This window comes from Ruegeria sp. CH11, from assembly GCF_056537105.1.
The window spans coordinates 219465-276107 of sequence record NZ_JBQFQX010000003.1 but is presented as its reverse complement, the minus strand read 5'-3'; the positions used below and the strand labels follow the sequence as shown (position 1 = coordinate 276107).

54 protein-coding genes, 1 tRNA gene, 1 pseudogene and 1 riboswitch (1 of these 57 cut by a window edge) are annotated in these 56643 nt (G+C 55.9%); of the genes and pseudogenes, 28 read left to right on the top strand and 28 right to left on the bottom strand.

Annotated elements, in window-relative coordinates; genetic code table 11:
- Positions 1-405: 405 nt before the first annotated feature.
- Positions 406-987: a TetR-like C-terminal domain-containing protein gene (locus tag ACR0LX_RS07235; protein WP_480783134.1), complete on the bottom strand. Its 582-nt coding sequence runs from the start codon at positions 985-987 to the stop codon at positions 406-408.
- Between the two features lie 124 nt (positions 988-1111).
- Between ACR0LX_RS07235 and ACR0LX_RS07230 the strand changes: the two genes are divergently transcribed.
- The 9 genes from ACR0LX_RS07230 to ACR0LX_RS07190 all read left to right on the top strand — a co-directional run bounded on the left by ACR0LX_RS07230 (position 1112) and on the right by ACR0LX_RS07190 (position 8674).
- The gene (locus ACR0LX_RS07230) at positions 1112-1702 is read left to right on the top strand and encodes a YceI family protein (protein ID WP_170494988.1); all 591 of its coding nucleotides are present in this window, start codon (positions 1112-1114) and stop codon (positions 1700-1702) included.
- A 53-nt stretch (positions 1703-1755) separates the two neighbouring features.
- Positions 1756-2307 (top strand): luciferase domain-containing protein, encoded by a 552-nt coding sequence (locus ACR0LX_RS07225; protein WP_170494991.1) that lies wholly within the window; start codon positions 1756-1758, stop codon positions 2305-2307.
- 210 nt (positions 2308-2517) lie between these two features.
- Positions 2518-2853: a hypothetical protein gene (locus tag ACR0LX_RS07220; protein ID WP_170494994.1), complete on the top strand. Its 336-nt coding sequence runs from the start codon at positions 2518-2520 to the stop codon at positions 2851-2853.
- 190 nt (positions 2854-3043) lie between these two features.
- Entirely contained in the window at positions 3044-3379 is a 336-nt protein-coding gene (locus ACR0LX_RS07215) for a DUF411 domain-containing protein (RefSeq protein WP_480783133.1), read from the top strand.
- Positions 3379-3843: a c-type cytochrome gene (locus tag ACR0LX_RS07210; protein ID WP_170494997.1), complete on the top strand. Its 465-nt coding sequence runs from the start codon at positions 3379-3381 to the stop codon at positions 3841-3843. Before ACR0LX_RS07215 ends, ACR0LX_RS07210 begins: the two co-directional genes overlap by 1 nt.
- 12 nt (positions 3844-3855) lie before the next feature.
- Positions 3856-4200, top strand: coding sequence for a copper resistance CopC family protein (locus ACR0LX_RS07205; RefSeq protein ID WP_480783132.1), 345 nt, complete (start codon positions 3856-3858; stop codon positions 4198-4200).
- Positions 4197-5075, top strand: coding sequence for a CopD family protein (locus ACR0LX_RS07200; protein ID WP_480783131.1), 879 nt, complete (start codon positions 4197-4199; stop codon positions 5073-5075). The genes ACR0LX_RS07205 and ACR0LX_RS07200 overlap by 4 nt, the downstream gene beginning before the upstream one ends.
- 164 nt (positions 5076-5239) lie before the next feature.
- On the top strand, positions 5240-6937 hold the full coding sequence (locus ACR0LX_RS07195; protein WP_480783130.1) for an adenylate/guanylate cyclase domain-containing protein: 1698 nt from the start codon (positions 5240-5242) through the stop codon (positions 6935-6937).
- Between the two features lie 372 nt (positions 6938-7309).
- On the top strand, positions 7310-8674 hold the full coding sequence (locus ACR0LX_RS07190; protein WP_480783129.1) for an alpha/beta fold hydrolase: 1365 nt from the start codon (positions 7310-7312) through the stop codon (positions 8672-8674).
- Positions 8675-8946: 272 nt separating this feature from the next.
- Here the strand turns inward: ACR0LX_RS07190 and ACR0LX_RS07185 are convergent, their stop codons facing one another.
- The 3 genes from ACR0LX_RS07185 to ACR0LX_RS07175 all read right to left on the bottom strand — a co-directional run bounded on the left by ACR0LX_RS07185 (position 8947) and on the right by ACR0LX_RS07175 (position 11452).
- The gene (locus tag ACR0LX_RS07185; protein WP_480783128.1) at positions 8947-9825 is read right to left on the bottom strand and encodes a peroxiredoxin family protein; all 879 of its coding nucleotides are present in this window, start codon (positions 9823-9825) and stop codon (positions 8947-8949) included.
- A gap of 117 nt (positions 9826-9942) precedes the next feature.
- Positions 9943-10605 (bottom strand): peroxiredoxin-like family protein, encoded by a 663-nt coding sequence (locus ACR0LX_RS07180; RefSeq protein ID WP_480783127.1) that lies wholly within the window; start codon positions 10603-10605, stop codon positions 9943-9945.
- Positions 10606-10882: 277 nt separating this feature from the next.
- On the bottom strand, positions 10883-11452 hold the full coding sequence (locus ACR0LX_RS07175; RefSeq protein WP_480783126.1) for a carboxymuconolactone decarboxylase family protein: 570 nt from the start codon (positions 11450-11452) through the stop codon (positions 10883-10885).
- Positions 11453-11602: 150 nt separating this feature from the next.
- On the opposite strand from ACR0LX_RS07175, the gene ACR0LX_RS07170 reads away from it, so the two are divergent.
- Positions 11603-12487 (top strand): LysR family transcriptional regulator, encoded by an 885-nt coding sequence (locus ACR0LX_RS07170; protein WP_480783125.1) that lies wholly within the window; start codon positions 11603-11605, stop codon positions 12485-12487.
- 214 nt (positions 12488-12701) lie between these two features.
- Here the strand turns inward: ACR0LX_RS07170 and ACR0LX_RS07165 are convergent, their stop codons facing one another.
- Together ACR0LX_RS07165 and ACR0LX_RS07160 are read right to left on the bottom strand one after the other, a co-directional pair.
- The gene (locus ACR0LX_RS07165; RefSeq protein ID WP_480783124.1) at positions 12702-13199 is read right to left on the bottom strand and encodes a hypothetical protein; all 498 of its coding nucleotides are present in this window, start codon (positions 13197-13199) and stop codon (positions 12702-12704) included.
- Positions 13174-13410: a hypothetical protein gene (locus ACR0LX_RS07160; protein WP_480783123.1), complete on the bottom strand. Its 237-nt coding sequence runs from the start codon at positions 13408-13410 to the stop codon at positions 13174-13176. Before ACR0LX_RS07160 ends, ACR0LX_RS07165 begins: the two co-directional genes overlap by 26 nt.
- Positions 13411-13482: 72 nt before the next feature.
- On the opposite strand from ACR0LX_RS07160, the pseudogene ACR0LX_RS07155 reads away from it, so the two are divergent.
- The 4 genes and pseudogenes from ACR0LX_RS07155 to ACR0LX_RS07140 all read left to right on the top strand — a co-directional run.
- Positions 13483-14211, top strand: a pseudogene (locus tag ACR0LX_RS07155) (SDR family NAD(P)-dependent oxidoreductase); the annotation flags it as partial.
- The gene (locus ACR0LX_RS07150; RefSeq protein ID WP_480783122.1) at positions 14208-14585 is read left to right on the top strand and encodes a DoxX family protein; all 378 of its coding nucleotides are present in this window, start codon (positions 14208-14210) and stop codon (positions 14583-14585) included. The pseudogene ACR0LX_RS07155 and the gene ACR0LX_RS07150, both read left to right, overlap by 4 nt.
- A gap of 29 nt (positions 14586-14614) precedes the next feature.
- Positions 14615-15403 (top strand): nuclear transport factor 2 family protein, encoded by a 789-nt coding sequence (locus ACR0LX_RS07145; RefSeq protein WP_480783121.1) that lies wholly within the window; start codon positions 14615-14617, stop codon positions 15401-15403.
- Between the two features lie 172 nt (positions 15404-15575).
- A complete protein-coding gene (locus ACR0LX_RS07140) occupies positions 15576-16076 on the top strand; it encodes a hypothetical protein (RefSeq protein ID WP_480783120.1) in 501 nt (166 codons plus the stop codon).
- Between the two features lie 11 nt (positions 16077-16087).
- Here the strand turns inward: ACR0LX_RS07140 and ACR0LX_RS07135 are convergent, their stop codons facing one another.
- From ACR0LX_RS07135 to ACR0LX_RS07125, 3 genes are all read right to left on the bottom strand, one after another.
- Positions 16088-18832, bottom strand: a complete 2745-nt coding sequence (locus ACR0LX_RS07135) for an AsmA family protein (protein ID WP_480783119.1) — start codon at positions 18830-18832, stop codon at positions 16088-16090.
- A 108-nt stretch (positions 18833-18940) separates the two neighbouring features.
- Positions 18941-19462: a DUF3299 domain-containing protein gene (locus ACR0LX_RS07130; protein WP_480783118.1), complete on the bottom strand. Its 522-nt coding sequence runs from the start codon at positions 19460-19462 to the stop codon at positions 18941-18943.
- Between the two features lie 311 nt (positions 19463-19773).
- Positions 19774-21135: a metal-dependent hydrolase family protein gene (locus tag ACR0LX_RS07125; RefSeq protein ID WP_480783117.1), complete on the bottom strand. Its 1362-nt coding sequence runs from the start codon at positions 21133-21135 to the stop codon at positions 19774-19776.
- 182 nt (positions 21136-21317) lie between these two features.
- Between ACR0LX_RS07125 and ACR0LX_RS07120 the strand changes: the two genes are divergently transcribed.
- Positions 21318-22343: a helix-turn-helix domain-containing protein gene (locus ACR0LX_RS07120; protein ID WP_480783116.1), complete on the top strand. Its 1026-nt coding sequence runs from the start codon at positions 21318-21320 to the stop codon at positions 22341-22343.
- A gap of 115 nt (positions 22344-22458) precedes the next feature.
- Here ACR0LX_RS07120 and ACR0LX_RS07115 read toward each other — a convergent pair whose 3' ends face one another.
- The 4 genes from ACR0LX_RS07115 to ACR0LX_RS07100 form a co-directional block, all read right to left on the bottom strand.
- Positions 22459-23238: an IclR family transcriptional regulator gene (locus tag ACR0LX_RS07115; protein WP_480783115.1), complete on the bottom strand. Its 780-nt coding sequence runs from the start codon at positions 23236-23238 to the stop codon at positions 22459-22461.
- An 11-nt stretch (positions 23239-23249) separates the two neighbouring features.
- The gene (locus tag ACR0LX_RS07110) at positions 23250-24608 is read right to left on the bottom strand and encodes a TRAP transporter large permease (protein WP_480577672.1); all 1359 of its coding nucleotides are present in this window, start codon (positions 24606-24608) and stop codon (positions 23250-23252) included.
- The gene (locus tag ACR0LX_RS07105) at positions 24608-25273 is read right to left on the bottom strand and encodes a TRAP transporter small permease (protein WP_480577669.1); all 666 of its coding nucleotides are present in this window, start codon (positions 25271-25273) and stop codon (positions 24608-24610) included. Before ACR0LX_RS07105 ends, ACR0LX_RS07110 begins: the two co-directional genes overlap by 1 nt.
- 68 nt (positions 25274-25341) lie before the next feature.
- Entirely contained in the window at positions 25342-26580 is a 1239-nt protein-coding gene (locus ACR0LX_RS07100; RefSeq protein ID WP_480783114.1) for a TRAP transporter substrate-binding protein, read from the bottom strand.
- A gap of 109 nt (positions 26581-26689) precedes the next feature.
- Between ACR0LX_RS07100 and ACR0LX_RS07095 the strand changes: the two genes are divergently transcribed.
- Complete coding sequence (locus ACR0LX_RS07095; protein WP_480783113.1) at positions 26690-28285, top strand: GMC family oxidoreductase; 1596 nt, start codon at positions 26690-26692, stop codon at positions 28283-28285.
- A gap of 317 nt (positions 28286-28602) precedes the next feature.
- Here the strand turns inward: ACR0LX_RS07095 and ACR0LX_RS07090 are convergent, their stop codons facing one another.
- A complete protein-coding gene (locus ACR0LX_RS07090; protein ID WP_480783112.1) occupies positions 28603-29307 on the bottom strand; it encodes an SDR family NAD(P)-dependent oxidoreductase in 705 nt (234 codons plus the stop codon).
- 57 nt (positions 29308-29364) lie between these two features.
- Positions 29365-29574, bottom strand: coding sequence for a hypothetical protein (locus tag ACR0LX_RS07085; protein WP_480783111.1), 210 nt, complete (start codon positions 29572-29574; stop codon positions 29365-29367).
- Between the two features lie 2 nt (positions 29575-29576).
- Here ACR0LX_RS07085 and ACR0LX_RS07080 point away from each other — a divergent pair, with 2 nt between their 5' ends.
- Positions 29577-31493 (top strand): adenylate/guanylate cyclase domain-containing protein, encoded by a 1917-nt coding sequence (locus ACR0LX_RS07080; protein WP_480783110.1) that lies wholly within the window; start codon positions 29577-29579, stop codon positions 31491-31493.
- 272 nt (positions 31494-31765) lie between these two features.
- On the opposite strand, the gene ACR0LX_RS07075 is transcribed toward ACR0LX_RS07080, so the two are convergent.
- Positions 31766-32728, bottom strand: a complete 963-nt coding sequence (locus ACR0LX_RS07075; RefSeq protein ID WP_480783109.1) for a MurR/RpiR family transcriptional regulator — start codon at positions 32726-32728, stop codon at positions 31766-31768.
- Positions 32729-32902: 174 nt separating this feature from the next.
- On the opposite strand from ACR0LX_RS07075, the gene ACR0LX_RS07070 reads away from it, so the two are divergent.
- From ACR0LX_RS07070 to ACR0LX_RS07045, 6 genes are all read left to right on the top strand, one after another.
- Complete coding sequence (locus tag ACR0LX_RS07070; RefSeq protein ID WP_480783108.1) at positions 32903-33421, top strand: TRAP transporter small permease; 519 nt, start codon at positions 32903-32905, stop codon at positions 33419-33421.
- The gene (locus tag ACR0LX_RS07065; protein ID WP_480574416.1) at positions 33418-34701 is read left to right on the top strand and encodes a TRAP transporter large permease; all 1284 of its coding nucleotides are present in this window, start codon (positions 33418-33420) and stop codon (positions 34699-34701) included. The genes ACR0LX_RS07070 and ACR0LX_RS07065 overlap by 4 nt, the downstream gene beginning before the upstream one ends.
- 35 nt (positions 34702-34736) lie before the next feature.
- Positions 34737-35777, top strand: coding sequence for a TRAP transporter substrate-binding protein (locus ACR0LX_RS07060; protein ID WP_480574419.1), 1041 nt, complete (start codon positions 34737-34739; stop codon positions 35775-35777).
- 89 nt (positions 35778-35866) lie between these two features.
- On the top strand, positions 35867-37333 hold the full coding sequence (locus ACR0LX_RS07055) for a M81 family metallopeptidase (protein WP_480783107.1): 1467 nt from the start codon (positions 35867-35869) through the stop codon (positions 37331-37333).
- A complete protein-coding gene (locus tag ACR0LX_RS07050) occupies positions 37330-38385 on the top strand; it encodes a D-TA family PLP-dependent enzyme (RefSeq protein ID WP_480783106.1) in 1056 nt (351 codons plus the stop codon). Before ACR0LX_RS07055 ends, ACR0LX_RS07050 begins: the two co-directional genes overlap by 4 nt.
- A 133-nt stretch (positions 38386-38518) precedes the next feature.
- Positions 38519-38917, top strand: coding sequence for a RidA family protein (locus tag ACR0LX_RS07045; protein WP_480783105.1), 399 nt, complete (start codon positions 38519-38521; stop codon positions 38915-38917).
- Between the two features lie 47 nt (positions 38918-38964).
- On the opposite strand, the gene ACR0LX_RS07040 is transcribed toward ACR0LX_RS07045, so the two are convergent.
- The 10 genes from ACR0LX_RS07040 to ACR0LX_RS06995 all read right to left on the bottom strand — a co-directional run bounded on the left by ACR0LX_RS07040 (position 38965) and on the right by ACR0LX_RS06995 (position 48477).
- A complete protein-coding gene (locus ACR0LX_RS07040; protein ID WP_480783104.1) occupies positions 38965-40575 on the bottom strand; it encodes an arylsulfatase in 1611 nt (536 codons plus the stop codon).
- Between the two features lie 87 nt (positions 40576-40662).
- Positions 40663-41295, bottom strand: a complete 633-nt coding sequence (locus ACR0LX_RS07035) for a DUF1826 domain-containing protein (RefSeq protein WP_480783103.1) — start codon at positions 41293-41295, stop codon at positions 40663-40665.
- Positions 41292-42506, bottom strand: coding sequence for a GTP-binding protein (locus ACR0LX_RS07030; protein ID WP_480783102.1), 1215 nt, complete (start codon positions 42504-42506; stop codon positions 41292-41294). Before ACR0LX_RS07030 ends, ACR0LX_RS07035 begins: the two co-directional genes overlap by 4 nt.
- Complete coding sequence (locus ACR0LX_RS07025; RefSeq protein WP_480783101.1) at positions 42499-43635, bottom strand: CobW family GTP-binding protein; 1137 nt, start codon at positions 43633-43635, stop codon at positions 42499-42501. The genes ACR0LX_RS07030 and ACR0LX_RS07025 overlap by 8 nt, the downstream gene beginning before the upstream one ends.
- A gap of 171 nt (positions 43636-43806) precedes the next feature.
- Positions 43807-44946: a zinc ABC transporter substrate-binding protein gene (locus tag ACR0LX_RS07020; protein ID WP_480783100.1), complete on the bottom strand. Its 1140-nt coding sequence runs from the start codon at positions 44944-44946 to the stop codon at positions 43807-43809.
- A gap of 114 nt (positions 44947-45060) precedes the next feature.
- Positions 45061-45711, bottom strand: a complete 651-nt coding sequence (locus tag ACR0LX_RS07015) for an energy-coupling factor ABC transporter ATP-binding protein (protein ID WP_480783099.1) — start codon at positions 45709-45711, stop codon at positions 45061-45063.
- The gene (gene cbiQ, locus ACR0LX_RS07010) at positions 45708-46490 is read right to left on the bottom strand and encodes a cobalt ECF transporter T component CbiQ (RefSeq protein WP_480783098.1); all 783 of its coding nucleotides are present in this window, start codon (positions 46488-46490) and stop codon (positions 45708-45710) included. The genes ACR0LX_RS07015 and cbiQ overlap by 4 nt, the downstream gene beginning before the upstream one ends.
- Positions 46490-47077 carry a cobalt ABC transporter permease gene (locus ACR0LX_RS07005; protein ID WP_480783097.1) on the bottom strand — a complete coding sequence of 196 codons (588 nt, stop codon included), beginning with the start codon at positions 47075-47077 and terminating at the stop codon, positions 46490-46492. The genes cbiQ and ACR0LX_RS07005 overlap by 1 nt, the downstream gene beginning before the upstream one ends.
- Positions 47074-47685 (bottom strand): cobalt transporter CbiM, encoded by a 612-nt coding sequence (gene cbiM, locus ACR0LX_RS07000; protein ID WP_480783096.1) that lies wholly within the window; start codon positions 47683-47685, stop codon positions 47074-47076. Before cbiM ends, ACR0LX_RS07005 begins: the two co-directional genes overlap by 4 nt.
- Positions 47686-47691: 6 nt before the next feature.
- Positions 47692-48477 carry a DUF4198 domain-containing protein gene (locus ACR0LX_RS06995; RefSeq protein WP_480783095.1) on the bottom strand — a complete coding sequence of 262 codons (786 nt, stop codon included), beginning with the start codon at positions 48475-48477 and terminating at the stop codon, positions 47692-47694.
- 131 nt (positions 48478-48608) lie between these two features.
- A riboswitch (cobalamin riboswitch) is annotated at positions 48609-48812 on the bottom strand.
- A gap of 138 nt (positions 48813-48950) precedes the next feature.
- Between ACR0LX_RS06995 and ACR0LX_RS06990 the strand changes: the two genes are divergently transcribed.
- Positions 48951-49709, top strand: a complete 759-nt coding sequence (locus tag ACR0LX_RS06990) for a nuclear transport factor 2 family protein (RefSeq protein ID WP_480783094.1) — start codon at positions 48951-48953, stop codon at positions 49707-49709.
- 106 nt (positions 49710-49815) lie between these two features.
- On the opposite strand, the gene ACR0LX_RS06985 is transcribed toward ACR0LX_RS06990, so the two are convergent.
- Positions 49816-49905 (bottom strand) — tRNA-Ser (locus ACR0LX_RS06985).
- Between the two features lie 631 nt (positions 49906-50536).
- Here ACR0LX_RS06985 and ACR0LX_RS06980 point away from each other — a divergent pair.
- The gene (locus tag ACR0LX_RS06980; protein ID WP_480783093.1) at positions 50537-51376 is read left to right on the top strand and encodes a FecR family protein; all 840 of its coding nucleotides are present in this window, start codon (positions 50537-50539) and stop codon (positions 51374-51376) included.
- Positions 51377-51421: 45 nt separating this feature from the next.
- Positions 51422-53671 (top strand): CHASE2 domain-containing protein, encoded by a 2250-nt coding sequence (locus tag ACR0LX_RS06975; RefSeq protein WP_480783092.1) that lies wholly within the window; start codon positions 51422-51424, stop codon positions 53669-53671.
- A 216-nt stretch (positions 53672-53887) separates the two neighbouring features.
- Here ACR0LX_RS06975 and hemC read toward each other — a convergent pair whose 3' ends face one another.
- Positions 53888-54847 (bottom strand): hydroxymethylbilane synthase, encoded by a 960-nt coding sequence (gene hemC / locus ACR0LX_RS06970; RefSeq protein ID WP_480783091.1) that lies wholly within the window; start codon positions 54845-54847, stop codon positions 53888-53890.
- A 108-nt stretch (positions 54848-54955) separates the two neighbouring features.
- Here hemC and hemE point away from each other — a divergent pair, with 108 nt between their 5' ends.
- Both hemE and ACR0LX_RS06960 read left to right on the top strand, forming a co-directional pair.
- A complete protein-coding gene (gene hemE, locus ACR0LX_RS06965) occupies positions 54956-55990 on the top strand; it encodes a uroporphyrinogen decarboxylase (RefSeq protein WP_480783090.1) in 1035 nt (344 codons plus the stop codon).
- A 173-nt stretch (positions 55991-56163) separates the two neighbouring features.
- On the top strand, positions 56164-56643 hold the 5' portion of the coding sequence (locus ACR0LX_RS06960; protein ID WP_480783089.1) for an ABC transporter ATP-binding protein. Its footprint extends 450 nt past the window's final position; 480 of the gene's 930 nt are visible here — the first part of the coding sequence; it begins with the start codon at positions 56164-56166; its stop codon lies off the right edge, out of view.

The following is a 56643-nucleotide window of genomic DNA, read 5'->3' as shown; positions in this document are numbered from 1 at the left end:
GGGGGATCGCGTTTTGGAAGCGGTTTTTGGGCGGAAATAGTCTAGATGCCGCTTCGTTGCGAGTTTACTAAATTGCAATGCTTGGGTGAGAAGGTTCAGTTTGGGCTGCTTCAAGTCACTTATTTACAAGTCAGCGAAAGGCGCATCCGAGGAGGATACTGGACATTGCAATGTTTGGCCGGTTCCCGAAAGTCGACATTGCCGTGGGCGACACTGAACTCAAAGGTGTTCATGTTGCATTGTGAATTAGCGGCAGCGACAAATCAGGGTGCAGTCGTCAACGTTGTGGGGAACGCTTCGAATTGACCCTGCGACGTGCTGATGTCAAGCGGCAAACGTAGTCATACTGCGATCTTGGAAACTGTTATGTTTATTGGCCGCTTCGTTTGCAATTTCAGGCGATTCTCACCGTCCAGGATTGGATTTCGCGATACTGCAAAGCAGATCAACATGTCGATCCAACCAATCCTCGTCCAGTGCCTCGTAACGAATGAGCTTGCGGAAATAAGGTGCCGCGATTGCCAGTTCTATGAGCTGGTCAATCGGAACGTCGGCGGTGATCTCACCACGATCTATTGCTGCTGCAAATACTGCTTCAACACTTGCGAACCTGTCTTTCATGAATTCAGTGATCACCAACCGCGCTTCTTCGTCGGTGGACGCAGCAGCGACCACCTGAGGCGCGATTTGGCCCCACGGTGTGTCATTCAAGGCTCCCATCAGTACACCGAGTAACCAGCGCAAGTCAGATCGTAGCGGGCCATCGGTTTTGGGCGGTATGTTTGGCGGTGTTGCGATGCGCCGGAATGCTGCATCACGCAGACTGCGCGCATCTGGCCAGTGCCTGTAAAGTGTACTGCGCGAAATGCGCGTTGCCTTTGACACTGCGCCATGAGTTACGTGCAGCACGCCTTCATCCATCAGTATCTTTTGCGCAGCATCAAGCGCAGTCTGTCGTGTGGCGATCAGCCTGGGATCTTCTTTCAATCACTCCTCCTATAGAACAATTTGTTGCATAGTAGAACATTTTGTCCTAAAAGTATGGTCGGCCAAAACCTAAATCCCAAAACTCAATTCCACAAACACGTCTTGTCAAAATGGGAGCGTATCAATGTTCAAAGTGGCAGCAACCCCGCTGGCGGTACTCTTATCGATGGGCGCGACAACAGCATTGTCCGAGAGCGGCACTTACGAGCTGGATCCCGGACACAGCCAAGTTTTGTTCAGCTACAACCACATCGGGTTCTCAGAAACGTTTGGAATGTTCTCAGGTTTTAGCGGCGAGATAGAGTTCAATGAAGATGATCCGTCTGCGTCATCTGTCACAGTGTCTATGCCTGTAAAATCCATGATCACGGGCTGGGACGCTCGTCTGCAACACTTCATGTCCGATGACTTTTTTAGCGCGAGTGACGGTGACGTTGTCACTTTCGCCTCAACCAGCATTGAAGTGACCGGTGACAATACCGCGAATATTTCTGGCGACCTGACCATGAATGGCGTCACCAAACCTGTTGTTCTGGAAACAACGCTTAACAAGTCAGCGCCATACCCGTTTGGCGAAAAGGAGGGCACGCCGACCTTGGGGCTGGAAGCCACGGCGACTATCGTGCGGTCTGAATTCGGACTTGGGGCCTTTGCACCAGCGGTGAGCGACGAGATAGAGCTCTTAATCAATATCGAAGCGTTAAAGGCTGAGTGAAGTGTGCAAGGGCACCGATACGGTGCTCAGCACTCAATCTTTTTGATTGGCGGATGGTCAACACGATGAATGTACACATGAGAACATTGACGGTTGCCGTGACGGTAGTGGCATTGATGTGCTCGATGGCGTCCGCGCAAGAGCGCTCCTTGCCGGAGCGCTCCTCGCCCCGTCCCGAAACAACAAGCGGCGTACCGCATACTCAAATTGGTGTCGAAATTAATGCCGATTTGGCCCAGCTATTGCTGGAGCGAGTTGCGCAATTCCCAGGGGTCACACTTGGCCCAACACGCATATCATTACCTGGCGCGACTGGTTTTCAGCTTGATCCTGACATGTTGTTGTCTCAACCGAACTCTATCGTCGGTGGGTTTGAGTTTGCGCATATGCATCCTGATGGCAGCTTGCACGCCTCGCTCGACCCGGCAATGGCGCGGCGGGCAATTGAGGCCGGCTGGGCCGTAGCGCACCCTTGGGCCGATCAACGCCCCGGATGGAGCGGCTTTGTCATGATCTATACTCCGACCACACCAGAAGAGCTGGATGTCGTCATCGATCTGGTGGAAAGTTCGTACACCTTCATCACCGGCAACACCTTGGGCTAAACGCCTACCTGCTGATCTTACCGTTGCTGACTAACACGCAGGTCAGCCAGTATGCAGCCGCACGCGGATATACAGATGATCCATGTTCCACAGTTCCAGCCGGGCATGATCCAGAGATGTGGCGCACCCACAACGGGTGCAACTAGGATCGTTTGCGTCGACCCATCCTCGTAACTTGTCAAAACCACATACCCACAGTAGGTATTTGGTATGTTTCGCCTGGTCCTGACGATACTTCTTGTTGTTGCATTCTCTGGCGCATCCGCAGCGTCCGTGAAGCATGGCTTGACCCATGGATCGGATCATTCTGGTCATCATGCTCAAATGGCGGACGACGATCCGTTGGCTAATGCCAAGAAAGCTGTTGCGGATTGTTGTGACACCACTAGCGGCATGGGTTCAGCATCCTGTTTTGGTGATCTTGTCGCCACGGTGGGGATTTCGCCGATTGCTCCAATGGTGATCTCAGTGGGTGGTGTGATGTACGCTGGAGCCGATTTTTCGGGCCTCGCAATGGGCGTCCCCACCGGTCCTCCGAAAGCCTGAACGGCAACGGGCGCCCGCCCGCAATCCGTTCAATTTTCACATCAAAGGACCGACAGACATGATCACACGTCGTCACTTCACCACACTGTCTGCAACTGCTCTCATCGCGACCGCTCTCCCCGTCCGTGCAGGCACCCCAATGCACGTGCTCAGCTCACCAGGTTGCGGATGTTGTCACGCCTGGGCCGACTTGGCTCGCGCACGTGGCTACGCCGTAACCGTTGAGGATCTGACCGACCCTGAGGCACAGAAGTCAGCGCGGGGTATCCCGCTGAACCTCGCATCCTGTCACACCATTGAAGCCGATGGTTATGTCTTCGAAGGCCATGTGCCGTTCGAAGCACTGGAAGCCGTGTTGAGGGATCGGCCTGGCATCACAGGGCTAGCTGTTCCTGGCATGCCAATGGGCTCTCCAGGTATGGGCGACGATGCGTCCGCCCGCTACGACGTCGTTGCATTTGGGGGAGAGGCTGGGACCGGAACGGTGTACTACCGCGCGGGCACAGCTCAGCCGTTCGACACCTGATGGTAGTGCGCACAACACTCTTGGTTACCGGTGGGCTTGCGCTCGCCGGTTTCACAGTAGCGTTCGTTCTGGCCCAAGCCTCGGAAGCGGTCGGTCTTTTGACACCTGATGACGCGGAAGTTGTCGCCACTGGCCAAGATATTTACGCGGCACAATGTGCTGCCTGCCACGGTGAGAACCTTGAAGGACAGCCAAACTGGCGGATACGCGGCGAGGACGGTTTGCTACCAGCACCGCCGCATGATGCCAAAGGGCATACGTGGCACCACGATGATGAAACGCTCTTCACCTTGACCAAATTTGGCCTGGCCGGACTGATGGAAAATGCGCCCCCAACCAGTATGCCGGTCTATGAAGGTGTGCTCAGCGATGACGAAATCATAGCGGTCCTTTCTTTTATCAAGTCAACCTGGCCCAATGATCTTCGTGAGTACCACGACGAGCTGAATGCCCAGTCCGAATAGGGGATAACTCAGATGATCAAACAAACTCTTATCGGCTTGGTCTTAGTAATGGCTCCAATACTTGCGGCCGCGCATTCCAAGTCCGAAGAAACGACACCAGCTGACGGCGCGACTGTCACGGACGTGCCGGAGCTTTCCATGCGGTTCGATGATCCGATGCGCATCATCTCGGTCACGCTGACCTCACCCGATGGCGATGTCGAAATTGACCGCGAAACGGGTATGGATCCCGCCACAGAATTCCGGGCTATGCCTTTGGAGGAGCTTGCACCCGGGAGCTACCGCTTCGACTGGCGAGGTATGGCTTCAGACGGCCACCCGATGCAGGGCAGCTTTTCTTTCACAGTCGCTAAGTGACCGGACTGGCCCCCATTGACGGTGTTGTCGTCTTGGCCATTTTGGCGAAAGCACTTGGCTACGGTGCGGCGCTGCTGGCGATGGGCAGCGTCCTGTTCACCGTTCTCTTTGCCACGCGCGCCGAGGCGACCGTTTTGCGCCTCGCACGTCACCTCGCGGTCGGTGCGGCGCTTCTCGGTCTCGCCGTTCTGGCTTTGCGTTTCGGCATCAGAGCGGCGCGGATATCCGGAATGGGCTTTGAGGGCGCGACGGACCCAATGATGCTTGGCTTTGTCTGGGACAGTCCACTTGGCACCGCCGCGATTTGGCAAGGAATGGGTGAACTCGCGATACTGGCAATTCTGCTCCCGCGCGTCGGGCGGTGGATCGCTTTGGCGGGCAGCCTTGCCATAGCGATTTCCTTTGCTCAGGTGGGACACTCGCTCGGAGAGCCCAGGGCGGCTCTCGCAATCTTGCTGGTTCTGCATTTACTGGCTGCCGCGTTTTGGGTCGGTGCTCTCCTGCCTTTGCGCAAAGCGGCGCTCACTCCAACTGGGGCCGATCTACTGCACCACTTTGGCAATGTCGCTGCTTACGGAGTTGCCGTCCTGATTGTAGTAGGCGCGGCACTCGCATGGCTGCTTTCGGGCTCACTGGCCGCCTTGTTCGGAACGGCCTATGGATTGGTGCTTTTGGTCAAGGTCGTGATCGTTTCCGCCCTTCTTGGCATCGCGGCGCTGAACAAGTTGAAACTCGTTCCGGCTCTCAGGGCTGAGCAGCATGATGCGACTATCGCGCTCCGTCGGTCGATTTCGATGGAGATGATGGCTGTTGTCCTGATCCTGCTTGCAACGGCGACGCTAACCAGTGTGACGACACCTCCCATCAATCTCTGACGCCTTTTGGTCCAAATCCGGAAACGCAAAGCCTTGTTGCGAGTGTCCGTTAAGGGCTGCGAACTGACGCTGATGCCAAGGGCGGAGAGCGCCAGAAAGAGCCCTGAGCGAACCTCGTATTCAGGCAGTTGGAGTAGAGGGCCGCATCATCTATCGTCGAACGCATGTCGGACAGGGGACAACAGTTGCAACGAAGGTTGGCGGCGATACTAGCTGCGGATGTCGTTGGGTATTCGGCGCTTATGCACCAAGATGAGCAAGCCACAATTCTCATGCTTGATCACCTGGAAAGCGACATCGTCACCCCAACGATAGCAGGCCAGTCAGGTCGTGTTGTGAAGAGCATGGGCGATGGTTGGTTGGTGCAATTTGACAGCGCGGCGCAAGCTGTAACCGCAGCAATGCAGCTACAAGAGCAGTTGGCTGAACACTCGTTAATGAACATGCGGATCGGTGTTCATGTGGGTGACATCACAGAAAAAGGTGATGACATCCTAGGTGATGGTGTAAACATTGCCGCACGGCTTGAGAGCATTGCGCCAACCGGTGGCATCGCAATTTCTGAACCCGTACATTTGAACCTTGAGCACACTCTGGCAGACGCTTTCAAAGCAGTTGGGAAAAAGAAGCTCAAGAACATCCAGCGCAGCTTGGATGTGTGGATTCACGATGGACCACACCTGGGTGTATCGCAAAGTTCGCCTTCTTTCACAGAGACGAGCTTGCCAAAGCTATCCATCCATCCTGTCATGTGCAGCGACCAACGCACTGAATTACAAGAAATGGCCGCAGCTCTCACTTCAGATTTCGGTTCTTATTTTCGAACGATCAACTGGTTAAACGCAGCGATATCTTCCACAGAACCATCAGAGGGATATGCACTTCGTGGCGTGCTGCGTGGACACGGAGACCGATTGCGCCTGGAAGCCCGCTTAAATGACTCTTCTGGTTCCGAAATCTGGACCCATAAGTTCGACGGTTCAGTCGAAGCAATCTTTGATTGGCAAGACGAGGTCGTAGAAAAGCTGTTGGATGCCGTCAGTGGGATCTTGATCCAGTCGCTGACCGCAAAGCTCTCGGCTTTGCCTGAAGACGAACTGACTGCCGAACAGTGCGTCCTGATGGGCATGATCACATGGTCGGAGGCCAGCATCGACAGCTATGAAGAGACGTTGTCGTACCACGCCAGGGCCATCGAAGCCAAACCAACCCTCGCTGCCGCCTATGCCGAAGCTATTTGGACAATGAATGGCGCGAGAACCTATGATCTTCGTCGCCAGCTGTCATCCTACTACCAGAATCTGCCACACTGGATCGAGGCCGGTCGACACATGGCAGGTCAAAGCCCAACGCTTGATCTGAGTATTGCAGTGGCTGACTACAATGTTGACGGGGACGCGGATCGACTTTCCGTGGCGCTTGAGCAAATACGGCAACGAGCGCCATTAGATGCCCGCCTGCATTTGTTTATGGGTTGGGGGTACAATTGGGCCGGTTTTCCTGAAATGGCACTAAGCTGTTTTCAGACAGCGCTTCGGTTGGGCCGATATGGAGCCGTTTTCGTGGGTGCTTCCGGAGGTGCCGCCACCTCTTGCGTAATGCTGGGTCGAGACCACGATGCCATCGCCTACGCAGAGGCAGGTTTGCGCTTTTCAAAGAACTATGCCGCACTTCACAGCACGAGGGCCGCTGCTCACGCAATGCTTGGGGAACCTGAAAAAGCGTCTGAGGCTTTAGCGCAAATGCTGCAAATGGAACCTGATGAAACGATCTCGAAATGGCGTAGCAACGTTGACTATGGTAGCTCTGAAGGCGCTGAACGCTACTTTGAGGCGCTTCGCCGCGCAGGGTTGCCAGAATAGCGGTGCCGGAACCAAGTTGAGTTTGTAAAATCGGTGGCTTGGTTGCGTATCTCAGTAACTGCAAAGCTCGGAATTGAATGTCGGCTCCGGGCTGCCATCGGTCACAGATGAAGAGAGCAACGGGCTGACACTTTCAGAATGGATATTGCAAAGTGAACCTTTGTTAGTAACGCGAAACGCGCTAACTACTTCACCTTAATTCTAGGTTTCGCCAGCCAATAAGACATTTTGCTCGGCTGTGTGTTTCAACGCAAGTTTTGGAACTTGCAGGCTTAGCAAAATACCCAGGCACAAGTTTTAGCCACAAAAATCTATTCGCCTGTTAATTTTGGTTCAGAAGAATTGGATTAGCTAAAAGGATCACATCGACTGATGAAGCGGAAAATTGCTGCGATCCTGAGCCTCGATGTCGTCGATTATACCAAGCGCATGTCAGAGGATGCTGAGACCACGCTGAACACTCTACAACGCATTTTGGACGATGTGATCAGACCGTTGGTCCATGAAAACAAAGGACGAATATTCAAGCTGATGGGAGATGGTGCTTTGGTTGAGTTTGTCTCAGCCACAGACGCAATTGATGCTGCCAGCCAGATTTTCAATCAGATGAGAGATGAAGACGTAACACTTCGAGGAGGTGTTCACGTTGGCGACGTAATGCCAAATGGTACAGACTTGTTTGGAGAGGCCGTTAATGTTGCGTCGCGCCTTCAGTCCAGCGCCCATATTGGAAGTTGTCTCGTCAGCAAGACAGCTGCCGAAGTTGCGGGAACTTCGCTGGCAGTTGCGTTGCGACCAGAAAGCTCGATACGGCTGAAGGGAATTCCAAATCCAGTGGAAGCCTACTCTATTGATTTAGATGGTGACAAAAGACGCGCAAAGAACAAGCTTCTGGCTAACTCTCAAGACGTCCGTTTTGCAAAATCAAAAGACGGTACAACGCTTGCTTGGACGTCCACTGGAAGCGGTGGAAAGTTACTGGTCACACCAAACTGGCTCAGGCATTTGGAATACGACTGGACGATGAACACCATCGCCGGGTGGTTGCCGCTGCTTTCTGAAAATCACTGCCTTTATCGGTTTGATGGTAGAAACAATGGCTTGTCCCAGCGCGGCGTGCAGGATGTGTCTTTGAATCGAATCGTCGAAGATGTTGAGGCCGTGCTGGACGCAGCCGGGATCGAAAAAGTTTCATTGTTTGGTATTTCTTTTGGGGCAACCATTGCCGCGGCTTTTGCCGCACATAATCCTGACCGTGTTTCGGGGTTGGTTCTACTCGGTGGATTTGCACAAGGACTTGCGGTGCGTTCACAGCCCGGCATTGCCGCGCTTGGGCAAGCTATGATGGATATGAGCCTTGAAGGCTGGAACGATGAATACCCTTCTGCAAGAGACTTGATGGCCCAATCATTTGCTCCAACCGCAAGTCCGCATGACCAGCGCACTTATGCTGAGTTTATGAAAGTGGCAATGGACCATCAGGATTGGCTCAAGATTGGACCACTGGTCGCAGGGGTCGACGTAACCGATCTACTTCCGCGGATCACCTGTCCGGCTCTTGTCATGCACGCTAATCGAGACAGGATGCACAGTGTTGAACAAGGTAGGATATTCGCCTCCGGCATCGAGAATGCGCGCTTTGTTGGCCTTGAGACAGCAAACAACACGATGCCAGAGTATGATCCTGCCTGGCCTAAAGCCCTAGTGGAAATTGAGCGTTTCTTGAGTTCAATTTGAGCAGTGTACGTTGTTCATCGCCAAAACTTTATTGTTCGAAGGTAAGAAGATGCCGTGCGCCCTTTGATTTTCGATACTTGAATTTGAAAACTCTAAGCTTCTCGTCATCGACCGCTTTGTCCTGATCTCGGAAACTGCAAAGTCTTGTTACGAATGTCCGGTTTGGGCTGTGAACGGTCATAGAAGCGAAGAAGGCGAACGGTTGCCAAGAGCAGAGAAAGCAAAGTGCCGCGTTGTGACACACAGCACTTAATTTTGGGTCGTCGCAGTTCTTATGCTGTTGAGAACGCCCGGACACTGCTTCGCGGTTCGAAGACGTGTAGGAACGTATCGGGATGAGGGCGAATGCGGTAGTTGTCTGTCTCATCGCCGAAGATCACTTTGCCGTCTTCATCAAGTGCAATCACAGTCGCTTTGACGGTATCGGTGGGGTAGCCCGGCATACCGGACGGAGCGCCACCCAATTCCTCGATGCCTAGGGCTTTGGCTGCGGCAAGATCGTTGTCCTGGAGTATCTCGAAATGTGCGGGCAGACTGAGATCTTTGGCCAGCTTCTCCGAGTTGGAGATGCCTTGGTTGGAGATGAACTTCACCTTTACACCCGCCTTCGCCAGTTGATCCGCTTTTGCTTTCACTTCTTTGAGTTGGTTCATGCAGAACGGACACCAGTTGGCGCGGAAAAATACCAGCAGCGTCTTTTCGCCTGCGAAGGACGCGGAAGTCGTGCTGGTCCCGTCCAGACGTTGCAGGGGCAATTCAGGCAGTACTTTACCCTTTGCGATGGCTGTGCTTGGCTTGCGGCCATAGTTCGAGAAGATGTGAATATACCATTGCATAGTGATCGCGCCAAACGAGGCTAGGCCTATGGCAACGTAGTCGCTGGTAGCTGTGAAACCACCGCGCGCGCTGATTTGGTAGACCACCCACGCCACCGCAGCCAGGTTGATGAGTTGGATGATTGGCAGGTTCTTGGAGGTGCGGGAAATGCCCAAAGCACCGGCCAGCACCATCAGAAAGAATGGCACGGTGAATGTGGCAAAGAATGTCCCGCTCCAGATCGGATCGAAGCCCGACAGGTAGAACATGACGACCGAACCGATGCCTGAAAGCATGTTCAGCATGATATAGGGAAGAATAAGTTTGCCTTTCATTTCGAAAATCCTTTCGAGATCTTGCCGAGATGCCTGAGGTGGCTCATCGGTCACGTAAGTGCAGGGGGTTGAGAGGTTGGATGGTCCGCGCCCCGTCTTTCGAAGCGCGCAACCAGGTTACGCAGTGGCTGTTGCCGACAGACTATCGAGAACAGGGAACAGATCCGCTGGTTCAGGACGGCGCGTATAGTCGGGGTTCACTTCGGCATAGGCGATTGTGCCGTCGGTATCGACGACGTAGCGCGCGGGCATCGGCAGGTTCCACTGGCCGTCGCCATGAATGCGCGGCAAGTGGACTCCAAACCCGTCGTGAACCGGAATGACGTAATCTTGCAGCGTCCAGCGGATACCAAGCTTTTCGGCCAGCACGCCGTTCTTGTCCGTCAGGATCGGGAAACGCAGTTCATTGTCCTTCTGCGACTTTCGGCTGTCGGCAGCGCCCTGCATCGAGATTGCGACAAGCGTCGCACCACGTGAGCGAATGTCCTCGGCAACAGCTTCAAGCGCTTTCAGCTCGATGTTGCAGTAGGGGCACCAAACACCGCGGTAGAACGTCAGAACCACCGGGCCATTGGCCAACAGGTCTTTGAGCGCGACCGGATTACGATCCGAATCCGTCAGCACGAAGTCAGGCACAACGTCACCCGCTTTCAACGCACGCTCTGCCTGACCGCTGTCAATCAGCTCTTGTGTCGAACGGGCAAAGGTTTCGAAAGCGCCTTCGGGGGCCATGGTCTTGAATTGGGCCTTGAAGTCGTCGAGTTGGTCTTGGAGGGTCATGTCTTTTCCACTTCTCAAATTGCGTTCTCTGGTCGGCTCAGGGGTCTTTCGTGCCGCCTGTTGTGATATTTGGCCCGTTGAGAAAACGGTGGTAGCTGACCAATTCGAGTAAGGGTTATTCAAAAAACGAATGATCCAATTTGCGGATCCCAATTGGAACAAACTCAGTCTGAAAAACAAAACAGCGCCGCGCTTTAAGCGCGACGCTCGTTTGCCGGACGTCCGTATTTCTGGCGATCCAATGCGAATTAAGCCCCCGTGGCGAAAAGGACTCTGACTATTCTGCCGACGCAGGGGTTTCCGGATTCCAAGCCATCGGCTCAAATGCCTTGTCGAGCGGCGGGTTCACGATGTGGGTTGTGTAGTTCGACAAAACCTTGAGTGCCGTTCCGGCGATGACCTCAAGAATGGTCTGCTTTGAATATCCGGCCTCGATCAGAGCGTCGACCTGCTCAACACTGGCCCATCCTCGCGTTTCGTTGATGGTTTCAGCAAAAATGCGAAGCGCTTCGAGTTTGGCGTCCGCGATTGGTGTGCCCGCGCGCAATGCCGTGATGACACTGTCATCCACTCCTGCCATCTTCGACACGGTCGTGTGCGCCGCCATGCAATAGGCGCAGCCGTTCAGACGATTATTCGTCATCAGTATGATTTCGCGTTCAGTGGGCGTCAGATCTGTTTTCTCGAAAATGCCCATCATGGTCATGTAGCTTTCGACCAGAACAGTGGATTCCGCCATTGTTGCCATCAGGTTCGGCACAAAGCCCATTTTGCCTTTGATCGCTGAGAGGATCGGTTTGGACCCTTCAGGAGCAGTGTCTACCGTGTGCTGTGCGTAGGTTGCCATTTGATGTTCCTTTTTGGAATGCATTTGCATCGAAGTTTTCAGAGTTCAGCCGGCCAGGCGTGTTTGTCGCCTGCCGTTGTGTTCAAATGTTGCTCATAAGAAAATTGAAAGGTAGGCTGCCAAAAAACCTAACTGTTATTCATAATGTGAATGTCCGAAAACTTCTCCACGTTACGCTTGTTCTCGCGGGTCGCTCGTACCGGCAGCTTTACCGCTGCGGGAAAAGAAACCGGCAAATCTCAGCCGTCGGTGTCCCGGATCATTTCCAACCTCGAGCAAGAGCTGGGTGTTCAACTGTTTGTGCGTTCGACGCATGCCGTTCGGCTGACGGAAGCTGGGGAAGAATACCTGACGCGTATCGAGCCGATCCTTTCTGACATCGAGGAGGCCAATCACTTTGTCAGGGGAACTGGCGAACTGCGCGGTCGTTTGCGGATCGGCGCAGCAGCAAGCTTTGCCCAAAGAGAGATCATACCCGCCCTGCCACCGTTTCTGGAACAACACCCAAAACTCAAAGTGGATCTTGTTCTGACGGATTCGATGCAAGACTTGATTGATGAGGCTATAGACGTTGCCATCCGATTTGGACCATTGGAAGATTCAACGATGGTCGCGCGCAAATTGGGCACGACACCCCGCGTCGTTGTTGCCGCCCCTTCTTATCTGAGAAAAGCTGGCAACCCGAAGCAGCCCTCTGATTTGGTGGATCATCAGGTCATCCTCGGCCCGTCAAGCATTGGAAAAGCGGGTTGGAGCTTTGAGAAGGACGGAAAAGTCCAGTCCGTTCGTGTCGAAAGCCAACTGATGATTTCCGTCAATGAAAGCACAACCACGGCGGCGGTCGCCGGTTTGGGTATCGTCAGCACGTCGTATTGGAGTTGCAGGAACGAGCTCGAAGCAGGTGCTCTCGCGCAACTAATGCCTGATTGGACAATCGGAAACGTTGAAGTGAACGCGCTACTGGCGGGTGGTCGTCATACAAAGCCTTCAGCCCGCGCTTTCACAAGGCACTTGCAAGAGGTTTTGGCTAAGTGAGCTAGCTCTGGAATAGCGGCCTATGGCGCACATTTCAGAAAACAACCGGCACTAGCCCTTCCTAGACCTGCTTTGGGGCGAGTTTGTTCCAATCATCAGCGCTCATGCTTTTTCGCGTTAGCCCGTCCTCTGAGGCGAACTGAGCTGCTTTGACGAGGAGAAGCCAGCCAGCGCAAAGATATCATCTTCTTCCCAGGTTGTTCCACTCATCGGGCTACCAACCTTTCGCCACACAGGCGGGGCATCGGTGGCCCGATGCGCCCCAGGCAATTTGGCCGATATAGCCGCAGCTTCGGCACTGATGTGCATCTCGCTTGGCGCGAGTATTCAAACGCACTGTGGGAAAAGTCTCCATCCGCTCAGTGGCTGCCTCATGCGCGTGCCAGCAGCACAGGTTGACATGCCACGCAGCGATGACCTGAACTGTGGATGCATTGCCGCACCGCTCACAGGACATTTCTGCTTCCTGCATAGCTTGCTGCGACCGCAGGTGAATGAACGTGTCTTCCTGCGTCCCATCCATGTAGATCCGAAGCGAGCCGAATTTTTGCTTGATCTGGCCAACCGAGGGATAGCGTTCCTCGCGCCGGTCGCAGTGCTTCTTGATCGCATCAAAGCACTCGGTGACGATCCGAACCCATCCCAGATTGTCTTTTCCGAGGCGCTTCTCAACGGAGCCGCGGATGTCATCGTAATCGAAGATGTAACTCATCCGCCGGATCCCCAGTATCTGGATCACCGAGGTCTCCCTCAACGTCAGGATCCTTCAATCGCGCGAAGAGGCGGCGCATGCCTTCTTCTTTTTCTGCTGCCACCGTCGATTCGAAAGCGAAGAAGTTTTCGTCCGAGAGGTCGAACAGAAACTCCGTAATGCGTTTATGGATGGCACTATCCGTGTTGAAGTCCTGAAAGGGAAAAACCATGCGAAGCATATCTCGCGGACAAAAGCAGCGCCTGCTTTCCGCTCCCAAGTCTGAGTATCCGGGCAAGTTTTTCCCATCGAACTGGATGTCAGCAGTGACGCCAGCGTAGACAGCGCAATTGCCAACCTGATGTTAAAGCTGGATGGCCCACTTGATGTCGTGATCAACAATGCCGGGATATATGTTGGCGGACTCAACGAGACCATTTCTGTGGCTCGGTTTCATAACATGTTGAATGTGAACGTTCTGGGACCGGTTCGCATGCTGCGCGACGTCCTTCCCAATATGCGCGCCCAGGGCTTTGGCACGGTGATCAGCATCACCAGTGACATGTCCCGGTTAGCTTTGCCGATGAGCGGTTTTTATTCAGCCAGTAAAGCGGCGCTGGAACTAATCGCCGAGACTTATGCTCTTGAACTCGTCCCTTTGGGACTGGAAGCCCTTATCGTTCAACCAGGCGCATTTGACACCGGCATCATGCAGAAATCGCCGCCAACGGATGAACCGGAACGTATGGCTGGATACGGCCCAACGTTGGAACAAGCACAGGCGATGGCCGGACGCTTCATGGGGTTGGCGCAAAAAAGCTTTTCTGAGGCGTCCCCTGCAATGGTTGCCGATGCCATCGCCGATCTGTTGAACCTGCCCTACGGCAAAAGACCGTTGAGAACTGTCGTCGATCCGTCGGACATTGGAGCGTTGGCCAACGCAATGAATGCTGCCGTAGCCACCGCGCAGGAAACGTTTTTGGATGCTCTCGGAGCGGATTTTTCGTGCCCGGTTCAGGAGGCTGCGGAATGACTACGATCACGGTTTTCGTAGGACTGCTGTCTGTCTTCTTCCTCTTCGCAAGCTCGATCAAGATCTTCGGCTGGCAGAAGTTCATTTTCGAAACCCAACTGGCGATGTTCATCAAGTACGGGTTAAACCGCCAGATCATGGCCTTGGTCGGCGTGGTTGAATTGTTTGGTGCAATCGCGATCTGGCTTCAGGGATCCTGGGTCGGAACTTTGGGCGCGTTGGCTATTCTTGGCACATCCTTCGGTGCAGTTGGTTGTCATCTGATCTGGGACACCTGGAAAGAAGGCGTTCCCGCCATGATCACAGGCACCTTGTCCGTAATCGTAGCCTGGTCTGGCCGTGAAACGGTGTTGAGCATTGTTGGTATTAGCTGAAATCAATTCATAACACAGGAGTGCATGTTGTGACTGACAGTATCCGCGTGGCAAATGCCAAGGGCCTTTATCTGGAAGGCATTCGTGATGGCAAAATGGTCGAAGCGCTCGAAAAGTATACCGGGGATCGCTACACGCAACACTCAACGGGTGTACGCGACGGTAAAGAAGGTTTTATCGAGTTCTTCACGCCTTTTCTTGAGCGGAATCCGGTGCGCGATATCCAGGTTCTGCGTACTATCGAGGACGGAAACTTCGTATTCGTGCATGTGTATCAAAGCCTCAACGGTGGTGAAGCGCTGTGGGTGACGGCCGATATCTTTGATACCGACGAAGAAGGTGAAATAGTCGAGCATTGGGATGTGATTGCCGCGTATAAATGGCCAACCGTCTCGGGCCGCAGCATGGTGGATGGCCCAACCGAAATCGAAGATCTCGAATTCACAGAGGTCAACAAGACCGTGGTGCAAGGGTTCATCGATAATGTCTTGATGGCAGGGCGCACCGATCTTGTGAATGACTACATATCGACCGAGCAATACGATCAGCACAACCCAGAAATAGCCGACGGGTTGGGAGCTTTCTCCAAGTATCTTGGAGAGATGACGAATGGCGGAAAAACCTCGCATTACGTCAAAGTTCATCGACTACTCGGCCAAGGAAATTTCGTGGTTGCCTTTAGCCATGTAAAACAAGACGAGGACGATTGGGCCGTCTTTGACTTGTTCCGGCTCAAGGGTGGAAAGATCGTCGAACATTGGGATGTTCAGGAACAGATCGGCCCGAAAGAGACTTGGAACAACTCTGGCAAATTCTAGGGGAGTTGAGCGTCATATTTTCTCTGACAGAGGCCGAAGGTGATTTCTTTTTCAGGGCAAGGGCGCACTAGCGGTGACTCAACATTCCAGAAATCGAATGGTTGTATTCGATTGAACCAGCGCGATAATCTGGTTGCATCTAAGGATCAGCGGAACATGTGTGGGGCTTTGAATGAACAGGTTAGCGCTGACAGCAATGGCATTGATCTCCACTGGCGCGGTGTGGGCCGCCGGTATGGAACGGTGGGGTGAATCCGGGGACTGGACAATTCTGATTGATCCCGAAAAGGGAAACGGCTGTCTCGCGTGGAAGCCATTTGAAAACGACATGACGGTTGAAATCGGCGCGGCACCCAATGAGGCCGGCGGCTTTTTTGCAGCTTACAATCCGACCTGGGTTCAAATCGAGGACGGCGCGACTGGGGTCGTACAGTTCGACTTTGGTGATGCGAAATTCGAAGGTGAAGCGGTTGGTGTCTTCAAGAATGGAGTGCCCGGTGGCTACGCATTTTTCGACAACCCGGCATTTGTAACCGAGTTTGGAAAACGCCAAAGCGTTACGATCATTGGTGAAAGTGGGGCCGAGGTGGAGCTTGATCTCAGCGGGTCTGCCAAAGCCATTGAGGCCGTTCTGGCGTGTCAGGCCGAACAGCCGGAACCGCTGAAGAACTAGGACGCTCCCGATTATTCCAATTGATTGATGTCCGGTACACAAGGTTGCCTGTTGGCAGGCATTGCATCAGCGCCTTCCGGGGCCTTGTTTCTGGACCCGCCAACATCCAGCTTGAACTTTGGCGACGAAAGTTGGCCAGTCACATCAAAGGGCCAGGCGCTTCGGGAAAGGGGTTTGCCCACGCGTCGTGGCTCCGCTCGTATTGCAATCGTATCTTTCAGCCAATCCACTTGCCCCCTTGCCACTAATTGAACCGATCCTGTTTCAATGACGATGGAGTTTGAACTGGCCCTTCCGGCATGGATATCAACCGGGGCGACCACGCACGTGATGTCGGTGTACCCTTGTCTGAATTCTTCTGAAAACAACCATGGGAAAATACCCAGCCCCGCCAGTTCCAATAGGCTGGTGCTGATGTAGCCCTGCGACATCGACAAAGACGCGTTGCCGCGCATGGAGTTGACGAAGGCCTTGCCCGAGGCGGTACTGCCAGAGACGTTGAACTCACCGCTCAAACGCCCATAGGCATCAATTCCAATTCCCAACTCATCAAGGATCTCACCGAATTCCCATCCCGAGGTGGATCCTGACAATGAAAGCCAATCAGGTGAGTCAATCAGGTCCATGACCGCCCGAAGGCTGAAGTTTCCGCCACCATAAGCCATCTGAAGAGGTCCGAAATCCAAGGTTCCGTCTTTGGCAGACAATTGGCTGGAAACAGATGTTACACCTTGCTGGCCTACAATCTCTTTGAATTCGATCTGTACTTCGACGTCAGCCTCTTTCAGTACACGTTGCACATCCAGAAGATCGGCAGGTTTCCTTTTCTCCTTCGGCAACACCAGGGGCTGGACGTCTGTCTCCTTCGGCAAAACCAAAAGCTGAACTTCAGCTTCAGGTTCTTTTGAGGTTCCGCCTACTAGGCTCTTCAGTTGGTTCAGTACGGCAGTCAGGTTCTTCAGGTCGTTGAGATTGAGTCTCCCGCTCGTAATGTTGCCACGGACGACGGATGCACCTTCGGGAAACCGCGCATCCAAAGTGGCAAGAAGATCGGAAGACCCGGCTTCGAACTGGATTGCGGCATCAAAGTCCTCGCCCTGCCTAGAGGTTTCAGCATCGATAGCCAACGCTCCGATTTCGACAGGTTGCAGGTTGAGCGCGGTCAGAAACTGGGCGCTGTCGTCGACGTCCAATTCCACATCAAAATCGAGACCAGCCAGCCCTTTGAGCTCGTTGACGGATAGTGCAAGATCGAGCGCCCAGAGATCGGTGTCGTAAGTAGTCGCGTTGAACCTGTTGAGTGAAACTGGCCCGCCCGCATTGGATATGTTGAAATCGGCTTTAACGCCGCCGAATTGGTCAACATAATCTTCATCGAGGTTGGGCAAAATCAACTTGGCGGGCCCGTTCAGCACACCATCAAAAGTCACGTCCTGAAGCTGAAGCAGATCGAGGATTTCACCTTCGGCTTTCAGGACAGGCTCTTCAATTGGACCGGCTTGCAGCTCGACGCCCAGCATGGCGAGCCGGCCGTCCGGCATGCGGCGAACGCTATCGATAGATGCTGGACCGATTACGTCTAACCCCTGGTCGAATGCATTGGTCTGGAACAGCAACTTCTCGAATTCGAAGGAAGCCAGGGATCCAACCATATGCATTTCAAAGCCCGTGAACTTCAATTCCTGGATACTTTTTGCTGCTGGTGGCGGCTGTCCTTCGGGATGAAGCCGCGCGTTGAAAAGCAGATCGACACCCTGAGCGGAGTAAAGGTCATCTATCGCGCCCTCAGCTTCGAGTATCTGCCCATCTTCCAGGCTTACGGTGGTTGTAAACGCCTCGATCTTCAGAGCGTCCTGAGACACGAGTTCTGCTTGCAGCTGACCATTGCCTTCCAGAACGCGTTCCAGCCCGATGACATCCAGAAAATCACCGAATTCACCGGTGTCCATTTCCAAGACAGCCCGATAGCCACCCCCTTTGTCTTCCGAGAACGCCTCGCCATCGTAGCTTACGGTCATTTCCCCAAAGCTGGCGCGCGTCGTAAATGGCGCGTCGCGAGGGTAGTCGCCTTCGATTTCGAAACCCTGACCGTTGACGGAGCCGGAACCAGAGACCTTTGTTCTTTGTCCACTATCTACTTGTTCGAGCGTGAGTGACTGAAGGTCAAACACAAACGAGAAGCCTGAGACCTTGTCGTCGATGTTTAACCCGATTGACGTGAAGCTGACATTCTTGTCGCTCAGAAAGTTCAGGATTCCGCTGCCTTCTGTGTCGATCTCATCGGTACTATCAACACTAGCGACGTCTTTTTGATCATCTGCTGATACAGTTTCCCCAGACACGGGCCTGGGTGTTGGCCTTTCTTTTCGCCAACTTGTGGTGCCGTCTGCGGCTGTAAGAATATTCGCTTGGAGGCCTTCCACTACAAGATTGTCAAAATGCAGACGCCCGCTGGTCAAAGCGGCAATGTCCAACTCGAGTTCCAGCAGGTTCAATTCTACAAGAGGTGACTCCGGCATTGTTTGGCTCGGGATGACCACCCCACCGACGTGAATGTGACTTATGCGACCAAGCGCGACGCTTACGTCATCGTTGACGAGAAGTGGACGACCAATTTGTTCCGAAAGAACTCTTTCCACAAGGTCGCGCCGCATGTCTGAGAACATCGGAGCAGCAAGCAACAACCAAACAAAGGCGACAGTTGTGACAGCGAGAATTGCGACAAGCCCAATTATTCTAATTAGCCAAACCTTCATGCGCTCCCCTATCGCCGCTTTCGCCGTTCAATCTTTCACGAGCAGAAATTTAGCTCACCAACCTGAACGCTCGTTCTGAACCATATTCAGGTCAATTGGGCTGTGTCACTAATCGTCTCTGGTAGCCCCGCCAGTCGCCTTGATCCTTCCCATCAACACACGTTTCCCATTGGTTGCAGCCTCTTCAGAAGTCTTGGTTGGTCCAAAAGTCTGAACGTCATCGACCTCTAAAATAAACGCAGCCTTCATGAGGACAGGACCATCAACAACCAGCATTTCCTTCTGCGTCGGGTCGATCCTGATTTGACCAGTTACAACGATGGGTTCGTAGACTGTTGATGGCGCCCATGAATCGCTCAGGCGCAAACGCACCATCTGGTTTGGTGGCGGAGGCGGTACGTGGCTGCACATTCCACGTTCCGGCACGATATATGCCATTTGGGAACCATCTTCGTCGCGGGGTGCCGGGATCACAAACCCGCCCAATGAAACAGTCACGCCATCATATTCTGTGTTGGTGGCCGTGCCCGCCTTCTCACGTCGTTCCATCACAACCCAGCGTTGGGAAATCAGCCAGTCAGCATCAACGCCTTCCTCAGCAAGAGTTGCTTCGGTCGCTTCGAGGTCCACTTGAATCTGGTCAAGCTGTTCTGGCGTCGACCCACCTTTTTCTTGCCGCGCGCAACCGGACCAATTTGCGAAGCGTATTAAGCTGTTTTCCCGTCAATTCGGCGAATGGATCTTCGTAGTTTTGAGCAGTTTCATCGATCAAGTCTGCCCATTCGATACGTGCGACTTCCGAATGTACCGGCAAAGCCAAGAGATATGCGAGAACCGTTGGAACAAATTTCAGTTTGGCTCGATTTCTCACTTTAATAGGCTCCCATTTGTAAAGCCGGGGGATGCGCGGGATGCCGAGGTAAATTCACCTCGCGCGACACTCAATCGATTGTATTCTTGTAGATCACGCCATCTTTCATGATCAGGTCTATGTTGTTGGTGTAGTCGACCAGGATCTCGGCATCCTCGACCGGGTTTCTTTCAACAAGCAGCAGATCAGCGTATGCGCCCTGTTCGATCACGCCCAGCGGGCCTGCTTGGTAGGGATTGAGTTTTCCTGACAGTGCCAGAAGTGCGGCCGATTTTGACGTGGCCTGTTGCAGGATTTCGTACGAAGTCCACGCCTCCAGCCGGTATTTGAACTCATCGTTCTGTTTGGTCAGCGCGACAGGGTCGCCGATGATATCGGTCGAGAACGCAACGTTCTCGATCTCGTACTCTTTCAGCAGCTTCATTTGGTTGCGCGCACCTGCCTGAACATCAAGGAATTTGGGTGCTGCCGCAGGGCCAAGCGCCTTCTTGACAACTTCCTCATCAAGCCCAAGCAGAGAATAAAACGGGACAATCCAGGCGCCAGAATCCTTGATGGCCTGCGCTGATACTTCAGTCATCAGTTGCCCATGTTCTATGCTGACGACGCCCGCTTCCAGTGACCGCAGGATCGAGTCGTCGTTATAGGCGTGGACCATGACATAGGTCCCCCAATCAGCCGCCGCACGAACCGATGCCTCCAACTCTTCCGGCAATCCTTGAACGGTGTGCAACGGGTCAACTGAAGATGACACACCACCGCCTGCCATCACCTTGATCTGCACCGCGCCCATGCGCAGCGCTTCGCGCGTTGCACGCAAGACTTCGGGCACGCCATCGGCCAGGAACTCGACATGCTGGTTGAAGAAAGACGGCTGCGCCCCCATGAAGTTCGGATGGGGTTCGGTATAGACCCGATGCTCGCCATGTCCGGAAGTCTGCGAAATGACCGGCCCTGATGCGTAAATCCTTGGCCCCACGGCCTTGCCGCGGTCTATAGCTTTTTGCAGACCAATTGCCGGGCCACCCGCATCCCGAACGGTTGTGAAACCACGCAGCAGCATCTTCTCGGCCTCAATCGTGGAAACCGCACCCCAGTACATCCAATCAAAGTTATCCCTCAAATCTGCGACGGGCTCGGTAATTGCCATATGCACGTGGGCATCGATCAAGCCCGGCATCAGCGTTCGGCCTCCACCGTCAATGATCTGGGCATTGGCAACGGCCAGCGGTTCCGCTGATACTTCTGCGATCAGGTTGTCCACGACCAGAACGTTTGCGTTCTCAATTCGCTGTTCATCGACACCGTTAAACACGTGGACGTTGGTAAAGAGGATCGGAAACTTTTCTTCCTGCGCAGAACCTTGGCCCGCGATTGCCAGGCTTGCAGAAAAGGCTGTCGTGGCCACCATGTGTTTGAATTTCGGCGTCATCGAAGTTCTCCAAATGCGAATCACAGATGTATATTTCTGAATGTGATTTTAGAGTGATTGCCGGATATTGCCTGACAGCATGACAGGCTTTGCCAAATTAATTTGGCATTCTGCAAGCTTTTGGCGCCTTTTTGTGTGTCTGCTGTCTTTCTGTCGTTAACTTCATGATATTTGAGGGCGACATGGACGCATTTGACCAAAACACAAAGAAGGCTTTGCCGTTGGTTCGGGCATCGGTTGCTGCACCCGTTGTAGCTGCTTTGCGTGGCGCCGGTGTTGAACCGGCCTTCGTTCTAGATCCTCTGGGCGTGAGCGAATCCCAAGTGATGGATCGCCAGAATTTCCTGCCACACGAGACGATCTATAAAATCCATCAAGCCGCTGCTGACGCAACATCACCGGACTTCTGCGCGCAAGTCGGTCAATCAATTGACCTTGTTAGGTTTTTACCTCTTGGTGACATGTTGGCCGAGGCGTTGACGCTGGGCGACTTCTTTACGCGCTACACTCAAGCCGTCTCGAAAGAATCCAACGCGGTCACACAATCGCTGCTTGTGGAAGGCGAGCACGCTTATTTCAGTGCCAAGCGGAATTTCAACATTTCGGTTTCGCCCGGACAGACCGACGCATTTCTGGCGAGCATTTGGATATCACTACTGCACCGGGTTTTGGATTTCAGGTGGGACCCGAGCCAAATCATTTTACGGGTAAGCGAACCTGACGTGCTACCCAAGCATTTTCATGGTGTTCAAGCCATCAAGTGCAGCCCACAGGGATTTTCGATCCGGTTTCCTTCAACCTGGCTGAGCCATCAGTTGCTCTCGGAAACATTGGAAAACCCGTCAAACCTGACAGGCGCTACCCCCGACCAGCATGCGCCTCAAGATTTCTTAGCCGGGCTTCAGGGCCTGATCCGGATTCATCTTGGCGAGCCGGGATTTGGTGTAGACGAACTGGCACGCCTATGCGGTTTCCACCGGGAGACATTGAACAGTCGGCTGGCCCCTTACGGGCAATCAGCCTCTCAGGTGATATCTGGTGTTAAACTGGAAGAGGCAAAGAAGCTGCTGGGTCCGGCAGGGAAGTCCGTTGGTGAGACCGCACTGCGGCTTGGCTACGCAGACCCCACTGCGTTTTCCAGGGCCTTCCGAAAATGGTCTGGAATGTCGCCGTCGGATTTTAAGAAAACGGTAAAAGAACGAGGCTGAAACACCTGCGCCAGTGCGGTCGCATGCTACTCGCCGTCGTTTATTCGCGTGGCGACGTCAAAGAGATCATTTGTATATACTGCAAAGCGCCATGCATGAAGCAACGGCGTCTTGTTCACTCAGCCAAAAGAGCCGAAAGCTCTTTCGCGCCTTTCTGCAAAATGCCCAGAAACGACAATAGGCTTTTGACCTCGTGGCGTTGCGTTGGGGCGTGAACCGAAAGTGTACCCACCAGGCGGCGCTGCCCGTCCAGAACAGGAACGGCAAGCGCGGACATCCCGGTCATGAACTCCTCATCATCGGTAGAGTAGTTGCTTTCTGCGATGCGCAGGATTTCTGTACGCAAGGCGTCGGGGTCGATCAAAGAACGCTCGGTCTGAGGTTGCAGGTTGCCTGCCGAAAGGAAACCATCCAGCGTTTTCTGCCGCAATGTGGACAGGTACATTTTGCCACTGGCAGTGCAATGAAACGGCACCTGCGTACCGACGGGCAATTGAATGCGCAAAGGCCATTTCGTCTCGACCCGGTCAAGATAGATCATCCCTTCCCGGTCCGGGATGGCGAGATTGCAGGTCTCGCCCACCTGCTCGGCCACGCTGCGCAAGATTGCAAGACGGGCCGTACGCAGATGCTCGGAGGACATCGTGTTGACCGAAAGCAACCGCAATCGATGTCCGGGACCGTATGAGCGGCCATCCAGATCGCGCTGCAGAAACCCTTCAGCTTCGGCTGTTTGCAACAGGCGGTGAATTGTTGGTTTCGCCAGCCCGAGTGTTTCGATCAGGTCCGATGGTTTAACGGCGACCCCGCGCCGCGCCACCTCCTCAAGGATAAGGAGAAGGCGCAAGTTGGTCGGGATCTGAGTTTCTTTGTCTTGTGTTTCCGTTACGGCCATCCCGCAACAGTCTAGTTATTTGGCAGCAGGATCAAGGCCAGATCGGGCACAAGCGAGATCAAAATCCACACTGATATCAGCGCCGCCAGATAGGGCACCGTGTACCGAAGCAGACGGAAGTAGGGAACGCCCGTCACCCCAGATGCCACGTATAGATTAAGCCCGTAGGGAGGCGTGATGAAGCCAATCGAAGCGCCCACAAGGAAGATCACCGAGAAATGGATCGGATCAATTCCAACCGAAGCCGCAATCGGTGCAAGGATCGGTGCCAGGATAATCGTGACCGGCAGGCTTTCCAGCACCATGCCCGAAAAGAAGACGATCACCATCGAGGTAAACAGAACCGCATGGTAGCCGCCCATCGAGGTCACGAAATCCCCGATGGTTTGCTGCGCACCCAACAAGGACAGGATCTGCTGCATCACCACCGAAATCGCGATCAACGGTGCAAGGATCCCAGTGATCTGGGCCGAGCGGATCACGATCGAGGGGATCTCGGGGATCGTGAAGCCTTCGACGACGAACATCTCGGCAAAGCTCTTTTCGGTTGGCGGTATGTCGTTGCGCGCGCCCATGATCCGGTTGATTGGGTAGCTGACCAACCCTGCGATCACGCAGAAGCCAACGGTCACGCCCGCTGCCTCAGTCGGAGAGAACTTGCCCGTGTAGATGCCCCACAGCACCAGCCCGATTGCGAAGAATCCAAGCCAGGCGCCAAATGCGGTCTTGAGTACCCGGTTCAATTGCAACGGAATAAGGTAGCCCCATCCGTTTATGCGGCAAATGATCCAGCACGCAAACTGCATGCCGAAAACCATGAGCGCACCAGGAAGGATACCCGCCACGAACAGCTCGGAAATCGGCAGATTCATCAGGAAGCCGTAGACGATGAAGATAATCGACGGAGGGATGATGATACCCACCGTTCCGCCCGCCGCCGCAGTAGCCGCGCTGAAACGTTCGTCATAGCCACCCTTGACCATCTCAGGGTGAAGCATCGAGCCAATCGTTGCGGTTGTGGCCGAGTTGGACCCCGAGATCGCCGCGAACAATCCGCAAGCGCCAAGCGATGCCATTGCCAGCCCGCCGCGTATCCAACCAAGACAGGCATAGGCGAAATCGCTGAGCCGCCGCGCGATGCCCGATTTATTGATCAGGTCTCCGGTCAGGATGAACAGCGGCATCGCCAGAAGGGCGAACCCTTTGTTGAAAACGTTCAGCAATTCAGCGCCCATGTTGTCCAGCGTCAGGCCAAGGACAAAGGAACATCCGATGACCCAATAGCCGATGACCAGCAGAACCGGTACGCCCAGCATGAATAGAAAGGTGACCCCAAGCGAGATCAGTGTGACCATGGTTCCGTCTGTCATCAGTCTGCTCCGATCACGGCCTGCTTGATCAGAGGCTCGCCAGTTTTCCAGTTGTGCAAATCATCTGCGAGGTTCTGAAACACCCGTCCGACCATGAGGAAGAAGGATAGCGGCGCGGCCAGAAGGAACCACCACTGCATGATATTGTCGGTCCCCAGAACGATCTGGAAGTTCGATGCCGACAGGGCCACCAGTCGAGTGGTGGTGACGATAACGATGACCGCGAAGATGTACCAAAGCACCGCGTCCAGAAACAGGCACGCAAGTTGCCCACCGCGCGGCATTGAAGTGCGGAATTCGCTAAAGCTCAGATGTGTGCGCAGGCGGACGTTGTACGACGCCCCAAACCACGCCATCACCATAAATAGGAGTGGAGGAATAGTGGTCGACCAAGGCTCTTGATCGTTGAACACAAACCTATCGATCACCCCCCAGAAGATGATGAAGGCAATCGCAAGGTAGGAATAGACCATTACGGCCCGTTCAAAGTGACGTTCGACAAACGGCACTTTCCGGTAAATCCACATGATGAGAAGCCCGCCCAGGGCCGAGACAATTGCGCCCACAACCCATGTTGCGTCGGATTCCAGCGCGGATTGAATCTCGAATGAATCGAAGGTGAGCAACGCACTAAATATCGAGCCGACATCTGCCCAAAATGACATGAACCCCGTCCTCCCAGTCGGTGTTTGGTGGAACCGGCCCACACGGGCCGGTTCGTATTGAGTTTAGGTTAGGCTTCGCCTCTCCACCAACGGCGCGGCTCGACGTTTTCCGCGATTGTGTCTGCGGGGATCTCACGTGCGATGTCGTAGATCTCCTGATAGGTGTCGATGCCGCCTGCCCATTTGTTCAGACGCTCACGCCACTGCGCCCAAGGCTCGGGGTTATAGTTCGGCGCACACATCTCTTCGGCCAGTTTGATCTGATCATCGGCAAGGAATGCCGGTCGCACGCCATTTTCGGCGAAGATCGTGTTCGGCAGTTGCGGGTCCGAGAAGCCAACGGTGTTCAGCAGTGCCGCTTCGTTTGCGCCCTGAATCAGTGCCTGAGTGAAGTATGAGGACTCCATCACGGCATCCTGCAACTCACCGCCCAGACTGTCGAATACCTTGGCCGACATCGAGGTATGCTCGGTCCCGCAGAAGAACTTCAGGTTCACCGACTGCGATACCACCGGCGACATGTTGGCGTAAGCCACAGCCGAGGCCCATGTTTCGGCACCATCGATCAGACCGGTCTTCAGAGCATCAAGTGTTTCTTCCCATGCCACCGGAACAGGATTCAGGTTCAGCAGCTGCATGGCGATTCGGCCAAGCTGCGTACCGGTCACACGGTTCTTGGTGCCAAACAGCTCTTCCAGCTTGGTGACTGTCGGCTTATCGGCAAAGTTCGCGCCCATTTGCAGACCGCGCAGTTCGCAATGCGTAAACAGGAATTTCAGTCCGTGCCGTTTTTCCAGCGGTTCGCGTAGGATGCGCTGGCTCGCAGGACTATAGAAGAAGTGATACTGCGCCGCGCGGCTTGGGAACACATAGGCGTAATCCAGAACGTTCAGATAGGGCGCGCCACCGGCCGAGTTCTGGGTCGAGGCCGCATAGATGTCGACGATTCCCTGCTGAGTCTTCTCGACACAGCTCAGCTGACCGCAGATCTGGTTGTCGCCAATGAATTCGATCCGAATCTCACCGTCTGTACGCTCTTCCAGGTCCCGCGCAAACTCGATCGCGCCCGCGCGCTCGATCAGCAGATTGCGTGTATTAAACCCCGAAGCACCAAATTTCAGTGTGTGCTTCGGCTCTTTCGAAAAGCGCTTTTCGTAGGTTGATTCGGCTGCCTGCGCCAGATTCGCCAGGCTCATCGCGCCGCCAAAGCCGCCAGCCGCCAGCAGCGTCGAGCTCATGCCATAACGCCCGGCCACACGGAAAAAATCCCGCCGTGAAATACCACTTAGTTTCCGTCCGATCTCCATTGCTTACCTCCCTGATCGCAATTATTGAGACGTTTTGTATCAAAAAAGGCTAGTATAATTCTTGCATCTTGCATAGAGTTTTTTTCATCGACGTTGGAAGGAGGCGATCATGGAGGTGGATTATGCGGTTGTTGGCGCGGGATCTTCGGGCTGTGTCATTGCGAATCGGCTAAGTGCTGATCCCAACACATCGGTCGCCCTTCTTGAGGCCGGCGGTCGCGACACGAACCCGTGGATTCACATCCCCGTCGGTTATTTCAAAACGATGCATAACCCATCGGTCGATTGGTGCTATCGGACCGAACCCGATCCCGGCCTGAATGGCCGGTCCATCGACTGGCCACGCGGCAAAGTGCTGGGCGGCTCATCTTCTCTGAACGGGTTGCTTTATGTTCGCGGCCAAAAAGAAGATTACGACCGCTGGCGGCAAATGGGCAACGAAGGCTGGGGCTGGGAAGATGTCCTGCCCCTTTTCAAACGCTGCGAAGATCAGGAACGAGGCGCGGATGAATACCACGGTGTTGGCGGGCCATTGTCGGTGTCCAACATGCGCATTCAGCGCCCTATCTGCGATGCCTGGGTCGCAGCCGCACAAGCGGAAGGCTATCCTTTCAATCCCGATTACAACGGGGCCGAACAAGAGGGCGTCGGCTATTTCCAACTGACCACCCGCAACGGTCGCCGATGCAGCGCGGCGGTGGCCTATCTCAAGCCAATTCGCGATCGCAAGAACCTGAACATCATCACCAAAGCTCTGGTAACGCGCGTAGTTTTGGATGGGAAGAAAGCAACGGGGCTGGTGTACCGCGACAAATCGGGGGTCGAGCAGACCCTGAAGGTACGGCGCGAGATCATCCTGTCAGGTGGTGCGATCAACTCACCCCAGATTCTTATGCTGTCAGGCATCGGAGACCCGGATCACCTCAAGGAAAACGGAATAGAGCCGTTGCACGCCCTTTCGGGTGTCGGAAAGGGACTTCAGGATCATCTACAGGCGCGGTTGGTGTTCAAATGCAATGAACCTACGCTGAATGACGAAGTCCGCAGCCTGTTCAATCAGGCGCGCATCGCGTTGAAATACGCGCTGTTCCGCGCAGGCCCGATGACCATGGCAGCAAGCCTTGCCACAGGCTTCATGAAAACCCGCCCTGATGTCGAGACACCTGATATTCAATTCCATGTCCAGCCCTGGTCTGCCGACAGCCCTGGCGAAGGCGTACATCCGTTTTCCGCCTTTACAATGTCGGTCTGTCAACTTCGCCCGGAAAGCCGGGGCGAGCTTCGCCTGAATGGCCCAGATCCTTCCAAGCACGTCAAGATCGTCCCGAACTACCTGTCCACCGAAACAGATTGTCGAACCATCGTCGATGGCGTGAACATCGCGCGCAAGATTGCCAAACAGAACCCGCTGGCCTCGAAGATATCTGAAGAGTTTCGACCAACCGCTGATTTGAGTAGCGATGACTACGAGGGCACTCTGGATTGGGCCAGATCGAACACCGCTTCGATCTATCATCCCACCGGCACCTGCGCGATGGGGCAATCAGAGGCGTCGGTTGTTGATGCAAAACTGAAGGTTCACGGCATCGCGAACCTGCGGGTCGCCGATTGCTCGATCATGCCGGAAATCGTCAGCGGCAACACCAATGCACCAGCGATCATGATCGGCGAAAAGGCCAGCGACTTGATATTGGCGGACGGCTGACGCGCCTGCGTTTGTTCCTGAAAGCCATCTAGGGATCCTGAAACCTTTGAACCACTGGGGGAATCCAAGCGCACACTATTCTGTTGAGGGCTTTGATCGCAATGTTTGCTGTCGCCTGGCCTGAAGCGTGTCCTCAAGGTGATCAAAAATTGGTACAATAAGCTCGAGCCTCTCAGAAATTTACTTGCCCCAATCTACCTGCAGCGATCCTTAGTATTCGCTTCAATTTTTTGGGCACAAAACCAACGCAATCGCCGCTAAAGTCTGCTTCCCGCCAACCCGAATATCTAAAATGACCGCTTTGAGCTGTCGATGAGCTACCACTTTTCTGCGAAGGGTCGAATGTCGAGTTCGAATGTCCAGGCAGACTTGTCTTGTCGCGCCAACATCAGAGCTGTCTCCGCAATCCGCTCTGGCTTGATAAAGAAGTCGTCGGGTTCATCTGTAGCAAAGTTCGTCCGTGTGTCCTCGGTGTCGATCACACCGTCGATAACGAGATATGCCACATGCACGCCCCTTGGACCGAGTTGCTTGGCCAGCGCATTTGCCAGCGTACGTTGGGCAGACTTTGAAGGTGCAAAAACAGTCGTCCAAACGTTTCCACGCAGCGCAGCGGTTGCACCCGATACAATGATCACCCCGGAACCACGTTCGGCCATCCGAGGCCCTAGGAGTTTTGCGGTGGTAAAAAGACCTAAAGCCCCGACGCGCCAACTCTGCTCGAACTGGAGCTCCGAAACGTCTTCAAGCGTTCCAAATTGTGCGAGGTCTGCATTGTAGATAACGACATCAATTTCGCCAAGATCGCTTTGGACTGCGTTAAGCGTGTTCTTCAAGTTGTCTGGATCTCCGGCGTCGCATCTGTAGGATCGAACTGACGTATCAGTTGAACCCTCGTCACCGAGTGTGGCACCCGAACGACTCAGCAGTGCGAGAGAGTAACCGGCCTGCTTGAAAGTCTCAGCATATGCGGCACCTAAGCCAGGGCCAAAACCGATGATGACGCAAACCTTGCCTTCCATGACTTCTTCTCCTTACAGCTTTCGTCTCTATGCAATCGTAACACATAACTTTTTGGTTCATTCAGTTAGGGGCAGCAAAGTGCGCAAGGCCGGAATTGCAAAGTCTTGTTTGAATGCCGGGTTTGGGCTGAAGCATTCGTTCAGGTCCAGTGTTTCAATCGTCAGCGGCTTTTGGATTGTGACCAGAGCGTCCACCGAGCGGGCAAGCATGCCGGGTTGAAATTCGGCGTTTCTTGGAATGACGAACCTTTCTGGCGTAAGCTTCATCAATGGAACGTCGACTTGCCGCGATCATGGCCACCGATGTGGTTGGCTACTCACGCTTGATGGGCGCAGACGAGATCGGTGTATTGAACGCTCTCAAAGCACTTCGTTCGGAGTTGTTCGATCCGCAAGTCGAGAAACATCATGGCCGTATCGTCAAACTAATGGGTGACGGAACACTCGTGGAATTCGCATCGGTCGTAGATGCAGTGAATTGCGCGACTGATATCCAAGCGAAGCTGGTGAAGCGAAACGATGACCTGCCTCCTGAAGAGCGTCTTGAGCTGAGGATAGGCATAAACCTTGGCGACGTAATGATCGACGGCGATGACCTTTATGGTGACGGTGTCAATGTCGCGGCACGGCTTGAGGAGTTGGCAGAGCCGGGCAGCGTTTGCGTGTCTGAAGTCGTTGCAACTCAAGCTGCCGGTAAGGCAAACGTTGGTTTCGAATACTTGGGTGAAACCCGCTTGAAGAACATTTCTGAGCCGGTGCGAATTTATCATGTGAACCCTCAGAGCCGAGCAATCAGCCGCCGGAGCTGGAATTGGAGCCGCGGCGTTCAGGCGGCAATCGGTGCAGCGCTTCTGATCGTTGCGACATTTGTGGTCTGGCAAGGCATCCATCGCTGGGGTGCCAATGATTCCGTTCCCTTTGCCGAAGCGACGGCTCTGGCTCGACCTACGGGACCAACGATTGCGGTTTTGGCTTTTGAGAATCTGAGTGGTGACCCATCCAAGGAGTACTTGTCCGACGGCATCAGCGAGGATGTGATTATTGAGCTCGGGCGATACCGCGATCTCAACGTGTTGTCGCGACACACCACCTTCTCCTACCGCGGGCAGCACCAGGATGTGCGCAGTATCGGCGAATCCTTGGGCGCCGATTTCGTGCTTGAAGGCACGGTACGGCAAGCGGGCGATCGTCTGCGCGTAACGGCGCGCCTGATTGATACCGATAGCAGAACGCAGGTTTGGTCGGATGCATTCGATGAACAACTTACGACCGCCAATCTCTTCGATGTGCAATCTCGGATCACCGAGCGCGTTGCAGCTGCGATTGGCGACACGCGCGGTGCCATCAGGCGAACAGACGAACGGCGGGCACGGGCGAAACCGCCGGAACGACTGTCGTCGTATGAATGCACCATGTTTTACGACGATCTGTACGATAGACCAGATGTGCAGAAACGGGTCCACGGCTGCATAGAAAGGGTCGTCAAAGAAGAGCCAGACTACTGGCGCGCCTGGGCGCAGCTGGCCGAGGCACTGCGCGTAGACCTAAGCTTTTTCGGGAATCGCTACTCCGGCACCTATGAAGAAAAACTCAACCGGGCATTGGCTGCCGCCAACCAAGCCAAGGAACTGAACCCAAACTCAGCACGTGTCCGACTTATCTTGGGTATTCTTCTGCTCATGAACGGTGATCGCGACGGTTTTTATGCCGAGGCTGAAGACGCTCTCGCGGTCGGTGGTGATCGCAGTGTGGCGGCGGAAATCGGTTACTGGCTGATCTGGACCGGGCGATTTGATCTGGGTGCGGCGCTCCTGAGGCGGGCTATCGACCTCGACCCAGGATCGACCATCAAGGACTGGCACCAAGCGCTCTCGGAACACCACTTTCACAACGGTGAGTACGAACTTGCGCTTGCCGAAGCGCAAAAGGGCGTTCTGCTGGATTATTGGTGGTCGATGCTCCCCGAAATCGCTGCGCTCACCAAACTTGGACGCGCTGATGAACTTGAGCGTGCCCGCAATCGGCTAGAAGCTGCGCGGCCCGGCGTGAAAATCGCCGACATTGTGTGGGTTTATCGCCGTTACCAGCGTCCGGACGCTTTGATAGCACCCTACGTTGAGGCTTTCCGGAAAGCAGGCTTTCCGGAAGGAAAGTACCGAGCACTAGATATGAATGATCTTGGCTAAAACTTTGTCTAACGCGGATGCAGATTGTACTCGCCAACATGGATAACTTTTGGCTCAAAAAATAAGCAGTTCTCTGTCGGAGTTTTTCCGGTGGCAGATTGGATTCACGCCAAGGAATCTGAAATGCAAAGTCGAGCAAGCCCGGTTCGCTGCAACTCGTTAACTAGTGCGAACAATAGCGAAACCGCTCAAATTTACCCGAGATTGTCGGGCATTTTCAGCTTTCGTTAATCAGCAGCGCACTTATCGAAACGCGCAGTCTCATTCGCGGGTTAGTCGCCCAAGGGCTGCGGACCGGTTCTTCCGTGATACGCCGTCAACGACGCTCGAATGCGTCGCAGGTTTTCTTTTGTTTCGTCAGTCATTTCCTGCGCCACGGTCATGGCCAATGCGTCGACGATGGCGAGGTGTGCATATCGCGAGGCTGTGGGTTTGTAGATGTCACTGTCTTCAGGCAACTCTGTAAGAAGGGCAATCTTGGATAGGTCTGACAGCCTTGTATTGGGTTTTGTGATGCTGATTGTGGTTGCGCCATAGCCATTTGCGACTTCGGCGGCACCAACGATTGCATCGGCTTCCCCGCTTGCCGAAACAAGGAAGAGAACGTCGTCGGGACCCAGGGCTGCGGCGCGCATTTGAAGGACATAGCTGTCATTCACGAAGAACGACGGAATTCCGAGGCGGAAAAAGCGATTGGACGCTTCCTGTGCAACAAGCGAAGAACCCCCGCCTATTCCCGAGAACAGTATTTGCCGTCGGTCCAGGCAGGCGTCCCGAGCTTCTTCAAGCTTTTTCGTATCGATCTGGCCGCGCATAACATCCAATGTTGCGAATAAGGCGCCAAGGACATGGTCAATCGCCGTATCGGCGTCAGAACTTTCATTCCCTGTGCTTCTGTATAGATACTGAGCGCTTACAGCGACGTTCTGTGCCAGACGAAGTTTGAAGTCGCGAAACCCCTCACAACCGAGGCTCCGGCAAAAGCGAACGACGGTCGGTTTGCTGACCGAGCAGCGCTGCGCGAGGTCCCCGATGGTCATAGAGCTGATTTCGGTGAGATGGTCCTTCACGTAATCGGCCACTTTTTGTTCCTGAACCGCCAATTTGGTCTGCGAGTCGTGCAGGGCTGGAATTAAATCCACCGCCCCGACACGGCCTTTATGCGGCGGCGCGTTCTCTTCTGTTTCAGGATGAGATCGGGCCGGTAAAGCGGTCATTTTCTTTTGGTCATGCATGAAACTTAGTTACACAATATGGTGGTGGCAGGCAAGAAACTCGCGAATAGGCGTTCCCACAACCGCCGAAATCGAACGCTTAAAGAAACTAAGTTACATTTTTTGTTGATTTAACGCCGGATGTCGCTCTATATGTAACCAAGTTACAGATTCGGATCCTGGGGAGGAATGCGAATGTCGGAGTGGTTCGCCAGCGCCAGCTCAAGGATAAACACAGTCGTCGAAGGCATCGTCGCCGCATTGATGCTTTCGCTTGTGCTGGATGTCTGGCTTGGCGTCATCGACCGGTATTACTTTCACTGGCAGCTCCCATGGCCCGAGGTTCTGGCCCGCTACCTGATGATCTGGGCGGCGTTGCTCGCGGTTTCATCCGGGATCGCACGCAGGGATCACATCGGACTGACAGCTTTCGTCATGATCCTTCCCGTTGGTTTGCGCCGCGCTCTGCTGATCGTAATGGATGTTTTGGCGTTGGCTTTGTTTCTGTATGTTGCCTACTTCGGCATCAGCTTCGCCGAAAGCGGAGCGCCCCGCCAAGCGATGATCTTTGGGGCAAGCCTTGCACCGTTTTACGCAGCCATTCCCGCCGCGGCGGCCTTGTCATCCGTGCAACTGGTCCTCGTCCTGTTCCGAGACTTGGGGTCGCATATTGACGAACCACCCTTTGCCACTGAGGCGGAGGACACGCTGTGATCGTCGCAATCGTATTTGTCGCCCTTATCCTGTTCGGGATGCCAATTGGGTTTGCCATCGGCCTTGCCGGCGTGGTTGGTCTGATTGACATGGGCGGAACGCAGTTCCTGGCGATAGGTCCAAGCAAGATATTCAACGGCCTCAATATCTTTCCCTTTTTGGCCATGCCGTTTTTCATTCTGGCCGGTGAGATCATGAATGACATCGGGATCACCAGTCGCCTTGTGAAACTGGCTCAGGTTCTGGTTGGACGGTTCCGGGGTGGGTTGGCCCATACCAATATGTTGGCCTCGGTGTTCTTCGCTGGGCTGACAGGCTCTGCAACAGCGGATGCTGCGGCCTTTGGTCGAACACTTGTGCCTGCGATGGTTAAAGAGGGTTACAAGCGCGACTATGCCTGCGCGGTCACGGCAGCAGGATCCATCATCGGCCCGACCATCCCGCCATCAGGGCTCATGGTTGTCTATGGGTCGCTGATGGGAGTTTCCATTGCTGGTCTGTTCGCGGCGGGCGTTTTGCCGGGCCTTGTGATCTGTGTCGTCTGCATGGCGGTCATCGCCATCGGCGGCAAGCGTGAGAACCTGCCGAAAGCTTTGCGCGGTGCCACCCCTCGCGAGGTCTGGGACACGTTTGTTTCTTCGCTGACAGCGCTGGCGATGCCCGTGATCATTCTGGGCGGCATTCTGGGTGGCATTGTCACCCCGACCGAGGCGGCGTCCATCGCTGTCGCCTATGCCATGTTCATCGGGATTTTTGTCTATCGGTCGCTGACGTTCAAAGGCTTCTACGCCATGCTTGTCCGTACCGCACGTATCACGGGTGTGATCTTTGTAATTATTGCCTTCGCCGGAATCCTTGGTTGGTGGATGAGCTTTGAACGCATTCCGCAATTGATCGCGGAAACCGTTCTTGGTTTGTCAGATAACCGCTATGCCGTCATCGCGATCATCATCGGATTGCTTCTGATCGTCGGTATGGTGATGGATATCACCGCCATTCTGATCATCCTCGCTCCGGTGCTGGTTCCGCTGACGCAGCAAGTCGGGCTGGAACCCATTCACGCCGGGATCATCTTTGTGCTCGCGCTGAATATCTCGCTGATGACCCCGCCGGTGGGCGCATGCCTGTTTGTTCTGTCTTCCGTGACCGGCGAAAAGCTGGAGCGGATTTCCATCAAATTGTTCCCGTTTCTGATTGCCGAAATCGCAATCCTCTTTGCCTTCGCCTTCTGGGAGGATGCCGCCCTTTGGCTGCCCAGGATGTTGGGCTTTGCTCAGTAAGTTCCCCATGAAAACCAACCAACAGGAGACGTAACATGAAAAAAATTCTGACAGGTGCGGCACTTACCGCGACGATGCTTGCAACCAACGCTCTGGCCGAAGGTGGTGTCATCAAGTTTGGCCATGACAACAAGACCGATCCGTTCGAAAACCCGGCGCATGCATGCACCGCAGTGTTCTCCAATCTGGTGAACTCCGGGACCAACGGCAGCGTCACGGTGGAAGTGTTCGGATCGAACCAATTGGGTTCAGCCGCCGAGCATGTTCAGCAGATGCGGGACGGTATTATCCAAGCGACCCTGACATCAACCGGTGCCCTCGCCAGCTACTACCCGCGCATCGATGTGCTTAACCTGCCATTTGCATTTAACGGTAACGCCTCGACCTATGAAGTCTTTGATGGCGAGTTCGGCGAGGCATTGGCCGCCGATATCGAGGCGGAACTGGGCGACGTAGTGGTTCTGGGCTTCCCGGATACCGGCGGTTTCTTTGCGGTCACCAACTCTCAGCGACCTATTGCGGACTTGAAGGACTTTGACGGCATCCGCATCCGCACGATGACATTGCCTTCGCATCAGAAGATCGTGCAGGCGCTGGGTGCCGAAGCTTATCCCCTGTCATGGGGTGAAGTGTATTCCGGCCTTCAGACCGGCGTGATCGATGGGCAAATGAACCCGGTCCCGATCATCTCTTTCGCCAATTTTGCCGAGGTCCAGCAGTATCTGACGCTGACCAACCACCTGTTCTCGCCCTACACCTTCATGATCAACCGCGCTTTCTTTGAAAGCCTGTCTGAGGCCGAACAGGCCACGATCCGCACCGCCGCCGAAAACTGCGTAACCGCCAGCCGCGGTTTGTCCCGGATCATCGAGGCGTCGGATCGCGGGCTTGCTGGTCTGATGGATCAGATTGAAGTTACCGCGCTGACTGACGAGCAACGCAGCGCAATGGCAGCCGCAACGCAGCCGGCGTTTGAAGCGCATGTTCAGGAAAACCTTGACGCGAAGTCGGCCGAGTTGCTGTCAAGCTTCAAAGCCGCCGTTGAGAACGCCAACAACGCGTCCTACCTCGACTGATCCTCCCTGACTGCCGGAACCAACCGGCAGCACATCTTGTCGGAGACCAATTGATTGGCCTCCGACCCAAACACCGAAATGGATGGAACATGCGGGTCTTCTGTGCGTCCCTTGCGACCGAAACAAATACGTTTTCCCCCCTGCGCACGGATTTTTCCGATTTTGAGCAGAGCTTTTACGCCCCTCCCGGCGAACACCCAGCAACCCCGACGCTGTGCAGCGCCGTGTTTCCGGCACTAAGGAAAAGAGCACAATCAGATGAGTTGGAACTGATCGAAGGAACTGCCACCTGGGCCGAACCCGGCGGATTGCTAAACCGCGAAACTTGGGTACGCCTGAAGCACGAGGTTCTGGATCAGGTATCCGCTGCGCTACCTTTGGACGGTGTTGTTCTGGGTCTGCACGGCGCGATGATTGCTGAAGGCTGCGTGGATTGCGAAGGGGAACTGATCGAAGCTATTCGCGCGATTGTCGGGCCTGGTACGGTTATCGGGGCAAGCTTTGATCCGCACAGTCACCTTAGTCAAAGACGCGTGGCCAATGCCGATGTGATTACCGTGTTCAAGGAATTCCCGCACACAGATTTTGTCGACGCCGGAGAGGCCTGTGTCGATCTCACCCTGCGCACCATCAACCGGGAAATCCGCCCGGTTACCTCTGTTTTTGACGTGCGCATGTTGGATGTTTTGCCAACAAGCCATGAACCGATGCGCGGGTTTGTCGATCGCTTAAAGCAGATGGAGGCAGATGGCGAAGTCCTTTCGGTGTCGGTCATTCATGGGTTTATGGCCGGAGATTCCCCAGATCTTGGCGCCAAGATTGTCGTGCTGACCGACAATGACAAGAACAAGGCGGATCGCATTGCCCAACGGCTTGGGGCCGAACTGTTTTCCTTCCGGGGGCAAACAAAACCGGACTATCTGTCCCCTGTCGAGGCCTTGAGGAAAGCGCAGAACGTCGCGCATGGGCCTGTGGTCGTGGCTGATGTCTGGGATAATCCCGGAGGCGGCGTCGCAGGGGATTCAACGCTAATCCTTGAGGAAGCCATCGCACAAAATCTCAAATCAGTGGCATTCGGCACGATTTGGGATCCGATGGCGGTTCGCCTGTGCCACGCAGCCGGAGAGGGTGCGGAGTTCGACCTGCGATTTGGGGGCAAAACTTCGGCTCTTGCTGGAAACCCTATTGACGCCACGGTTACGGTTGTCCGCAACCAACGCAACGCGGTTCAGAGTTTTGGGGCGTCGGTCGTACCGTTGGGAGATTGCTCGGTCATTCGTCTGGGCGGGATCGAGGTCGTTCTGAACACAAATCGAAGTCAGGCCTTCTCGCCGGACCTGTTCACAAATCTTGGCATCGATATCAGTGAAAAAAGAATCCTGGTCGTCAAGTCGACAAACCATTTCCATGGTGCCTTCGCCGACGTCGCTGCCGAGATCGTCTATGCGGCCGTCGAAGGTCCTTATCCGAACGACCCGACCAAAACTCTTTACAAGAACCTGACACGTCCGATTTGGCCCATAGTCAAAAACCCTCACGAGGAGGTTGTGGAATGATCTTTCCTGATATCGACACGCCAGCTGTCCTGGTCGATCTGGACATTGCCGAAGCGAATATCGACCGTTTTCAAGAGCATTGTGCAAAGCACGGGCTGGCCGTCAGGCCGCACATCAAAACCCACAAGCTCCCTATACTGGCGCAGCGACAGTTGGCGGCCGGCGCTATTGGCATAACCTGCCAGAAAGTGAGCGAGGCCGAGGCAATGATTGCCGAGGGCGGCATCGATGACGTGCTGATCACTTTCAACATCCTCGGCGACGCCAAGTTGGCGCGGTTGCGCGCTCTCTCGGAACAGGTGAACCTGTCTGTCGTCGCAGACAACACCGAAACTGTTGACGGGTTGTCGAGGTGCTTTGCCGACGCGCCAAATCCGCTGGGCGTACTGGTCGAATGTGATACCGGTGCGGCGCGGTGTGGCGTAACAACGCCCGAGCAGGCGCGAGATCTCGCTTGCTACATCGACGGCAAACCGGGTGTCACTTTCCTTGGTCTCATGACATATCCGCCTGTGGGCCAAGAGGCGGCGGTTCAGGACTGGCTCGCACGCGCCAAACGCGAGATCGAAGAGGCCGGGCTTCCGGTGCGCGTCGTGTCCCATGGCGGTTCACCTGGTATGTGGCAGGCCCAGGACGTTCCGATTGCCACAGAGTATCGGATCGGCACCTACATCTACAACGACCGATCCTTGCAGGCGCGGGGCGTCTGCACCTGGGAGGACTGCGCGCTAAGTGTGCTTGCCACAGTGATTTCGGTACCGGCAGAAAATCGCGCTGTTATTGACGCCGGATCAAAGGTTCTGACCTCGGACCTGCTGGGGCTGGAAGGCCACGGGCACGTGATAGGGCGTCCGGACATTCTGGTTCAGGGCTTGTCCGAGGAACATGGTGTGCTGATGGCTGACACCATCGATCTGGAGGTCGGAGAGCGCATCCGCATCATTCCCAACCACGTGTGTGTCGTAAGCAATATGGTGGACCAGATCGAAACCATTCGCGGGGATCGTTCGCTTGGACCAGTTCCCGTCGCTGCACGGGGTAAGGTTCAATAGCGGGCCAAACATCCCTCATAACAACAGCGGGCGACAGATATCAAACAGGCCCAATCTGGCTAACTTCAAAGGATTGGATTGGCCCCCGCAAACCCGGCTCATCACGAGAATCTAACAGAAGGAAATCAGGTCAATGACTGAGAAAAAGATCGTTCGCTTAGGCGATGACAGGACGGGAGCAGGGGGCCAGCCGCTTCCCTTTGCGCCTGCTGTAAGAGCTGGTGATTTTGTATTCATTTCCGGACAGGTGGCAATGAAAGAAAACGGAGAGATAGAAGCGGGCGGCATCGAGGCGCAAACGCGAAAAACGATGGAAAACCTGATTGCCGCTTTGGCACTGGCGGATTGCACCTTGGATGATATCGCCAAAGTCGGTGTCTGGTTGGACGACCCCCGCGATTTCTGGACGTTCAATCGGGTCTACGCGAGTTATTTTCCCAATGGTGGCCCGGCGCGCTCGACAGTCAGGTCGCAAATCATGGTTGATGCTAAGGTCGAGATCGACGCGGTCGTATACAAACCGCTCAGCTAAGTCCCGCGTGCTGGAACTGGAAGTAATGTGCTGGCGTTCTTCGCCAGCTATCCCTCTGCGGATTCAATCTTCCACGCTTCAAGTAATCGGGGCAGAGCTATGTCCCAGTCCATGACACCTGTTTTTGCAGCCCAATTGTCGTATTGGCCGATCAGGTCAGCCTCCAGATCAGAGTTTCGTCCTCTCAAATTTCTCAGCTCGGTACGATCCGCTTCGATGTCATAGAGCTCCCAATCTTGCCCGTGCTGCCTGACCAGTTTGAACTTGCCAAGCCGGATGGCCGCGTTGCCCTCATGCTCGAAAAAGATCGGTTCCTCACGCGACCAAACCTTGCCGCGAAACAATTCCATCAATGACTGTCCTTGCATGGGCTGGATTTCGTGGCCACCAACCTCGCTCTGATACTGGCTTTCCGTTGCCTCCAGGATCGTCGGCAGAATATCGACAACGTGGCAAGCCGCATGAGCATTGGCGCCGGGTGCAAATCCATTGGGCCAATGCGCGATGAGCGGGGTCGAAATGCCACCCTCGTGGACGTAGTGTTTGAACAACCGAAACGGTGCATTCGACACATTTGCCCAGGGTTTGTCGTAGCTCTGATAGGTTAGCGCATCGCCCGGCATCACGTCCGGGCGGTTTCCCATTTTGATGTGACGGCCATCATTCGTGGTATCGGGAAAGAACTTTGCCCAGCCGTCCTCGGCCATGAATTCAGCGCATCCGCCATTGTCGGACAGAAACATGATCAGCGTGTTTTCGAAATGCCCCATGCGCTTCAGCTCAGATAGGAGCCTGCCGATAGATTGATCCATCCGGTCCACCATGGCAGCGTAGGTCGCCATCTTGCGCGCTTCCCAATCTGTGTTCTTCTCTGCCTGCCATGGACGAACACCGGTATCGCGAGGAGAGATATCCCAGTTTGTCTGGAACAAATTCATTGCGTTCATTGTTTCATGCCGCGCCGTTCGGATCGCATCCCAGCCCGATGCGTATACGCCGTCATAGCGCGCAATGTCCTCGGGGTGGGCATGCAGCGGCCAATGCGGCGCCGTATGCGCAAGATACAGGAAAAAGGGCTGATCGTCGGGGGTTTCCTCGATCATTCCAATGGCTTTGTCGGTGATGGCATCCGTGAAGTAGAAGTCGTTCGGAAACGTCATGACGCGGCTGTCATCTTCGAGCATGTAATGCGGTGAAAAGAAGTGGGTGACGCCGTCGACAATACCGTAAAAGCGATCAAACCCGCGCTGCCGCGGTGTTGGATGTTCAACGTCACCAACGCGCCAACTGTCAACCTCGCGGGCCATGAAGTCCCCTGCAACATGCCATTTACCGGACATCAGGGTTCGATAGCCGTTTGCCCTAAGGTGCTCGGCGATGGTGGCGCTATCGTTGCGCAAGAAGCCCTGATAGGCAGCGGTACCCAGATGCGCCCCCATGTGACCGACGCCTGCGTTGTGCGGGTACAACCCGGTCAACAAAGATGCCCGCGTCGGACAGCACCGGGCGCAGTTATACATTGCTGAAAGCAGAACACCGCCTCGCGCAAGAGCATCGATGTTCGGCGTTTGGATTTCTGATCCGGTTGCGCCCAAATCTGCAAAGCCCAGATCATCGGCTAGGATCAAAATAACGTTCGGTCTCAACCCTGTCCGCATTCATGTGACTCCATCGCTTTTGTTGATCAGCGTAGCTCACAATCTGCTGCGTTCTTGTCTTTTAGCGACGCCACCCTGACTTGGTGGTCAGGCGTCTTCAAGGTCGAACACCGGGTCCAGAACAAGAACTAGGCGTGTCTCTCCCGACCCTTCGATGGGTGGCGAGCGATGCAAAAACCCGGCGGTCGGTGTCTCGGGCCAGAGCGTTCCGCGCATTGCCATCGGAGATCCTGTTGCCACGGTGAACACATCATGCGGCTCGGTGCCATCTGTCGCGTTTCCGTATTGCGTGCCTGTTCCCCGATAGGTGCAGATCAGCCGGGCCATGATCGCATCGATGTGGAACTTGCGGCAGGCATTTGTGTTGACGACGCCAAGGCGCAACTGCAGGTAAGGCGCGCGCATGATCTCGGAAAATCGCATCGACAATCCGGCAATGTCGCCTAGCAGCCAGGTCCGCTCGGGGCAGTCGTCCATCCTGGCGGCATTGCACAAATGTCGAACGGTTTCTCCAATCGCACCCGCACGCAAGACCGTGCGGGTTGCCGGTAGCTGATCGGGGCGCAACGCATCGATCCAGTTCTGAAATCCGTTTGGCGGTTGTCTGCGCCAGATCGTGGCGGCGCAGCCCGGGTTGCGGATTGCCGCTAATTCGCCGGGCTTTTTCGCAATCTCAACACCGATTGTAGCCTTCTCGATCTCGGTGTGCATCAAGGTCATGCCGCTTCCCCCTCGCGCCGCCAGCCTGGGAACGGGTCGGGAAGGTCCAGCGGCAACACGTCCGGGCCCGCTGCAACGTGTTCAGGCACCAGACACGTATCCAGACGTTCTTTCAGTTCCGGCCAGTCGATACCCGAGCCGATGAAGACGATTTCTTGGCGGCGGTCGCCCCAGGGCTCGGCCCAATGGGCCTGCATATAGGCCCGTGCGCTTTCATGATCCGGCCAGCGATCCTTGGGAACCGAGGCCCACCATGTACCCAGCGGCTTGACCGAAGACAGCGCGCCTGCCATCGAAAATTCCGCCACCCAGTTCGGTCGCGTGGCCAGCCAGAAATGTCCCTTTGCGCGGATGACACCGGGCAGATCTCCGTTCAGCACTTTCAGAATTTTTTCAGGCTCAAATGGCTGTCGCGCGCGATAAACAAAACTGGTGACGCCGTATTCGTCGGTCTCAGGTACGTGATCGGCAAAACCATAGAGTTCCTTGGCCCACATCGGATGCTCATGTGCCTTTTCGAAATCAAACAAACCTGTATCGAGGATTGCTTCAACGGCGACGTCAGAATGATTGGTCTCGATGATGCGGGCATCCGCGTTCAGGCTGCGGATGATCTTGCGGGCGGCGTCGGTTCGTTCGGGCCCTGCATCTGCGACTTTGTTGAGGATCACGACATCCGCAAATTCGATCTGTTCCACCAGCAGGTTAACCAGCGTGCGGTCGTCTTCTTCGCCCAGTGTTTCGCCCCGGTCCCTGAGGAAGTCGTGGCTGGAATAGTCCTGCAGCAAGTTCACCGCATCAACAACGGTCACCATGGTATCCAGCCGCGACACATCTGACAGGCTTTCCCCCAAATCGTCGCGGAAATCGAAGGTGGCAGCAACGGGTAGCGGTTCGGAAATGCCGGTGGACTCGATCAGCAGATAGTCAAATCGGCCATCCTCGGCCAGGCGACGAACCTCCTGCAGCAGGTCATCACGTAGAGTACAGCAGATACACCCGTTCGACATCTCGACCAGAGTTTCGTCCGTGCGCGACAGTTCGGTATCGGCGCGCACAAGGTCCGCGTCGATGTTGACTTCGGACATGTCGTTGACGATGACGGCCACGCGGCGCCCCTCGCGGTTGTTCAGGACGCGGTTGAGCAATGTGGTTTTGCCAGCGCCGAGAAATCCGGAAAGGACGGTAACGGGAAGTCGGGTATCAGTCATTGCCTTGCAACTCCGTAGAATTTTGGGTGTTGGTGGGGTGTGTTTCTCGCAGCAGATCAAGGCTGCTCTGTATTTCCGACCGGTCCAGATTGCGGCCGATCAATACGATACGGGTGCGCCTGTCTTCGCCGGTCCAGTTCTTCAGCGGAACGGGCGGGTCGAATATGTGCTGCACGCCGTGAAAGGCAAAAGGCGTATCGATCCCTTCGAGAAACAGAATACCTTTTACGCGCAGAATATCGCGGCCTTTGTAGGCAATCAGTGTGTCAAACCACTTGTCGAACACTGCATCACCCAATGCGTCTTCCAGCACGATCGAAATCGACGTTATGTCGGTGTCGTGACAGCGAAACTCAGAGGTTGTTACGGGGTTTGCGGCTTTGCCCGGCAGTATCCCTGACAGATTGCTGAAAGGGTCATCAGTTGGTTTGGGCGTTGTCCACGATAGGGCATCCTGTTGCTCGGCATTATCCCGCATGCCCGTCAGGTTCCACATCCGGTTTGCGGCAAAATCGGAACCCAGCTTGCCAATGATGTAAGCGGTCGGATTCAGCCCGCGCAACCGGTGGGCAATGGTCTGCGTCGCGGCGCGCGGAACAAGGTCTGTCTTGCTCAGCAAGATCAGATCGGCCATCGCGACCTGCGATACCGCTTCAAACTGGGCATCCAAAGTGGCAGGTCCGTTCACGGCATCAACAACCGTAACGATACCATCCATGCGTGTGTTGCGGGCCAGGTACGGATCCACCAGCAGTGTCTGTAGGATCGGCCCGGGATCGGCCAATCCGGTGGTTTCGATCACCACGCGGTCAAACGTCAGCAGCCCTTCGTCGCGGCGTGCAAGCAATTTGACGAAGGTGTCCGACAAGTCGCCCCTGATCGAGCAGCACAGGCAGCCCGAAGACATCAGCATGACGTCACCATCCACTGACTCGATCAGATCATGGTCCAGCCCGGCCTCGCCAAACTCGTTCACGATGACGGCGACCGGCCCCGACGAGGGATCGGAAAGCACCTGATTGAGCAGCGTTGTCTTCCCAGCGCCCAGGAACCCGGTAAGCAGCGTCACCGGGATGCGCGGGTCCTCAGAAGGGTCCGGCTGGGAATTCGAGGCATGAGACATGAACATTGCAAGCCTTATAATGTAATAACATTACATAAATAAGGTAAATTGACTGGGCTGTCCAGATCGGTTCAGGCGGGGTCAGAAATGATCAGCGCAACAAATGTCCGACGGAGTACCCGCGACGATACACACCGGTCGCTTCGCGTTGGGCGGCCGGTGTGTCCAATGTTTGGTTTACAGGCATTCTGCCAGCGTATTCGCCATGTTGCGGATCAATTGCGGATAGAGGTCCGCCCCCGGTTCAAGCTCGGCGCCCAGGGGATCGATCACGCCCGTAGTCGCCTCGGTGCCTTCGAGAACAGTTGCCACAAGGCCTGGATTGAACTGAGGCTCAGCCAGAACACAGTTTACGCCTTCCTCGTGAATGCGTCCCTGGATCTCGGCAATCCGCGCAGGGCTGGGGGCTGTCGCATCACTTAGGGAAATCGCTCCGGCTGCCGGAAAGTCGAAGTCGTTCTCAAAATACTGGTATGCATCGTGGAACACGATGAAGTTCCCTCCGCGCACCGGATCCAGTGTCGCCTTGATCTCTCCGGACAGAGCTTCCAATTCCTCGCGCGCTGCCGCAGCGTTTGCAAAGTAGGCACCTGCATTGTCGGGATCCGCTGCGGAAAGCTGAGAGGCGATCACATTCAACCAAGTGCCTGCATTCGCCGGTGAAAGCCACGCATGTGGATCATGGTCGCCATGGTTATGATCATCGTGCCCGGCGTGGTCATCAGGATCATCGTGGTCATCATGTCCGTGATCGTCGTGATCTGCATGCTTTTCATCATCATGATCCGCGTGGTCTTCGTCGCCATGTTCATCGTGATCGTGGTCGTCGTGGTCCGCATGATCTTCATCACCGTGGTCATCATGATCCGCGTGATCGTCATCCCCATGGTCGTCGTGATCGTCATGATTCTCATCACCATGATCGTCGTGGTCATCGTCCCCGTGGTCGTGGGCTTCGAACAACGCACTTTCCCGGAAGTCGAGCAATGTGGTTCCATCTGCTTCAAGCAGCGCTGTGACCGATGCGTTTTTTCCCAACGTTTCGATCGCTCCTTCAAGCCATGGCGTCAGGTCTTCTCCGACCCAAAACACGACATCGGCATTTTGCAACGCATCCGCATTTGAGGGACGCATGGTGTATCCATGCGGTGACGCCCCGGGCTGCACGATGAGATGCGGTTCGCCAACATCACCCATCACCCGAGCGACCAGCGAATGAACCGGAGCAATGTCCACCGCAACGTTTGGTGCATCCGCCAATGCGGTGCCACCCAGTAACGCGGCAGAGACTGAAAGGGATACAAGCTTCTTGGACATGAGAACCACCTTGTGATCTTATAACGTTACAGTTGCCTTACCTGATAAGGTTTTCCATGACAAGCGACAGCGATTGGCATCGGCATCGATCGGGGGGTGTAACCGGCGGCGCAGTTACATCGAAACAAGCTTGCCATCCTGCAAGTCCAACCTGTCCGGGGCCAGCGCCTGGCGGAACGCGGGCGCATGGCTGACCAGCAGGATCGCCTGTGGCAGGGATTGCAGGATTTCAAGTAGACGCGCCTCGTTCTTGGTGTCCAAAGCGTTGGTCGGCTCATCCAACAACAGCGCTTGAGGGTTCATCGCAAGAACCGTTGCCAGCGTGATCAGGCGCTTTTCCCCACCCGACAGCTTGTGCGTTGTCCGGTCCCTGAGATGCATCAAATCCAGATCGCTTAGAACCTGATCCACGATGGCGATCGCCTCGTCCTTTGTCTTGCCCAGGTTCAGCGGCCCAAAGGCGATGTCTTCGGCCACGGTGGGGCAAAACAATTGATCGTCGGGATCCTGAAACACAAGGCCGACATGGCGGCGCACCTCGTGGAAATCCGCCTCTACGCGGCGGGGGGTGCCAAACACGGAAACGGTGCCCGAAGACGGGCGCTGTAGCCCGAGCGCAATGCGCAACAGCGTGGATTTGCCGGACCCGTTCGGACCCGTGAGCGACAGTCGCTGACCGGCGTCTAGTGTCAGGCAGGCCCCATTCAGAACGGGGTCCTGTCCGGGATAGGCAAAGCAGATGCTGTCCAGCGCGATGAGCGTCATGAGAAATCTACAATGATCAATGCAAGACACAGCGCGCCGAGCCCGAGGCCGAAGGCAATGTCCCGACGGGTTAGCGAATAGTCTTGGAGCAGCAGCATCTGACCCGAAAAACCCCGACACTTCATCGCGCCAAGAATGCGTTCGGACCGCTCGATGGCCCGTACAAGCATCATTCCGACCAGATAGCCAAAGCTGCGATAAGTGTGCCAGTTCGTACCGGGCCGAAAGCCACGCACTTTCATTGCGGCCCGCAGACGTTGGTATTCTTCGTGCAGCACATCGATATAGCGGATCGTGAACATCAGCAGATGCACCAGCGTCTCGGGGCAGCGCAAACGATGCAGCGCATGGCCCAACGTGACCGGTTCCATCGTGCCGACCAGCACCATCAGCGCCAGGATCACCGCATTTGCGGTAAGGGCAATTTCGACGGCCTGCCAAAAGCCCTGCCAACTGGCGGTAAAGCCCCAAAGCGAAAAGATCGGATCGCCGGGCACGGAAAACGGCAACAGCACCAGCATGAATATGATGAACCCGTCCATCATCGCCATACGCTTCAACGTCGAGCGCCATGGCAGGCGGGATACCGCAAGCAGCGACAGCGCGATCATCAACGCTGCGGTCAGCGCCACCAGCGAAGACAACGCGACGACAACAATCGCAAACAGACAGGCCATGACGATACGCATGCGAGGATCGAGCGGGCTAATCATTCCCTGCCGTTCAGGGCCGACAGCCCCGGCCAATGCCTTGTCCTGTGACCCCAGTACGTGTGCCATCAGGAAGACCGCTTTCGCCGGGCGGCTATATAGAAGCCAACCCCGAACAGGCCGAAGATGTACCCGATCCCGCCAAGTATGGATTGCAAATCGTTGTGTTCGCGATAGGCGGCGATCTCACGCCGCAGCGGGCGGATTTCGTCTCGCACGGCCTCTGCGATGAGCCGCCGTTCTTCGTCGGTCAGCGATGCCACCGACCCATTGCCAGCTATCGCTTCGGCAGACACCGCTTTATTCTCGGAGAGGCTTTCCTTGCCGACTGCAACGCCCATGATCCCGGCCACGTCCTGCGCCGACATGACAACTTCGGCCACATGGCCTGCGCCAAGATCGGCATAGAACGTGTGCGCTATGGCGGTAGTCGGCGTGAACAGGAAAAACCCATCCGCATCGGTCACTGTGCGGCCCAGCTCCGACCCATCCGGACCAGTCACGATCACCTCGGTATCGGTTGCCATGTCACCGTTGGAAAAGCCAATCTCTCCTTCGATGGCGTCACCCGAGGCAAAAACCCCGGCGATCACCTTATGTGCGAAAGCGGGCAAAGGCGCACAACAAATGGCAAAGATCAGCGCAAACCGTATCATGCGATTGTCCTTGTGACGAATAGCTCGGGTTTGACCTTGCGCGCCAGCAGGACAGCAAATCCGGTCAGCACCGCCTCGATTACCATCACTGGGATATGGGCAAAGAACACGAGTTTCGCCGCAGGCAGGAATGCATCCCCCGACAACGCCAGCGATATGCCAACCATGATCGTCGTGGCGGCAATGGCAAACGCGCCGCCAACTCCACCCCAAATTGCACCGGCCACAGGCGTGCCGCGCCCGATCAGTGGCCGGAACAGCATTCCGGCCAATACCGCCGGCAAAGCGATGTTGAGCGTGTTGATGCCCAATACGGTCAACCCGCCAAAGCCAAAGAACACCGCCTGCAGCAACAGGCCCACGAACAGGGCCGGAAATGCGGCCCAGCCGAGCAAAAGCCCGGCCAGACCGTTGAGGATCAGATGCACTGACGACGGCCCGATCGGCACGTGAATCAGTGAAGCCACGAAAAAGCTGGCCGAAAGCACCCCGGCTGTGGGGATACGATCCAGATCAAGCGACCGCAGCCCGATGGCGATCCCACCTGCGGCGGCGACCGCACCGCCGATCACAACCGGGTTGGACAGGGCACCGTCGACGATGTGCATCCGGGGTTACTCCAGATCCCAGGCGCGGATCCAGATCACCGCATCCTGGCTCAGTTCTTTGCCCTCATGCTCGGTCGCGGGGCCCGAACCAAGTGCTGCAAATCCCCAGTATCCGGCTTTTGGAACCCCGAAGGAGAAATAGCCATTGGCGTCCGAAATCGCGACAACGGCGCCGCCGGGCATTGGCGATACGGTCGGATCCGAGGACGCGGCGCTGTCCATTTTCGGCTCTGCTGCCATGTACTCGATCTCGATCTCGGCCCCGGCGACCGGTTGACCGTCGGCCAGAACCTGACCGGTAAAGGTCGAGCCCGCGACGATGTTGTAGGGCTTGTTCAGCGGGATGATCTCGGTCGGCAGACCGGCGGGGTTCATCCAATCGGTCGGCAGCTGATTGCGGTTCAGGAACGCCTTGGTGATCTGCTGGATATAGATGTCCTCGGATTCCTCATAATAAGGCTGAGGCACCGTGACCATGACATAGTCGCCCGACCGCTTGACCGGCACCGACCCCTTGAAAGCCGCACCTTCGTTTTCAGGGCTGGTGAAGCGCACAGGCTCCAGCGTCTCTAGCAGATCCGTCTTTTCGCCATTGTGGATCACATAGAATTCCTGAGGCTTTTCCAGATCCATGACGCGGCCGTTTTCAAACGGGTGCCAGAAGATCAGCTTGACCGGCACATCGCCCGGCGCATCAATCATGGTGTCCGTGGTGTATTCCAGCAGAAAATGTGCTTGCGCGATCGCTGGAATAGTCAGCGCAACCGCAGCCGTGCAGAGCAGCTTTTTCATGGGGTCTTCTTCCTTGTCCCGACGTGCCAACCCCGGCACGCATTCTTGTTTGACACCGGGACGGTCCGAGCCTGCTCCCGTATTCGGGGCAACGGACCCGACGCACACCCCGGCGTCGGTGACACACCCCTTCCGAGGGTGCACATCCGGCAGGTCTCCTGACTTGCGGGTCAAAGCGTTGGGCTGGCCTTCCCGGGAAACCCCAGTGGCATGTCAGCCCTGCTCGCCGCTTACAGTTGCGGGGGCAGTTGCGGCATTGGGCGTTTGTCTGACAAAACCCGCACCGCATTCCCTTTTCTCCGGGCAAACCCGGAACCGGACACGCGACCGCAGATGCCAGACTCGGGTATCGTCCGTCAACCAAAATTCAGTCGGTTAGTGACAGCATGATACCCAGGTTATTTTCGAACACAGGCATAGTTTGGTGCTAATCTGACTCGCGTGCAAAGGCCTCCAGAACGGGATGAAATGACATGGCATCGAAAAAAGACCTGCTCAAAAAGCTGTTGAAAGGCATCGAGACCGGAGATCCCGAAGCCGCAACCGTTGTCAACGAAGCCAGATACATTCAGCACAATCCCCAGACACATGAAGGTAGCGAGGGCTTGGCCAATCTGTTCGCGCGGTTGGCCAAAACGAATCCCCGGGTCACTTTCATGAGGGTGTTCGAAGATGGTGACTTTGCTTTTGCGCATAACGAATACGACTTTTCCAGCCTGCGCGCCGCGTTCGAGGTGTTTCGGTTCGAGGATGGCAAGGCGGTCGAACATTGGGACAACATCCAACCCCTCAAAGGCCCGAACCCGTCAGGCCGTGGCATGCTGGACGGCAGCGCGGACACCACGGATTTAGACAAGACCGAGCAGAACCGGGATCTTGTGCGCCGGTTTGCCGAACAGGTGCTGGTTGGAGGTCAGACTGATCTGCTCGCGACATTCGTGCATGCAGACCTGATCCAGCACAGCCCCGAACTGGGCGACGGAGCGGACGCCTTTCGCGCCGCATTGGACGCGGTCCAGGACGGTACGCGGCTGATCCAGCACCACAAATTGCATCGTGTTTTGGCTGAGGGCAACTTTGTCCTTTGCATGTGCGAAGGCAGCAAGGCTGGGGTTCATACCAGTTTCTATCACCTGTTCCGCGTTCACGATGATCTGATCGCCGAGCATTGGGACACAGTCGAAACCATCGCTCCGCGCAGCGAATGGAAAAACGACAACGGAAAATTCTGAACGCGGACAACGGGATGTGCCTCACATCGCAAACGCCGTTTTAACAGAAACACTCCCGGTAGATTGGGCCGGGTTAAGTTCGGGAATATTGTGTGAAAGTGATGGGTGGCGGAGACGAAGGGATTCGAACCCTCGAGACCCTTCCGGGCCTACTCCCTTAGCAGGGGAGCGCCTTCGACCACTCGGCCACGTCTCCGCCGACGGGTATATCCTTGCAAGCAGCGGGAATACAAGGCGAAATTTCCATGTTGTGCTGTATCCTGGCAAATCTGCAGAACCTGTTGAAATTACGGTGAAACACCGGGAATTGCATTTGTGCGCGGCGGTGCATTCCGGGTGAACGCCGACCATCTCGAACAGAAAACCGCGCCGGCTGGTGGACTTGTGATGAGGGCTGGTGCTGAATCAGCGATGACGTGTGCGGATTGAGCCGCCGGCTTCAACCAATTGTTCATCAAAACACCGTTGATGCTGGCGAGCCTCGGAACGATTTCGACAGGTCAGCCGTGAATCCATGACCCCATTAGGCCTCGGGTACCGACCCGAATGGGCCCAATACTTGCCAAACATATCTGTTTCAGTGCATATTTGTTCAGATTTTATAACATAAATGACCAAACAAAGTAAGCATTCTGAGGTGCAAAATCGGGCGTGGGGCGTTTGTCGCCCCAACGGGAACCTTTGGGGGAAGGGACTTGGTTTTGGCCTGGGTAAAAGTTTTTGTATTCGCATTATTCATTGTGACGCTACCGGCGTCAGTATCAGCCGCAATCGGGAAGGTGCTAAGCGTCAAGCCTGGCGCCGAAGTGGTTCGTGCCGGAAAGACCATGACCCTGCGCAAGGGAATGGATGTGGCATCGGGCGACATGATTACCACGAACCGGTCGGGTGTGGTGCAGTTGATCTTTGTTGACCAGACCAAGATTGCCGTCGGTCCAAACGCCAAGATGGTGCTGGATGTGTCGATGCTGCGCGGAAATCGCAAGGCCAAAAGCTTTGCGGTGCAGGCTTTGGGTGGAAGCTTTCGATTTATTTCCGGCAACAGCAAAAAGCGGGCCTATTCCATCAAAACGCCAACAGCCACGATGGCGGTGCGGGGAACAACATTCGATATCTGGGTACCGTCCGGCAGCCAGAGTGCGATGCTGGTTCTCGAAGGCGAGGTGCAGATGTGCAGCCTGCGAGGCGGTTGCCGTCGTGGGGATTCGCAATGCAGCATGTTTGCCACCGGCCCGTCCGGGGGGGTCGGCCAGCCGGTCAGCGCTGCGCAATACGACAAGGCTGTGTCCAGCGGGTTTCCATTCCTGCAAGCACAGCAGCGGTTGCTGCCGCCGTTGCGGGTGAATATCGGCGGATGCTCGGGGACCGAGGCGCTGGCCCCACGGGTGCGAGCGGAAACACAAGAACCACGTCAGCGCGAAGAAGCAGAGCAACCCGAAGCGGCCCGATCATCCGCTGGCGCAAGATCGGCAAGCCGTTCGGCTCCGACACGATCCGACCCACCAGCCACGCGTGCCGAGGCGCGGGCTGGCTCGACGACGAGTGCCAGTTCCACGGCCGGTAGCGTCAGCGTGTCGGTGAACCTCTCAGATGATGGACCGGGTGGGTCAGGTACGTCCGCCAGTGCGACGGCCGGAGGAATTACAGCCGAGGCCGAAACGAGATAGCCGCGATGAAACCTGTCTCGTCCCCTTTGCCCACAGGAGTTTGGCGTGGCGGGTAACGCCAAAGGCTCGTTGGCGCGGCGGCTGGGTTTTCGCTTGGTCGGGCTGGGTTTGATCCTGTTTGGCTGCTTCATTCGCGTTTTGGACCCCTATCCGGTTCAGATGTCGCGCTTCATCTACTTCGATGTCTTGCAAAGGGTCTCGCCGCGCGCATATGACCCGGATCTGCCAGTGCGGGTTGTCGATATTGATGAACGATCTCTGGCGGCTTGGGGTCAATGGCCCTGGCCGCGGACGCAACTGGCGCAGATGGTCGAGCGTCTGGGCCACTATGGTGCAGCGTCCATTGCCTTTGACATGCTGTTTGCCGAACCCGACCGCTATAGCGTGTCGCGGCTGTTGCAGGACCCTGCGCTGGCGGATGTCCTGCGGGCGGACCGGGCTGCTCGGCTACTGGACAACGATGTGGTGTTCGGTGCGGAAGTTGCCAATTGGCCTGTTGTTATGGGAGTCGCAGCCCGATCCACCGACAGCGGCACCGTCGTCACGCCCAAGGCCGGGCTGGTTGAAATCGGTGAGCAACCTGCCGCCGGTCTTGTGAGTGTTCCGCACTGGACCCCTCTTGCACCGCCCTTGGGCGACGACGCGCTGGGGATCGGGGGCGTCAATGTCTCGCCCTTGGATGGGCTGGGGGTGGTGCGACGCGTGCCGGTGCTGTGGTCCGGTCCCGGCGGCGTCATGCCTGGCTTGGGTGTCGAAGCGCTGCGCGTTGCCATGGGCGAGTCTGTCTATTTTGCCGAAGGTTCGCAGGATGAGGTTGGCATCATGCTGGCGGTCGGCATCGGGGACTTCCTGTTGCCGACCACGGAAAACGGTGAGATCTGGGTGCGCTACAGGCGCGATCATCCGGGCCTTTATCTTTCGGCAGATGATATCATGCAGCGCGGTGACGACCCCGATCTGAGGGCCCAGATCGAGGGGCGGATCATTTTGGTCGGGACTTCGGCGGCGGGTCTGTTCGACATGCGCGAGACGACGTTGGGCGAATCCGTCCCTGGTGTGTCGATTCACGCGCAGATCATCGAGCAAATCATTCTGGGGGACACGCTCAGCCGGTCCGACGTCACCGCAGCGCTGGAGTTGCTGGCCTTTGTCATTCTGGGCATGGTGGTGACGTTCGTGATGTCCAGATACGGCGCGGTGGCATCCTTTGTCGCCGGTGGGGTGGCTGCTGCGGCTGTGATCGTGGTCAGTTGGCTGGCGTTTCAAAACCACTCGGTTCTGTTTGACGCGACTTTTCCGCTGGCGGGCGGGATGGCCAATTTCGGGCTGCTGGCGGGCTACCTCTTTATTTCGACCGAACGCGAAAAACGGGTCATTCGCCGCACCTTCTCGCACTATGTCGCGCCCGAGATACTGGACGAGATGGAGGCCAGTGGTCATCAGCTGAAACTTGGCGGCACCTCGCAGGAGATCACGGTGATGTTCTCGGATATCCGCGACTTCACACCTTTGTCCGAATCCGTTTCAGCCACCGAATTGGTCACCTTGCTGAACGCTCTGTTCTCGGAAATTGGGGATCAAATCCTGATCGAGCGCGGAACTATCGACAAATTCATCGGGGACGCGGTCATGGCATTCTGGAACGCGCCCGTGCCGGTCGCGGATCATCCGTTACGTGCGGCGCAGGCGGCGTTGCAAATGCGCCGGGCGCTGGCCGATTTCAATGCAGCACCCATCATGCGCGGGCGGCCCGCCCTTGCCCTGGCGACCGGTTGTGCGACGGGCGCTGCTTGCGTTGGAAATATCGGTTCGCGCCGCAGGTTCAACTATACCGTCATCGGCGATGTCGTGAATGTCGCCGCACGGATCGAACAGACCTGCCGCCATGTGGACTATGACATTCTGCTTTCAAGCGCGATCCATGCGGCGGTTGGTCAGAAACTGGCGATGTTGGAGGCCGGGTTCGTTGACCTAAAAGGCAAGGCCGAGCCCGAGCCGGTCTTTGTGCTTGTCGGCGACCGAGCAATGGCAGAGTCCCGGGATTTTCAGGCGTTGCGCAGCAAGCACCAAACTCTGATTTCCGCGATCCGTGAACATCGACCGCGGGATGAGGTGTCCGGCCTTTGCCGCGCGTGTTCAGCATTGGCCGTCGATCTTGAGCCTGGATTGAAACGGTTCTTCAACGCATTGCCGCGAAGGATGGTGGATTTCCAGGCCGCAAGCCGGGACGGGCGGGCTGAATTCAGCCACCATGATGCTGCTGGTCGGGTCGAAAGACTGCGCTCGGGCAGCTAACGCGCCACAACGAAACGGGCCGCGGCGTTTTCACGCTGCGGCCCGTCGTGTTCGGTCAGATGGATCGGTCTCGCCCCCTCGAATACTATCTAAAACAAAACCGGCTAAAACTTTCGATATATTCGAGACTGATCTGACATCCGAACCGGAACACCCTCATACTGTACCATCGAAGCAGGGCGTTCAGTGAAGAAGTTCACATTAAGGTAAAATTTTTCAGGCCCGCCACTCAAAAAAACCGGGACCCGCTTGTTTTAGCAGAGAATTTGCCAGTTCGCGGCCCAGATCAGCGGCATCTTCGGTTGGGCCTTCAATCGATTCTGAGATGGATTCGGACCCGTCAGGGCGCAAAACCTGACCGCGAAGACGCAGGGAATTGCCGTCAAGTTCGGCCAGCCCGGCAATCGGCGTTTCGCAAGACCCGTCGAGCCCGGCCAGCAAGCTGCGCTCGGCGGCAAGCCGGTCGGCAGTTGTGGCGCAATGAATGGCTGCCAGAAGATCACCCGCACGCTTGTCGTCAGCGCGTCTTTCGATCCCGATTGTGCCTTGCGCTATGGCTGGCAACATGGCGTCGGGGGAAATTGCGGTGGCAGGAACATCCTGCATTTGCAGACGACGAAGACCTGCCATTGCCAGAAAGGTACAGTCGGCGACTCCGTCGGCCAGCTTCTTCAGCCGGGTCTGAACATTGCCGCGAAACTCAACCACGTTCAGGTCCGGGCGGCGGTTCAGCAACTGCGCGCGCCGCCGCAGCGACGAGGTGCCAACCACCGCGCCCTCGGGCAGGTCCTCGAGCGTTTTCAGCCGGGGCGAAATGAAGGCGTCGCGTACATCTTCGCGCGGCAGGTATGTATCCAGCACCAATCCATCCGGCTGCTCGACCGGCATGTCCTTGGTCGAATGCACCGCGATATCAATGTCGCCGCGCAGCATCGCTTCTTCGATTTCCTTGGTGAACAGACCCTTGTTGCCGATCTCTTTCAGCGGACGGTCTGCGTCGATCATTGCCCGATTGTCACCGGTGGTCTTGATCACCACGATCTCGAACGCCTCTTGCGGCAGATCAAAAGCGATGCCCAGCCGCTGACGGGTCTCATGGGCCTGCGCCAGCGCCAGCGGCGATCCGCGTGTTCCGATTTTCAAGGGCGATGCGGGTGTGGGAAGTGACAGACTCATGCGCCAAGCTTTAGTCGCGTCACATTGCCCTGACAATGGGGGCAGAGCTTGACAAATTGCCACTGAGGGCCGACCCGTTGCCGCACAGCTGTAGAATTGGGGACAGGCATGGCCGGGAAAAAGAAATTGCTGCGGGCGCTGGCAGGAGAGGCGCAGGATGTGCCCCCGATCTGGATGATGCGGCAAGCGGGGCGGTATCTGCCCGAATACCGCGCGACGCGGGCGCAAGCCGGGGATTTCCTGTCGCTGTGCTATAACCCCGAGCTTGCCGCCGAGGTCACGTTGCAGCCCATTCGCCGCTATGGATTTGACGCGGCGATCCTGTTTGCCGACATACTGCTGGTGCCGCAGGCGCTGGGGGCTGATCTGTGGTTCGTCACTGGCGAAGGGCCCCGGCTGTCGACCATAACCCAGCAATCGGATTTCGACGCTTTGAAGCCGGTGGATGCGATCCATGAAACCCTTTCGCCGGTCTATGAAACCGTGCGCATCCTGTCGCGCGCATTACCATCCGAGACCACGTTGATCGGATTTGCAGGCGCGCCCTGGACGGTGGCGACTTATATGATCGCCGGGCGCGGCACCCCTGATCAAGGGCCGGCTCATTCTCTGCGCGAGCAGGAAACCGTGCTGTTCGAGGCGTTGCTGGACCGGATCACCGCAGCGACGATTGAATATCTGTCCGCTCAGATCGAAGCTGGTGCCGAAGTGGTCAAGATCTTCGACAGCTGGGCCGGATCGCTGAAAGGTGCGGCTTTTGAAAAATACGCGGTCGAGCCTTGCCGTATCATCACCCAGGCCATCAACCAGCGCCATCCAGGCATTCCCGTGATCGGGTTCCCGCGCGAGGCGGGCGAGGGCTATGTCGGGTTCGCCAAGGCAACCGGCGTGGATTGTGTGGCGCTGGACAATTCCGTTTCGCCCGATTGGGCTTCACGGCATGTGCAGGTGGATGGTTGCGTTCAGGGCAATCTGGCCTCGTCCCATATGGTGACAGGTGGACAAGCTCTGGTCGATGAAACCCGATCCATTGTCGAGGCGTTTTCAAACGGGCCGCATATCTTCAACCTCGGGCACGGGATCACACCCGATGCCGATCCGGCGAATGTGCAACTGATGATCGACACCGTTCGCGAGGGCTAGGCAAGGGAAGGGGCCAGCCCTCTTCTTCGCCTGCGGCGTCTTCCCCGCCCCGGGGTAGTCTTTGCCAGATGAGGGGTGGATCGGAAGGGCGTTCTGCGCGCTTGTTTTCCCGAAACGCGCAGTGTTATGTGCTTGGAAGGCTTGCGCCGCGCCGGTCAGAACAAGGGAACCGCATGACGACCATTCTTTCCATCAATGACCTGCGCAAGTCCTATGCTGGCGGGTTCGAGGCGCTGAAAGGCGTATCTCTGGAGATTGAGGAAGGGGAAATTCTGGCGCTGTTGGGGCCTAATGGCGCCGGCAAGACAACGCTGATTTCGACCGTGTGCGGGATCACGACACCGACCTCTGGATCGGTGTCGGTCGGCGGATACGATATCCAGTCGGACTTTCGGGCCGCGCGCAAAATGATTGGCCTGGTGCCCCAGGAAATAGCGCTGGAGCCGTTCGAAAAGGTTTGGAACACGGTCCGTTTCTCACGCGGCCTCTTTGGTCACGGTCGAGACAATGCCCGGATCGAAGAAATCCTGCGCACGCTGTCTCTGTGGGACAAGCGCAACAATGCGATCAAGGAACTGTCCGGCGGGATGAAGCGGCGTGTGCTGATCGCCAAGGCGCTGGCGCATGAACCCCGCGTTCTGTTTCTGGACGAA

Excerpts from the sequence above, each read along its gene's own strand:
- ACR0LX_RS07230 (WP_170494988.1), top strand. The coding sequence starts at position 1,112 with ATGTTCAAAGTGGCAGCAACCCCGCTGGCGGTACTCTTATCGATGGGC.
- ACR0LX_RS07225 (WP_170494991.1), top strand. The coding sequence starts at position 1,756 with ATGGTCAACACGATGAATGTACACATGAGAACATTGACGGTTGCCGTG.
- ACR0LX_RS07220 (WP_170494994.1), top strand. The coding sequence starts at position 2,518 with ATGTTTCGCCTGGTCCTGACGATACTTCTTGTTGTTGCATTCTCTGGC.
- ACR0LX_RS07210 (WP_170494997.1), top strand. The coding sequence starts at position 3,379 with ATGGTAGTGCGCACAACACTCTTGGTTACCGGTGGGCTTGCGCTCGCC.
- ACR0LX_RS07205 (WP_480783132.1), top strand. The coding sequence starts at position 3,856 with ATGATCAAACAAACTCTTATCGGCTTGGTCTTAGTAATGGCTCCAATA.
- ACR0LX_RS07195 (WP_480783130.1), top strand. The coding sequence starts at position 5,240 with ATGTCGGACAGGGGACAACAGTTGCAACGAAGGTTGGCGGCGATACTA.
- ACR0LX_RS07190 (WP_480783129.1), top strand. The coding sequence starts at position 7,310 with ATGAAGCGGAAAATTGCTGCGATCCTGAGCCTCGATGTCGTCGATTAT.
- ACR0LX_RS07185 (WP_480783128.1), bottom strand. The coding sequence starts at position 9,825 with ATGAAAGGCAAACTTATTCTTCCCTATATCATGCTGAACATGCTTTCA.
- ACR0LX_RS07180 (WP_480783127.1), bottom strand. The coding sequence starts at position 10,605 with ATGACCCTCCAAGACCAACTCGACGACTTCAAGGCCCAATTCAAGACC.
- ACR0LX_RS07175 (WP_480783126.1), bottom strand. The coding sequence starts at position 11,452 with ATGGCAACCTACGCACAGCACACGGTAGACACTGCTCCTGAAGGGTCC.
- ACR0LX_RS07170 (WP_480783125.1), top strand. The coding sequence starts at position 11,603 with ATGTCCGAAAACTTCTCCACGTTACGCTTGTTCTCGCGGGTCGCTCGT.
- ACR0LX_RS07165 (WP_480783124.1), bottom strand. The coding sequence starts at position 13,199 with ATGAGTTACATCTTCGATTACGATGACATCCGCGGCTCCGTTGAGAAG.
- ACR0LX_RS07160 (WP_480783123.1), bottom strand. The coding sequence starts at position 13,410 with ATGGTTTTTCCCTTTCAGGACTTCAACACGGATAGTGCCATCCATAAA.
- ACR0LX_RS07150 (WP_480783122.1), top strand. The coding sequence starts at position 14,208 with ATGACTACGATCACGGTTTTCGTAGGACTGCTGTCTGTCTTCTTCCTC.
- ACR0LX_RS07140 (WP_480783120.1), top strand. The coding sequence starts at position 15,576 with ATGAACAGGTTAGCGCTGACAGCAATGGCATTGATCTCCACTGGCGCG.
- ACR0LX_RS07135 (WP_480783119.1), bottom strand. The coding sequence starts at position 18,832 with ATGAAGGTTTGGCTAATTAGAATAATTGGGCTTGTCGCAATTCTCGCT.
- ACR0LX_RS07125 (WP_480783117.1), bottom strand. The coding sequence starts at position 21,135 with ATGACGCCGAAATTCAAACACATGGTGGCCACGACAGCCTTTTCTGCA.
- ACR0LX_RS07120 (WP_480783116.1), top strand. The coding sequence starts at position 21,318 with ATGGACGCATTTGACCAAAACACAAAGAAGGCTTTGCCGTTGGTTCGG.
- ACR0LX_RS07115 (WP_480783115.1), bottom strand. The coding sequence starts at position 23,238 with ATGGCCGTAACGGAAACACAAGACAAAGAAACTCAGATCCCGACCAAC.
- ACR0LX_RS07110 (WP_480577672.1), bottom strand. The coding sequence starts at position 24,608 with ATGACAGACGGAACCATGGTCACACTGATCTCGCTTGGGGTCACCTTT.
- ACR0LX_RS07105 (WP_480577669.1), bottom strand. The coding sequence starts at position 25,273 with ATGTCATTTTGGGCAGATGTCGGCTCGATATTTAGTGCGTTGCTCACC.
- ACR0LX_RS07100 (WP_480783114.1), bottom strand. The coding sequence starts at position 26,580 with ATGGAGATCGGACGGAAACTAAGTGGTATTTCACGGCGGGATTTTTTC.
- ACR0LX_RS07095 (WP_480783113.1), top strand. The coding sequence starts at position 26,690 with ATGGAGGTGGATTATGCGGTTGTTGGCGCGGGATCTTCGGGCTGTGTC.
- ACR0LX_RS07090 (WP_480783112.1), bottom strand. The coding sequence starts at position 29,307 with ATGGAAGGCAAGGTTTGCGTCATCATCGGTTTTGGCCCTGGCTTAGGT.
- ACR0LX_RS07085 (WP_480783111.1), bottom strand. The coding sequence starts at position 29,574 with ATGAAGCTTACGCCAGAAAGGTTCGTCATTCCAAGAAACGCCGAATTT.
- ACR0LX_RS07080 (WP_480783110.1), top strand. The coding sequence starts at position 29,577 with ATGGAACGTCGACTTGCCGCGATCATGGCCACCGATGTGGTTGGCTAC.
- ACR0LX_RS07075 (WP_480783109.1), bottom strand. The coding sequence starts at position 32,728 with ATGCATGACCAAAAGAAAATGACCGCTTTACCGGCCCGATCTCATCCT.
- ACR0LX_RS07070 (WP_480783108.1), top strand. The coding sequence starts at position 32,903 with ATGTCGGAGTGGTTCGCCAGCGCCAGCTCAAGGATAAACACAGTCGTC.
- ACR0LX_RS07060 (WP_480574419.1), top strand. The coding sequence starts at position 34,737 with ATGAAAAAAATTCTGACAGGTGCGGCACTTACCGCGACGATGCTTGCA.
- ACR0LX_RS07055 (WP_480783107.1), top strand. The coding sequence starts at position 35,867 with ATGCGGGTCTTCTGTGCGTCCCTTGCGACCGAAACAAATACGTTTTCC.
- ACR0LX_RS07050 (WP_480783106.1), top strand. The coding sequence starts at position 37,330 with ATGATCTTTCCTGATATCGACACGCCAGCTGTCCTGGTCGATCTGGAC.
- ACR0LX_RS07045 (WP_480783105.1), top strand. The coding sequence starts at position 38,519 with ATGACTGAGAAAAAGATCGTTCGCTTAGGCGATGACAGGACGGGAGCA.
- ACR0LX_RS07040 (WP_480783104.1), bottom strand. The coding sequence starts at position 40,575 with ATGCGGACAGGGTTGAGACCGAACGTTATTTTGATCCTAGCCGATGAT.
- ACR0LX_RS07035 (WP_480783103.1), bottom strand. The coding sequence starts at position 41,295 with ATGACCTTGATGCACACCGAGATCGAGAAGGCTACAATCGGTGTTGAG.
- ACR0LX_RS07030 (WP_480783102.1), bottom strand. The coding sequence starts at position 42,506 with ATGACTGATACCCGACTTCCCGTTACCGTCCTTTCCGGATTTCTCGGC.
- ACR0LX_RS07025 (WP_480783101.1), bottom strand. The coding sequence starts at position 43,635 with ATGTTCATGTCTCATGCCTCGAATTCCCAGCCGGACCCTTCTGAGGAC.
- ACR0LX_RS07020 (WP_480783100.1), bottom strand. The coding sequence starts at position 44,946 with ATGTCCAAGAAGCTTGTATCCCTTTCAGTCTCTGCCGCGTTACTGGGT.
- ACR0LX_RS07015 (WP_480783099.1), bottom strand. The coding sequence starts at position 45,711 with ATGACGCTCATCGCGCTGGACAGCATCTGCTTTGCCTATCCCGGACAG.
- cbiQ (WP_480783098.1), bottom strand. The coding sequence starts at position 46,490 with ATGGCACACGTACTGGGGTCACAGGACAAGGCATTGGCCGGGGCTGTC.
- ACR0LX_RS07005 (WP_480783097.1), bottom strand. The coding sequence starts at position 47,077 with ATGATACGGTTTGCGCTGATCTTTGCCATTTGTTGTGCGCCTTTGCCC.
- cbiM (WP_480783096.1), bottom strand. The coding sequence starts at position 47,685 with ATGCACATCGTCGACGGTGCCCTGTCCAACCCGGTTGTGATCGGCGGT.
- ACR0LX_RS06995 (WP_480783095.1), bottom strand. The coding sequence starts at position 48,477 with ATGAAAAAGCTGCTCTGCACGGCTGCGGTTGCGCTGACTATTCCAGCG.
- ACR0LX_RS06990 (WP_480783094.1), top strand. The coding sequence starts at position 48,951 with ATGGCATCGAAAAAAGACCTGCTCAAAAAGCTGTTGAAAGGCATCGAG.
- ACR0LX_RS06980 (WP_480783093.1), top strand. The coding sequence starts at position 50,537 with ATGACCCTGCGCAAGGGAATGGATGTGGCATCGGGCGACATGATTACC.
- hemC (WP_480783091.1), bottom strand. The coding sequence starts at position 54,847 with ATGAGTCTGTCACTTCCCACACCCGCATCGCCCTTGAAAATCGGAACA.
- hemE (WP_480783090.1), top strand. The coding sequence starts at position 54,956 with ATGGCCGGGAAAAAGAAATTGCTGCGGGCGCTGGCAGGAGAGGCGCAG.